Source organism: Komagataeibacter sp. FNDCR2, assembly GCF_021295395.1.
Lineage (GTDB): Bacteria > Pseudomonadota > Alphaproteobacteria > Acetobacterales > Acetobacteraceae > Komagataeibacter.
Window position 1 is genome coordinate 2,660,858 of the sequence record NZ_JAIWOU010000001.1, and the last position, 56,428, is coordinate 2,717,285.

Below are 56,428 nucleotides of genomic sequence, written 5' to 3' on the forward strand. Positions count from 1 at the left end.
ACGTTCCTGACCGGGGTCGAGGTGCTGGGGGTGGGCCGTGTCATGTGGGGATACGCGACGCTGAACGCGCTGTGCATGCTTATGGCGATACGGTGCGTGCCCGAAACGCGCGGCATGACGCTGGAACAGATCGAGGCGGAACTCATGCGCGGCACGCCGCTGCGCGCGCTGGGCCGGTCCATGCGGCCGGGCCGGTAGCATGGCCCGGTAGCATGGCGATGTACTGCAATGGATACAAAAAAACCCGGCGCGCGGCCGGGTTTTCCGTTCTGAATCTGGCCTGAAGGGCTGATCAGGCGGACTGGAGCTGGGCCTCGGCGAACTCGTAGTTGGCCAGCTTGTCCAGGTAGTTGACGATGTAGTCGGGGCGACGGTTGCGGAAGTCGAGGTAGTAGGAGTGTTCCCACACATCCAGGCCCAGCAGCACCTTGCCATGGCCTTCGGCCAGCGGGTTGGAGCCGTTGCCGGTCTTGGTCACCTTCAGCTTGCCGTCGGACGCCAGCACCAGCCATGCCCAGCCCGAGCCGAACTGCGATGCGGCGGCGGCCTTGAAGTCGGCCTTGAACTTGTCGATGCTGCCGAAATCCTCAACCAGCTTCTTGGACAGGGAATCCGGAATCGCCCCACCCTTGGGTGACAGGTTGTGCCAGAACAGGATGTGGTTCCAATGCTGGCCCGCGTTGTTGAACACGGGGGCGAGGTCGGGCTTGCCCTTGACCATGAGGATGATTTCCTCAAGCGACTTGCCCTGAAGTTCCGGCTTGGATTCGACAAAGCCGTTCAGTGCCGTCACATAGGCCTGATGATGCTTGTCGTGATGAAGTTCCAGCGTTTCCTGGCACATGCCACGGTTGGCAAGCGCATTATAGGCGAAGGGCAGGGACGGCAATTCGAAAGCCATGAACATTCTCCTGAAAACTGCAAGGGGCGGCGCGTGGCCGCCATATCCAAATTGCTATGGGTGCGGAGCAGGTGCGTCAAGTGACGGACAGATGAGCGCGCCCCTCCATTACCTTCCGGCCCAAACGCCATGACCGGGCATATGGATGCATCCCGATCCGGTGCGCCGGGCCTTTCCATCATGCGCGCGGCGCGCCGCGCGGACCCCGATCGCTTCTTCTGCGCGCTGTTCCTGCCGCCGCCCGCGCGTGAGGCGGCGATGGTGCTGATCGCCTTCAATCATGAATGCACGCGGGCCGTGGCGACATCGGCGTCATGGTCCGTCGCCGGTCCCATGGCGGGGCTGATCCGCCTGCAATGGTGGCGCGATGTGCTGGAAAGCGGCAACCCGCACCGCCATGACACGGCGGTGGCGTTGCTGGACCTGCTGGCGCGCGGAGTGGTCCATCACGCGGCGGTGGAGGGGATCATTACCGCACGGGAATGTGAACTGGAGGGCCTGCCCGACCAGCCCGCATGGCAGGCCGCCATGCTGGAGGGCGCGGGTGGCGTGCAGGTCGCCATGGCGGAGGCCGCGGGTGTGCGCGATACCGCGTGTCTGGCGCGTATCCGCCTTATGGGCGGTATTTACGGGGTCGGCGCGCTGGTGCGCTACCTGCCCGCCGTGCTGCGGGCGGGGCGCTGCCCCCTGCCCGAGGATGCGCTGGCCGAAGCAGGACTGACGCGCGATGGCCTGCGCACCGGGCAGGCGACGGATACCCAGATCGCCCGCCTGCGCGATGGGCTGCGCCAGCAGGCGGGCGCGTGGCTGGAGGCGGCGCGCGCCGGTGGCCGCCTGCCGCGCACGGCATTTGCCGCCGGTCTGCCCGCCGTGCTGGGGCTGCGTGACATGCGGCCCCACGTCGCGCGGGATGATGGCACGTCGCCACGCGGGCTGGGCGACCGGCTGGCCGTGATGGGCGCGTTGTTGCGCCGCCGGCTGTAGGCGGGAGTCGGGCGGTCGGTCAGGGCGTATTGGCCACCAGGCTTTCCATGACCGCGAACAGGGCGGAATAATCCTGATCGGGGTGGCGGCGGCGCGTGAGCGACAGGCCCTGTGTCGCGGCGGCCATGGCGGGAAGCGGCGCGGTCTGGCGCGCGGCGTCGGTCATGAGCAGGCGCATGTCCTTCTGCATGAGGCGTGCGGGGAACTGCGGGCTGAAATCTCCCGTTTTCGCGGCCTTGAGCTTGCGTTTGTGGTGCGGTGAGATCACGGGCACCTCATCCAGCGCGTCGAACAGCATGGTGCGGTCAAGTCCCGCCGCCAGCCCGTAGGTCACGCCTTCCGCCACCACGGCGAGCGTAGCCCCCATGATGCCGTTGATGACCAGCTTAAGCTTCGCGCCGCTGCCAATCGGGCCCGCATGGATGGTCAGGCGGCCGATGGCGTCGAATAGGGGCTGTGCATGGCTGATATCCTCCGGCGAGCCCCCGGCCAGGACGATCAGGTTGCCCGATTCCGCCTCCGGCGTGCTGCCTGCGACCGGCGCGTCGATCAGGGTGATGCCGCGCGCCTTGCATTGCGTGGCCAGCGCCTCGGTCGTTTCGGGGGCGACGGTGCTGGTATTGATCAGCATGCTGCCCGCTTTCAGCCCCGCAAGCGCGCCCTGCGCCCCGTGCAGGGACGCGCCCAGCGCTTCGTCATCAGGCACGCAGGCGATGAGGATATCGACTTCCTGCGCCAGTGCGTGGGGCGAGGCGACGAACCGCGTGCTGCCATCCCCGCCCTTGCCCGATGGCGTATAGGCGGCGATCCGGTAGCCTGCCTTGACCAGATTGGCGCCCATGCGCGAGGCCATGGCGCCGAATCCGACAAAACCGATCAGGGGCAGGGGAGTGGTGGACATGCATATTCTCCTTGGCATGTGGCGCGCGGGCCGTCCGGCCCGCGCCAGGGGCGGCGGCCAGCATGCATGAGGTCACGCCCGGACACCACGCGGGGGCCGCCCCTCGCATAAAGATGATGGCGGGAAGGGGCATGGTCCTGTGGCATCAGGGGCTGACGGCCTGTTCGTAACGGGAAAAAAGATAAAGACATGATGCGGTCCCTGCGTTTTTTCGACGATCTTGCAAAAACCCTTGCCCGCCAGCCCCCCATGGCGCTGGGGGTAGTCTATCCATGCAGCGTACCCGCCCTTCAGGCCGCGGCCCGGATTGCCGCGCAGGGCATGGCCGTGCCCACGCTGATCGGCCCGGCGGCCCATATGCGCCCTATGGCCGCGACAGCCGGAATCGACCTTTCGGGGTGCCTTTTCGCCGATGTGCCCACGGCGGAGGACGCGGCCCGCCAGGGCGTGCGGATGGCCCATGACGGAAAGGTGGCGGCGTTGATGAAAGGCTCGCTCCATTCCCGCATCTTCCTGCATGAACTCGGCCACCATGAAGGCGGGCTGCGCACCACCCGCCGCATGAGCCATGTTTACGTGATCGACGCGCCGCAGGCCCCGCGCGTGCTGCTGGTTACCGATGGCGCGGTGAACATCGCCCCGGAAATCGAGGCCCGGCGCGATATCGTCCAGAACAGCATCGACCTCGGGCACATGCTTGGCCTGCCCCAGCCACGGGTCGCGCTGCTCTCGGCCGTGGAAATGGTCAATCCGGCGCTCCCGTCCACGCTGGACGCGGCGGTTCTGTGCAAGATGGCCGAACGCGGGCAGATCACCGGCGGTGTCGTGGATGGTCCGCTGGCGTTCGACAACGCCATCAGCCCCGAGGCCGCGCGCTGCAAGGGCGTGGTTTCCCCCGTGGCGGGGCTGGCGGATATTCTGGTCGCGCCCGACCTGGAGGCAGGCAACATCCTGGCCAAGCAGATGACCTTCATCGGGCAGGCGCAGGCGGCCGGCATTGTCATGGGCATGCGCGTGCCCGTCATCCTGACCAGCCGGGCCGACCCGGTGCCGGTGCGGGTGCTGTCCTGCCTGGTCGCGGCGGTGATGATCCGCCAGGGCTACGGGGCGAACCCGGCGGCGCGCATGGACCAATGTGGATGATGCATATGTATAATGCATGAAACAGATAACGATCCGCGCGTCCCATGGTCTCGCCCGCCCGGTCAGGGTATTTCCGGGCGGCGGCAGGCTGGTGCGCATGCCGTGTGCGGTGGCGCGGCGCGGGCGGGTTCGTGTTCCTCGCGCAGAGATGATGCCCCGCCTTAGCGCACATGATGGCAAGGAAGGGCTGATAGCGAAGTGAGTCCGGTCGTCCGGGCGCGGGTCCGCCCCGGGCCGGCGCCGGATGCCGCAGGCGCCAGATATGCCGGCGCCAGATATGAACGTGCAATCAGGCCGGGCCTTCCCGTGCCGCCGGGTGGGCTGCCCGGTCCAGTCGATGAACAGTCACGCAGCGGGTTTCCAATGCCGAGCCGGAGAATGTCATGACCTCGAATCCCTCATCCGCCGTTTCCACCTACGATGTTGTCCTGATTGGCGGCGGCGTTATGAGCGCCACGCTGGGCGTGCTGCTGCGCCAGCTTGAGCCCAACCTGTCCATCGCCCTGTTCGGGCGGCTGGATGACGTGGCCCTGGAAAGTTCCAATGGCTGGAACAACGCGGGCACCGGCCATTCCGCCCTGTGTGAACTGAACTACACGCCGCTGCGCCCGGACGGGAACGTGGACATTTCCAAGGCCGTGAACGTGAACGAGGCCTTTCAGGTTTCGCGCCAGTTCTGGTCCTATCTGGTGGAATCGGGGCAGATCACCTCGCCACGGGATTTTCTCAACCCCATCCCGCACATGAGCTTCGTGTGGGGGGCGGAGAACACGGATTTCCTGCGCAGGCGCCACACCGCGCTGCAGGAACATCCCCTGTTCTCGGGCATGTCGTTCTCGACCGATGAAGGGCAGTTGCGCCAGTGGATGCCGCTGGTCATGCACGACCGCAAGCCGGGCGAGCCGCTTGCCGCCACGTGGCACCCGGCGGGCACGGATGTGAATTTCGGCGCGCTGACGCGCCGCCTCATCGGCATCCTGAAAAGCAGGCCGGGCTTTGAACTCCATCTCGGCCATGAGGTGGAAGACCTCAAGCCCGCCGGAAGCAACGAATGGGACGTGTCGGTGCGCGCCATGCATGGCGGGGCCGAGCGCAAGGTGCGCGCGAAATTCGTGTTTATCGGCGCGGGCGGCGGCGCGCTGCCGCTGCTGCAGAAAAGCGGCATCCCCGAAGCGCGCGGCATTGGCGGCTTTCCCGTCAGCGGGCAGTTCCTGCGCTGCACCAACCCCGATATCGTGGCGCGCCACCATGCCAAGGTGTACGGCAAGGCCTCGGTCGGTGCGCCGCCGATGTCGGTGCCGCACCTGGATACGCGCGTGATCGACGGGCAGCGTGGCCTGCTGTTCGGGCCATATGCCGGGTTCTCCACCAAGTTCCTCAAGCAGGGATCATGGCTGGACCTGCCGCGTTCGATTCGCATGGATAATATCGGGGCGATGCTGGCGGTGGCGCGCGACAACTGGCCGCTGACCCGCTACCTGATCCAGCAGGTGCTCCAGTCCGCCGATGACCGGATCAAGGCGTTGCAGGATTTCGTTCCCTCCGCGCGCAAGGAGGACTGGGAACTCATTACCGCGGGCCAGCGCGTGCAGGTGATCAAGAAAGACCCGACCCGGGGTGGGGTGCTCCAGTTCGGCACGGAGGTCGTGACCGGGGCGGGCGGGTCTATCGCGGCCCTGCTGGGCGCATCGCCTGGCGCCTCCACCGCCGCCCCCATCATGCTGACGGTGCTGCAGCGCTGCTTTGGCGGTCGCCTGCCGCAATGGGCGGGACGCCTGCGCGAGATCGTGCCGTCCTATGGCGTCAAGCTGGCGCAGGATCCCGAACTGTGCGCGCAGGTGCGTGAGCGCACCCGCACGATCCTGCAACTGGAAGGCTGAGGGAACGGCCCCGCCCGGCCTTGCGGGGCCGGGCGGGTACGCTCCATTCGTCAGTCCTCGTCGTGCTCGCTCATCTGGTCGGCCGGGTGGCGGACAGGCGGGGCGGTCGTGCGGGGCGGGCGGTTCTCGATCTGGCGGCGCATGAAATGCGTTGCGATGTCGGCCAGTTCAATGAACTGGTCGGCCTGTCGGCGCAGTTCATCGCCAATGAGCGGGGGCGAGGTCTTGATGGACCCGACCACCGTGGTGCGCACGCCCTGGCGCTGCACGGATTCCAGCAGGCGGCGGAAATCCGAATCCCCGCTGAACAGCACGGCGTGGTCGATATGGGAGGCCATTTCCATCATGTCCACCGCCAGTTCCACATCCATGTTGCCCCGCACGCGGCGGCGGCCATTGTTGTCGATGAACTCGCGCGCGCTCTTGGTCACAAGCGTGTAGCCGTTATAGACAAGCCAGTCCGTTAGCGGTTTGAGGGGGGAATACTCCTCGGTATCCAGCACGGCGGAATAGTAATAGGCCCGCAATACGTTTGATTTCGAACGGAAGAACTGCAGCAGTTTGCGATAATCGACCTCAAATCCAAGATTGCGGGAAGCGGAATACAGGCTTGTGCCATCTATAAAAAGGCAGAGCCGCTCCTGAGGTTGAAAAAACATTTATGATCTGTCCCTGAAACAAGAAAGTGGATACGCCACGGTCGCGTTAAATTCTGTCTGGTATGTATTTTGCATTGAAGTGAAAGTTGTCGGGTAACGCTGTTTCATGATGTATGAAGCCGGTATCCTACCAGAAGTTTCCTAACCAGTGGATTACTACCCGACCATAACCGTCCGGAATACAGATTTCATATGACAATGCTGCAATCCGCTTCTTCGCGCGCTGATATCCTGATTGCGGTCGGAGCCAATCTGCCACGCGAAAGTGGTGAAACTGCGGCCGAGACGTGCCTGTGGGCCGTGGACCAGCTCGCGCGGATCGATAGCCTGTCCATTATAGCAGTATCCGACTGGTATGAAAGCGCGCCGGTGCCCCCATCGGGCCAGCCGCCCTATGTCAACGGGGTGGTGCGGCTGTCCGGGCGGGTGGATCCGGCATGGCTGCTGGCGCGACTGCACCGGATCGAGGCCGCGGCCGGGCGCAGGCGCACGGTGGCCAACGCCGCCCGCCCGCTCGACCTGGACATCATCGCCATGGGGGATCTGGTCCGCGCCAGCCCCGATCCCGTCGTGCCGCATCCGCGCGCGACGCAGCGGGCCTTCGTGCTGCTGCCGCTGCGCGATGTCATGCCCGACTGGCGCGACCCCGTAACCGGGCGCCCGCTCGACGCCCTGCTGCCGGGGGTGGCGGGGCAGGAGATCACCCGCAGGCGGGCCGAGGATACGGACTGAAGCCTTGCATCGGGACGGGCGTGGGGGTATTAAGGTAAATTCTGATCTACATAACCAATTACTAACCGGAGTTCAGGCCTGATGGCACGCGTCACTGTCGAGGACTGCGTTGAGCGGGTTCCCAATCGTTTTGAACTGGTGCTGCTGGCGGCCCAGCGCGCACGCGCCCTGTCGCGTGGCGAGGAAATGACGATTGACCGCGACAACGACAAGAACCCCGTTGTCGCCCTGCGCGAGATCGCCGACCAGACCGTGGGTCTGGACCAGATCCGCAGCGACCTCGTCCGCTCGCTGGCCCGCGCGCCCGAGCCCGAGCCCGCCGATGAGGAAGTGGTCGACCTGATCCCGACCGAGCAGAACATCTTTGGCCTGCAGGATGTCTCGGCGGAAGAAGAGGCCCGCAATTCCGGCGGCATGTCCGCCGAGGAACTCGAAGCCTCGGTCGAGGCGGCCCTGAGCGGACGCGGCCGGTAACATCTGACGAAAGGGTGGAAGGTGACTGACCCGGTCGGATCGGAAACGACATCTTCCTCCATGCCCGCGCCCGTCGCGGGCGGAGTGGCTGAAGGGGATGGCGCGCTGGCCCTGCCCGCCCGCAGGGGGGACGGTGAGCGCACCATCACGTGCGAAGGGCTGATCCGCCGCATCCACGCGTATGATCCCGCGGCCGATGCGGATCTGATCCGCCGCGCCTTCGCCGTGGCGCAGACGGCCCATGCCGGGCAGTTGCGTGACAATGGCGACCCCTACATCATCCACCCGCTGGCCGTCGCCAACATACTGGCGGGCTTCCATCTCGATATCGCGTCCATCATCACGGCCCTGCTGCATGACACGATCGAGGATACGGGTGTAACCCAGCAGGAACTGCGCCAGCAGTTCGGGGATACGGTTGCCGACCTGGTCGATGGCGTCACCAAGCTGACGCGGCTGGAGCTCCAGTCCGACCGCACCAAGCAGGCCGAGAATTTCCGCAAGCTCGTGCTGGCCATGTCGCGCGACATCCGCGTGCTGCTGGTCAAGCTGGCGGACCGCCTGCACAACATGCGCACGCTGCATTATGTCCAGCGTCTGGACCGCAGGCAGCGCATCGCGCGCGAAACCATGGAAATCTACGCCCCCCTTGCCGGCCGTATCGGCATGGACAAGGTAAAGGGCGAACTCCAGAACCTGTCCTTCGCGGCGCTCGAGCCGGAGGCGATGGCGACCATCCGCGCCCGTCTCAACTACCTGCGCGGGCAGGGCGCGGACGTGATCGAGGAAATCCGCCGCGAGCTTCTGGCCCTGTGCGCCGAAGCCGGGCTGGAAGGCGTGGATGTGACGGGGCGCGAGAAGACGCCCTATTCCATCTGGGAAAAGATGCAGCGGCGCAACGTGGCGTTCGAGCAGCTTTCCGACATCATGGCCTTCCGCATCATCGTTCCCTCGCGGGAGGCATGTTACATCGCGCTCGGCGCGGTCCATGCCGCCTATCCGGTCATTGCCGGGCGGTTCAAGGACTATATCTCCACCCCCAAGGCCAACGGCTACCAGAGCCTGCATACCGGGGTGACGCTGCGCCACCCGCGCAACCAGAAGATCGAGGTGCAGATCCGCACGGCGGAAATGCATGACGTGGCGGAAAATGGCGTCGCCTCGCACTGGCTGTACAAGCAGTTGCCCGATGCCGCGGGCGGCGGTGAAACGAAGGGCGTCATCTCGGGCCTGCGCTGGGTGCAGGACCTGCTGGATATTCTGGAAGATTCCGCGGCCCCGGACGAGTTCCTTGAGAATACGAAGCTCGAACTCTACCAGGACCAGGTTTTCTGTTTCACGCCCAAGGGGCAGCTGATCTCCCTGCCGCGTGGCGCGACCCCGGTCGATTTCGCCTACGCCGTGCATAGCCAGGTGGGCGATACCTGCGTGGGTGCGCGCATCAATGGCCGCCTCATGCCGCTGCGCCACGAATTGCAGAATGGCGATCAGGTCGAGATCATGACCGCGCGCGGGGGCACGCCCTCGCCATCGTGGGAGCGGTTTGTCGTCACCGGCAAGGCGCGGGCGCGTATCCGCCGCCATGTCGCCCTGCAACAGCGCGAGGCCCATCTGGAAAGTGGCCGCGTGGCGCTGGCCAAGGCGTTCCGGCAGGAAGGGGTGGACGGTTCGGAAAAGGTGCTGGACAGCCTGCTCAAGGATCTGCGCCTGCAATCGGTGGCCGACCTGTACGTGGCGGTGGGAAATGGCAACCAGTCCGCGCGGGAGGTCGTGCAGCTTGCCTATCCCGAACTGCGCCGTGCGCCGCGTGCGCCGCGCATGGTGCCCGGCCTGTCCATGCGCGCGCCCATTGGCGGTGGCCCCGGCGGGGGCGCGCTGCGCCGCAGCAGGCCCGCCGCGGCGGGTATGGCGCTGGCCGGGGTGGGCGCGGGCATGGCGGTCCATTTCGCCGGGTGCTGCCACCCGCTGCCCGGCGACCGGATCGTGGGCATCGTCTCGACCGGCAAGGGGATCACGGTGCATGCGCAGGGGTGCCAGACGCTGGAAACCTTTGCCGCCACGCCCGAGCGGTTCATGGATCTCGATTGGGATTACGACCTGATCGCCCGCAATGCCACCGGCCACCATACCGGCCGGCTGAGCGTGGTCACGGCCAATGAACCGGCCATGCTGGCCACGCTGACCAATATCGCCGCCAAGCATGAAGGGGTGATGGTCAACCTGCGCATCGTCAATCGCCAGCTCGAATTCATGGAAATCCTCGCGGATATCGAGGTGCGCGACCTGCGGCACCTGACCGCCATCATGGTGGGGCTGCGCGCCGCCAAGGGCGTGGTGCAGGTCGAACGGGCAAGGGGCTAGGCCATGCTGATCGGCATGGGCTCCGACCTGTGCGATGTCAGGCGGATCGAGGCGGTGCTGCTGCGCCATGGCCCGCGCTTCGTGCGGCGCGTGTTCACCGCGCGCGAGCAGGCGGCGGCCGAGCGCAGGCAGGGCCTTGCCCGGCTTGGCACCTATGCCAAGCGCTGGGCGGCGAAGGAAGCCTGCGCCAAGGCGCTGGGCACGGGCTTTGCCCAGGGCGTGTACCACCACGACATGGGGGTTGAGAACCTGCCCGGTGGCCAGCCGGTCATGACGCTTTCGGGCGGGGCGCTGGCGCGGCTGGAAACGCTGCGGCCGGCAGGGTTTGACACGCGGATTTTCCTGACCATGACGGACGAGCACCCCTATGCCTTCGCGCAGGTCATGATCATGGCGGAAAAAGCTGGCGCGGCCTGATCGCACTGCCCCCGTGCGGGCAATGCTTGACAGGCAGGTGGCGCGTGGGCTTGATCCGCACGTTATTCGTCCGGCGGTCGCTGTCCGGTCGATACCAGATCCGGATTAAAGAACAATTATGCCCATGGACGATAACAAGACCCTTTCCTCCCCGCCGCGAACCGCCCCGTCACGCCGGGAGGGCGGGCTGGTTGAACTGCTGCGCACCATTGTCATCGCGGGCCTGCTGGCCGTGAGCGTGCGCACCGTGCTGTTCGAGCCGTTCAATATCCCGTCGGGCTCCATGATCCCGACATTACAGGTGGGGGATTACGTGTGGGTGGCCAAGTACAGCTATGGCTATTCCCGTTTCGCGCTGCCCGGCTCGCCCAACCTGTTCCAGGGGCGGATCTTCGACCATGCGCCCCACCGTGGCGACGTGGCGGTCTTCCGCTTCACCAAGGATACGTCGATCGACTATATCAAGCGCATCGTCGGCCTGCCCGGTGACCATATCCAGATGCGCGAAGGCCATCTTTACATAAACGGGCAGGAAGCGCCGCGTCAGCCGGAGGGCGAATACGTGGCGATAGACGAGCACCGCACGCATATGGAGGGGGACCGCTACCGCGAGATCCTGCCCGGCAGTGACGGGCGCGGGCCGGTCGCGCACGATATCCTCAAACTGACCGATGAGGGCGGCAAGAACGACACGCCCGAATATGTCGTGCCGCCGGGTTACTTCTTCGCCATGGGCGACAACCGTGATGACAGCGCCGACAGCCGCTTCATGGGGGATGAACCGCAGGATCTTGGCTTCGTGCCCATGGAAAACCTGGTGGGGCAGGCCAAATGGATCTTCATGTCCGTCGATGGCATGCACCCGTTCTGGCAGTTCTGGTACTGGCCGGCCGAAATCAGGTGGAACCGCCTGTTCATGGGGGTTCACTGACCATGGAGGCCGCGCGTGTTCCGGCCACCGAAATCCGGCGGCTGGAAGCCTGTCTGGACTATCACTTCGTCCAGCCCGCCCTGCTGCTGCAGGCCCTGACGCACCGCTCCGCCGCGCATGAACGCAATGGCGGGCGCCGTACGCGCCAGAGCGTGGCGAAGCGTGGCGCCGGCTCCAACGAGCGGCTGGAATTCATCGGCGACCGCGTGCTGGGCCTGCTCATGGCGGAATGGCTGCTCGAACGCTTCCCCCATGAGCAGGAGGGCGCGCTTGGCCCCCGCCACGCCCATCTCGTCTCGCGCACGGTTCTGGCCCGGATCGCGCAGGTGATGGACCTGCATGCGGCGCTCGACGTGGCCGAGCATGAGGCGCGGGCCGGGGTGCGGCAGACGGCCAACGTGCTGGCCGACGCGGTGGAGGCGATTCTGGGGGCCATCTATCTTGATGGCGGGCTGGAGCCCGCGCGCGGCTTCGTGCGCAGGATGTGGAATGACTCCATCGTGGCGCAGGCCCATCCGCCCAAGGACCCCAAGACCGCGTTGCAGGAATGGGTGCTGGCGCGGGGGCTGGCGCTGCCGCAGTACCGCGTTATCTCATCCGATGGCCCATCGCATGCGCCGCGTTTCGTCATAGCGGTGGACGTACAGGGAAAAACCGGGCAGGGCGTGGCCGGAAGCAAGCGCGCCGCTGAAAGTGACGCCGCATCCGACCTGCTGCGCCAGCTTGGCGCGGAACGGCAGGACGCCTCTACCCCCGACCGTAAAGGGCACGGACAATGACTGGTCTGGATCAGGACAGGACGACACGCTGCGGTTTCGTGGCCATCGTGGGGGCGCCCAACGCGGGCAAGTCCACGCTGCTCAACCGCATGGCGGGCACCAAGCTGTCCATCGTCAGCCCCAAGGCGCAGACCACGCGCTTCCGGGTGCTGGGCATTCTCATGCGCGGGCAGGCGCAGATGCTGCTGGTGGATACGCCGGGCATCTTCCAGCCCCGGCGCAAGCTGGACCGCGCCATGGTCGCGGCCGCGTGGACCGGGTCGGAAGATGCGGACATCACGCTGCTGATCGTGGATGCCCGCGCGGGCATGACCGAGGCGCTGCGCGCCATCGCCACGCGGCTGGCGGAGCAGAAGCGCAGGCTGTGGCTGGTGCTGAACAAGACGGATCTGGTGCGCCGCGACGCGCTGCTGCCCCTGACGGCCGAACTGTCGGCCATCCTGCCGGTCGAGCATGTGTTCATGGTCAGCGCGCGCTCGGGCGAGGGCGTGGATGACCTGCTGGACCGTCTGGCGGCGGAACTGCCGGTGGGGCCCTACCTTTATCCCGAGGATGACCTGACCGACCTGCCCGACCGCCTGCTGGCGGCCGAGCTGGTGCGTGAGCAGATATTCCTCCAGACGCATGAGGAAGTGCCCTACGCCGCGACAGCCGAGACGGAAGGCTTCGCGGAACGGCCCGATGGCTCGGTTCGCATCGATGTGACCATCTATGTGGCGCGGGCCTCGCACAAGGCTATCCTGATCGGTGAGCGCGGCAGCCGGATTCGCGCGATAGGCGAAAAGGCGCGGCGTGAACTCGGTCGCCTGCTGGGCCGGACATGCCACCTTTTCCTCAACGTCAAGGAACGCGCCGGATGGGACGAGGAGCGCGCCCGCCTGCGCGCCATCGGGCTGGACGACGCATCCTGAATCCTTAAAAGAGGGGCATCATCGGCTTGTGGGGGGGGGCATCCCTCTATATGACAGGGCATGGCCGGGTGGCCTGCCCGTTCCTAGCCCCGTTTGCCTGACCTGTTCCGAGGACCAATGACCCAGCCCGCCAAACCCCAGTCCGCTGCCTCCTACAAGCGCGTCCTCCTGAAGGTGTCGGGGGAGGCGCTGATGGGAAGCGGGTCGTACGGGGTCGATCCGGCGACGGTCGACGCCATCGCCGCCGATGTGGCGGCCGTGGCCAGCACCGGGGTCGAGGTGTGTCTGGTCATCGGTGGCGGCAACATCTTTCGCGGCATGGCGGCGGCGGCCCGTGGCATGGACCGCGCGCAGGGCGATTACGCCGGCATGCTGGCCACCGTCATCAATGCGCTGCTCATGCAGAACGCGCTGGAGCGGCATGGCGTGCCCACGCGGGTCATGACGGCCATTCACATGTCATCCATAGCCGAGCCGTATATCCGCCGCCGCGCTGTCAGGCACATGGAAAAGGGCCGGGTCGTGATCTTCGCCGCCGGCACGGGCAATCCGTTCTTCACGACCGATACGGGGGCGGCGCTGCGCGCTGCGGAAATGGAATGTGACGCCCTGTTCAAGGGCACGCAGGTCGATGGCGTCTATTCAGCCGATCCGCGCAAGGATCCCGCCGCCCTGCGTTACGATACCCTGACCTATCGCGATGTCCTGGCCAATGATCTCAACGTCATGGATGCGGCGGCCATCAGCCTGGCGCGGGAAAACCGGCTGCCCATAGTCGTATTCAATATTCATGAGCACGATGCCTTCTCGCGTGTCATGCGCGGCGAGGGTCGTTTTACCACCATCGTGGCGGCGGACTGAAGCAGGGCGGATCCCTGCGGGCGCCTGTGCCGTCATGGCGGGTGGATAGAAAATTAGGAGGAGGGCCACGGTGTCTGTCGATCAGAAGAGTTTGCTGGCGGATATGACCCGCCGTATGGATGGCGCGATTGAAAGCCTGCGCCGTGATTTTGCCGGCCTGCGTTCCGGCCGCGCCAGCCCCGCGCTGCTTGAGCCGGTGCGGGTGGAAGCCTATGGGGGCGAGGTGCCGCTGACACAGGTCGGCTCCATCGCCGTGCCCGAGGCGCGCATGCTGACCGTGCAGGTCTGGGACCGCACGCTGGTGGGTGCGGTCGAACGCGCCATCCGTGATGCGGGCCTGGGGCTCAACCCGGCGGCCGATGGCCAGACGGTGCGCGTGCCCATTCCCCAGTTGACCGAGGAGCGGCGTAACGAACTGGCGCGCGCGGCGGGGAAGTATGCCGAAAATGGCAAGATCGCCGTGCGTGGCGTGCGCCGTGATGGCATGGACCAGACCCGCAAGCTGGAAAAGAACAGCGAAATCAGCGAAGATGACGTCAAGGTCTGGTCCGATGCGATCCAGAAGCTGACGGACCAGTACGTCAAGCGCGTTGACGAACTGCTGGCTGAAAAAGAACGCGAGATCAAGCAGGTCTGATCGGTCTGTGAGCGCCGCATTCACTCCGCTTCTCCCCGTGCATGACTGAGGAGGGGGATCAGGGCTTGTCCGGGTCGGATCATCGCGTTGCGGGCGGCGTGTGCCTGCCGGAGCATGTCGCCATCATCATGGATGGCAACGGGCGCTGGGCCAACCTGCGCGGGCTGCCGCTGCTGGCGGGGCACCGCGCCGGGGGCGAGGCGGTGCAGCGCACCGTACGCGCCGCCGTGAAGCGGGGCGTGAAATGGCTCACGCTTTATGCCTTTTCATCGGAGAACTGGCGGCGCGCGCCGGGTGAGGTCGCGGACCTGACCGGCCTGCTGCGGTATTACCTGCGGCACAAGGTGGCCGAACTGTCGCGCGAAGGGGTGCGGCTGCGGGTGATTGGCGACCTGACCCGTTTTCCCGTCGATATTCAGGAAGAAGCCCGCCGCGCCGAACGCGTGACGGCGGCCAATGGCAGGCTGGTGCTGGTGCTGGCGCTGTCCTATGGCGGGCGGGCCGACATCGTGCAGGCCGCCATCCGCATGGCGCAGGCCGTGACACGGGGCGAACTTGCCGCCAGCGACATTGATGAGACGGTTTTCGCCGGCGCGTTACAGACCGCGGGCATGCCGGACCCCGACCTGATCGTGCGCACGAGCGGGGAATGCCGCCTGTCCAATTTCCTGCTGTGGCAGTCGGCCTATGCCGAGCTGGTGTTTCTGGAAACACCGTGGCCGGATTTTGACGAGACGCATTTCGATACCGTGCTGGCGATCTATTCCCGGCGTGAAAGGCGATTCGGTGCAAGGCCAGGCTGAAGGGAAGGGAACTGCCCCGTCTGGTGGCGCGCCCGTTAAATCCGGCAACTGGAAAGACCTGCGCGCCCGTGTGCTTTCGGCCGCGGTGCTGGTGCCGCTGGCCGGGCTGTGCGTATGGGCGGGCGGTCTGGTCTATGGCGGGCTGATCGTGCTGGTCATGGCCGGCATGGCCAGCGAGTGGGCACGGATGTTCGGCTTCGGGCTGGAGACGCGGCGCGGGAAGATCTGCCTGGCATGGGCGGCGTGCATGGGTATCGCGGCGGTGGCGGGGCACTGGGGTGGCGCGCTGCTGCTCATGGTGGCGGCGGGCGTGCTGGGTCCGGCGCTGTGGGCGGGTCAGGTGGCGATAGGCTGCGCCGGGCTGTCGCTACTATGGCTGCGCTACATGACCGATCCCGGCGCCGGGGTGGTCCTGTTCCTGGTCGCCTGCGTGGCGATGAGTGATACGGGGGCCTATATGGCGGGGCGTGTTTTTGGCGGCCCCAAGCTCGCGCCGCGCATTTCGCCTGCCAAGACGTGGTCCGGTTCCATGGGGGGGCTGCTGAGCGCCGTGCTGGTCGGCATGGCGATCGCCCATTTCATGCCCGGCGCCCGACCGGGGGCGTTGTGGCGGGGGGCGATGTTCGGCGGGCTTGTGGCCATCGCCGCCCAGATTGGGGATCTCGCGGAAAGCGCGCTGAAGCGTGCGCGTGGCGTGAAGGATTCGGGTGCCATCCTGCCCGGCCATGGTGGCCTGCTGGACCGTTTCGATGGCCTGCTGGTCGCGGCCCCCATGGCGGCATTGCTGTCTTTATGGGCAGTCGGCCGGGCTGCTTTCTGGTATGTGGGGCTGCACTGAAGCCATGGCCCGGCCATGAGATGTTTGGGGGAATGACGTTATAATGAAGACAGTTTCCGTTCTGGGCTGTACGGGCAGCATCGGCTGTTCCACCGTGGACCTGCTGCTGCAGGCGCCTGAGCAGTTTCGCACCGTGGCGCTGGTGGGGGGACGCAACGTGACCCGCTTGGCCGAGCAGGCGCGGGCGCTGGGCGCGCGGCGCGCGGTCATTGCCGATGAGAAGCTGCTGCCCGAACTGGAAACCCTGCTGGCGGGCAGCGGTGTGGAAACCGCCGGTGGCCGCGCGGCCGTGATCGCGGCGGCGGCGCTGCCGGTGGACTGGACCATGGCGGCCATTACCGGCGCCACCGGGCTGGAGCCGACGCTGGCGGCGGTGCGTAACGGGAAATCCGTGGCGCTGGCCAACAAGGAGGCGCTGGTCTGCGCGGGCGATGTCATGCTCAAGGCGGTGGCGGATGCGGGCGCGACACTGCTGCCTGTCGATTCCGAGCATAACGCGGTTTTCCAGTCGATGGCGGACAAGCAGGCCAGCGAGGTCGAACAGATCATCCTGACCGCGTCCGGCGGCCCGTTCCGCCGCGCCACGCTGGAAGAAATGGAAAAGGCCCCCCTGGAAGCCGCGCTCAAGCACCCCACATGGACCATGGGGGCCAAGATCACCATCGATTCCGCCACCATGTTCAACAAGGGGCTGGAACTGATCGAGGCCGCGCGCCTGTTCAACGTGACCGAGGACAAACTGGGCGTGGTCGTGCATCCGCAATCCGTGGTGCATGGCATGGTGCAGTACACCGATGGCTCCATCGTGGCCCAGCTTGGATCGGCCGATATGCGGATCCCCATCGCCCACACGCTGGCGTGGCCCGCGCGCATGCCCACCAATTCGCCGCGCCTGGATCTGGCGGCGCTGGCGCGTCTCGATTTCGAGGCGCCCGATGAGGTCCGCTTCCCCGCGCTGCGTCTTGCGCGCGAATCCCTGCGCGCGGGCGGGGCCGCGCCCGCCATCCTGTCGGGCGCCAATGAAATCGCGGTGGAGGCCTTCCTCAAGCGCGAAATCGGGTTCCTGGATATTGCGCGTATTGTCGAGGATGTGATGCAATCACTGGGCGCGCAGCGGGCCGACACGCTGGAGGAAGTGCTGCACTGGGACCATGAGGCCCGTCGTGTCGCCCGCCTTCGCACGGTTGCGCGCGCGGCCTGATATGATTCTGGATGGTCTTTCGGGCCATCGGGAGATAGCGTAGCGACCATGCATGATCTGATCCGGACTGTTCTGGCCTTTTCCCTGGTTCTGGGGGTTCTGGTTTTCATTCACGAGCTTGGTCACTACCTTGCCGCACGCTGGCGTGGGGTGCATGTCGAGGTGTTCTCGATCGGTTTCGGCCGTCCGCTCCTGCGCTGGCATGACAGCGTGGGAACGGAATGGCGCCTGTGCCCCGTACCGCTGGGCGGCTATGTCCGTCCCCACGGATTCGAAGGCCCGGACGACGCGACCGAGGAACAGAAAGCCGCCTGGCAGCCGGGGCGCACGTTCCATGACAAGCCGGTCCTCTCGCGTGCGATCGTGATCGTGGCGGGGCCGGTCTTCAACTTCCTCCTTGCCATTGTCCTGTTCACCGGGCTGTTCGCCATGGCGGGGCAGCCGCGTGTCCTCAACCAGGTGGCGCAGGTGCTGCCCGGCAGCGCCGCCGCCAGCGCGGGGGTGGAAAAGGGGGACGAGATCATCCGTGTCGGTGCGCATGTGGTGCGTGACGTGGCCGATCTCCAGTCCTTCGTCAGCGGGCAGGCGGGGGCCGAGACCACGCTTACGGTTCACCGCAATGGGGCAGACACGACGCTGCCGGTCCATATCGGCAGCGTGGCGGAAAAGGGCGCGGCCCCGCATGGGCAGATCGGCGTTTCCTTCGCCGCTGAAATGGGCAAGCCGCAGCCGCTGCCGCAGGCTTTCGTCTCGGCGGTGAAGGAGACGTGGCATGTCTCGGTCCAGACGCTGGACGGGCTGTGGCAGATGATTTCCGGCCAGCACAGCACGAAGGATCTCGGCGGTCCGCTGCGCATTGCCCAGATGTCGGGGCAGGTGGCGCAGTACGGCCTGTCCAGCCTTGTCTCGTTCATGGCCCTGCTCTCGATCAACCTTGGACTGATCAACCTGTTCCCGGTGCCGATTCTGGATGGCGGGCGGCTGGTATTTTACATATTCGAGGCCATTCTGGGGCGGCCGGTTTCGCGCCGCGTGCAGGAAGTCAGCTTCCAGGCCGGTTTCGCGCTTGTTGCCGGGCTGTTCCTGTTCTCGACATTTAACGATCTGTCACATTTCGGGCTGTTTCAGTGGCTCGCCTCGCGCGCGGGACAGGGCTAAGGTACCCCGCGTGACACAATTACTTGCACATTGCGGCGGATATCGGATAGGTCCGCCACGAAGGCTGATACATGACAGGAAGGGAGCCGGCCCTCCATCCGGTCTTAATGCATGGCTGATCCGCATGCCGAATGGTGAGGAATAGCGATTTTGTCGAGTAAACGTTCAGCGCTGCTTGCGTCTGTCTGCGTTGTGCCGCTGTTCTGGACAGCCAGTGCCTACGCACAGGATGAAGCGGCACAGAACACACCATTCAGCGGGGACATGGCGCCAGGCGATGCGGAACAGCAGGCGCCGGAGGTCGAGGCCATCAAGCCGCCGCCGCTCGAAGACCCGATCGAGGCCGTGGACATCAAGGGCAACAGCCGGATCGAGACCAGCACCATCCTGTCCTACATGGTCGTCCAGCCCGGTGACCGCTTCAATCAGGATCTGCTCGACCGTTCGCTCAAGACCCTTTACGCCACGGGCCTGTTCCATGACGTGACGCTCAAGCGCGTGGGTAACGTGCTGGAAGTGCATGTGGTTGAAAACCCCATCGTCAACCGCATCGTGTTCGAAGGGAACCATTCCGCCAAGGACGAGGACCTGACCAAGGTCATCTCGCTGCGCCCGCGCGCGGTCTATTCCCCGCAGGGCATCTCGGCCGACCGGCAGAAGATCCTGGCCGTCTATGCGGAAAAGGCGCGTTACGCCGCCACCGTCACGCCGCAGATCATCCGGCTCGCGCATAACCGCGTGGACGTGATCTTCCATATCAACGAAGCGCAGAAGACCCTGATCAAGAAAGTCACCTTCGTCGGGAACCACGCCTTCAGCAGCGCGCGGCTGTCGGGCATCGTCTCATCGAAGGAGACGGCATGGTACCGCTTCTTCGCCTCCAGCGACCAGTACAGCCCCGAGCGGATCAAATACGACGCCGAGCTGCTGCACCGTTTCTACCTGAAGAACGGGTTTGTCGATTTCCAGATCAAGAACGCCACGGGCGAACTCTCCCCCGACCGCAAGTCCTTCTACATCACCTATACGATGGAAGAGGGGCCGCGTTACCGCCTGAACAAGATGGATGTGCGTTCCTCCCTGCGCCATGTCACCGCGGAATCCATGCGCAAATACATCACCCTGTTCCACAACCAGTGGTACGATGGCAGCGCGATCGAGCATAACGCCACCAACATGCAGGAGATGCTGCAGGGCAAGGGCTATCCCTTTGCCATGGTCCACCCCGAAATCGCCCGCAACCCGGAAAAGCGCACGGTCAACCTTCTGTTCGACATAAGCGAAGGCCCGCGCATGTATGTCGAGCGCATTGACATCAACGGCAACACGATCACGCAGGACAAGGTGATCCGCCGCCAGTTGCCCATGGCCGAAGGCGACCCGTACACGCCGCTCGACCGCAAGTATTCCAAGATGATCCTGGAGGATCTGGGGTTCTTCAAGACCGTCGCGATCGACCAGACCCCCGGCTCCGCGCCGGACAAGGTCAACATCTCGGCCGACGTGGTGGAAAAGCCGACGGGCGAGTTCTCGCTGGGCGGCGGGTATTCGACCGATGCCGGCGTGCTGGGCAATCTGGGCCTCAAGCAGCATAACCTGCTGGGCACCGGCATCGACGCGGGCTTTACCGGCACCGCCGCGTATTATGAAGACCAGGCCGACATCTCGCTGACCGATCCCTACTTCCTCAACCGCAACCTTGTGGCGGGCGTGGATATTTTCGGCATCCAGAACCGTTACATGACCTACCAGAGCTATTCGGAAGGGCGGTACGGCATCACGCTGCGCATGGGGTATTCCTATAACAACCACCTGTCGCAATCGTGGAGCTATACGCTGACCGATCGTAACGTGGGTGATACATGGTCGGATTCATCCTATTACGTTCTGGATCAGGCGGGCTGGTCCCTGCTGTCGCAGCTCAGCACCACCCTCACATACGATACGCGTGACCGCCGCCAGCAGCCGCACAAGGGGTTCGTGGTGCGTGTGGGGGGTGATCTCGCCGGTATCGGGGGGAATGAGCGGTACCTGCGTGGCAAGGTGGACGCCGCCTATTACGTCCCGCTCGACAGCATCATGGGCAATCATGACTGGACGGTGGAAATGCGGGGCGGCGTGGGTGATATCATGAACTGGGGCGGTGGCCGCAGTGATATCATCGATAACTTCTACCTTGGCGGCACCACGCTGCGCGGGTTCATGGATGGTGGCGTCGGGCCGCGAAGCATGGCCATTCCCGCGCGCGACGGGAACCCCATGCACTCGCAGGAAGATTTCCTGGGTGGCCGGTTCCTCTATACCGCTTCGGCCACGGTGCATTTCCCCATCCCGTTTGCTTCCGCCATGGGGCTGAGCGGGCGTTATTTCGTGGATATGGGCGGTCTGGACGGCCTGCGCGTGCGTAACCGCTATACATCCATGAAAGACTGGCCCAAATATACTCCTGTCTATGGTGATACACTCACGCCACGCGTCTCGACCGGTGTCGGCATTGCGTGGAAAAGTCCGTTCGGGCTCGTGAATATCGATCTGGGCGTTCCGCTGGTCCGTCAGGAACATGACAGGACACAGTTGCTCCGCTTTGGCTTCGGCCAACAATTCTGAGGTGATAATGTTGCGTAAATCCGGCATCCGTCTGCTTGCCGCAACCGCTCTGCTCGGGTGGGGAACTCTGGTCGTACCGGGCGCGCGCGCCCAGGGTGCAGCGGGGGGAGGAAACGCTGGCTGGTTCGTGCCCAAGGCAACCCAGCCCCCCGCCGCGCATGCCCCCCAGGCCGCGGCCCCCGTGCCGTTGCCGGCCCCCACGGCCGACAGCGAGGAAGCGCAGTCGCAGAATCCGCCGATCCTGCCCCTGCCGCCCGTGCCCAAGACGCCGGACGTGGCCAAGAGCGCGCCGCCGCCGGCGCCCATCATCGGCGTGATCAGCGTGCCGGACGTGATGCGCCTGTCCTCCGCGGCGCAGCAGGCCGAGCGGGTACTCGGCGCCCGGCGCGACGACCTGGCGCGCGATGCGCAGAAGGAACAGGCCGGGTGGCGTGACGAGCAGCAGAAGCTGCAGGGTCAGGCGCGCACCATGTCGTCCGACCAGATCCAGGCAAGCGAGCGCAAGCTGCAGGAACGCGTGATCGCGGCGCAGAAGGATTTCCGCAACCGCAACCGCATCATTCAGGAAGCGGCGCAGGTCTCGCTGGGGCAGATCGAGCGTGAACTGGTCCAGATCATCCGGCAGGTTGCGGCCAGCCATGGCATGAACCTCGTGCTGCACCGTGAGCAGGTCGCCCTGAGCCAGGAAAGCCTCGATATCACGCAGCAGGTGGCCAGCCAGCTCAACGCGGTGCTGCCCACGGTGTTTATCCCCGCCGCAGATGTGGACCCCGAGGTCCTGGCCAAATCGGGCACCATGCCCACCACGGCCGATGCCGGCACCCCCGCCCCGGCCGCGCCCGCCAAGCATTAAGGTCTGTTTGATGACAGTGACGCCGGATAACGTACCGGGCGATTCGCGGTTTTTCGTAACGCACGGACCCTTCGGGCTGGAGGCCCTGGCGCAGTGCAGCGGGGCCGACCTGCGCGCGGCGGCGGATGGCGCGGGCGCTGACCGCAGGTTTACGGGCATCGCGCCGCTTCAGTCCGCCACGCGCGATCAGGTCAGTTTCCTTGATAACCGGCGCTACCTGCCCCTGCTTGAGGGAACGGGCGCGGGCGCGGTGATCGTCGCCCCCGCCTTTGCCGACAAGGTGCCGGGCCACGCGGCGGTTCTCGTGTCGCGCACGCCCTATCTGGCGTGGGCGCGCGTCGCCACCCTGTTCTACCCGCCGCCGCCGGTGCGGCCGGGCATCCACCCCACGGCGGTGGTGGGGGTGGAGTGCGAGATCGACCCGACCGCCGCCATCGGTCCCTTTACGGTGCTGGGTGAGCGGGTGCGTATTGGCGCGGGCGTGGATATCGGGTCGCATGTCACCATCGGCGCGGGCGTGGAAATTGGCGCGCGCTGCCGTATCGGCGCGCATGTGGCCATATCCCACGCCCTGCTGGGCGAGCGCGTGACGCTCCTGCCCGGTGCGCGGATCGGGCAGGAGGGGTTCGGCTTCGCCGTGACACCGGAAGGATTCGAGAGCGTGCCCCAGCTTGGCCGCGTCATTCTGGAAGACGGGGTCGAGATCGGGGCCAATTCCACGGTGGATCGTGGCTCGATCCGTGATACGGTGATCGGCGCTGGCTCACGCCTCGACAATCTGGTGCAGATTGGCCATAATGCGCGGCTGGGGCGCTGTTGTATCGTTGTGTCCCAGGCTGGTATTTCCGGTTCGACCGAACTGGGTGATTTCGTGACGGTCGCGGCGCAGGCCGGGCTGATCGGACATATCAGGATCGGTGCCAAGGCCCGGATCGGGGCGCAATGTGGTGTCATGTCCGATGTGGAGGCCGGGGCCGATGTGATCGGCAGTCCGGCAATGCCATTTCGGGAATTTTTCCGGAACGTGGCGTTTCTGCGTCGGATGGCCAAAAAAACGACGCAGGATGGAGGTAGCGAAAAGGCTGACAAAGCCTGATTGCCTGTCGCTATCAGATATTCAACCGGTAGGAGGTTCCTGTTCCGTCTGGTGGCAGGGTTCCCTCATGACCGAACAAGTGGTTGGACGACGTGGATAAAGAAGTAGAGGCAGTGCCCGCGGACGCAATACCCGCGACCCTGGCATCGATTGACATCATGCGGATCATGGAGGCGATTCCCCATCGCTATCCCTTCCTGCTGATTGATCGCATGGTCGATATCGTGATGGGGCAGTCGGCGGTCGGCATCAAGAATGTCACGGTGAACGAACCGCATTTCCAGGGCCACTTTCCGGCGCGCCCAGTCATGCCGGGTGTCCTGATCATCGAAGCCATGGCCCAGACGGCGGCCACCCTTGTGGTGCTGACGCTGGGGCAGGCGTTTGAAGGCAAGCTGGTCTATTTCATGACGATAGACGGCGCGAAATTCCGCCGTCCCGTCGGGCCGGGCGACCAGTTGCGCATTCATGTCGAAAAAGAACGCAGCCGGGCCAATGTCTGGAAGTTCAAGGGCGTGGCGCGGGTTGATGGCGTATCGGTCGCCGAGGCGACATTCAGCGCCATGATCATGGGGTAAGTCCGCGGGAAACGGGCCGCGACCGTCGCCTTGCCCAAAGGGGAGGGGGCGGGTTGCCGGCCCTGGGCCTGTAGCCCACGGTTACTTGCGGCGAGGGAGGCTATTCTGGCAGGAAGTTCACCTAACGGTACCCAGATGGATGAACGGCGTGGGAAGTCGCCTGAAATCCATCCGTCATCCATCGTGTCCAGTCGCGCCCGGATTGGCAGCGGGGTCCGTATCGGCCCGTGGTGCACGGTCGGGCCGGATGTCGTGATCGGGGATAATGTCGAACTGATCTCGCATGTGGTCGTCGACGGCCACACCACGCTGGGCGAGGGTGTCGTATGCTTTCCCTTCACCAGCGTGGGCATGGCGCCGCAGGATCTGAAATACAGGGGCGAGCCGACCGGCTGCACCATCGGGGCGCGCACCACCATCCGCGAACATGTGACCATCCATCGGGGCACGGCCACCGGCACGGGCATGACCCGCATCGGTAGCGATTGCCTGATCATGGCCAATTCCCACGTGGCGCATGACTGTACGCTGGGCCGGGGCGTGATCATCGTGAACAACGTGGTCATGGGGGGCCATGTGGTGATCGGCGATGACGCGCGCATCATGGGGGCCGCCGCCCTGCACCAGTTCGTGCGTATTGGCCATGCGGCGCTGGTGGGCGGCGTATGCGGGGTCGAGGCCGACGTGATTCCCTATGGCAGCGTGCTGGGCAACCGGGCGCGGCTGGTGGGGCTGCACTGGATCTGGCTGCGGCGCAACGGCGTCCAGCCTGACGAGGTGCGCCGCATGCGGCAGGCCTTCCGCGCGCTGTACCCCAAGGTGGCGCATGCCACCGGCGCGGTCTTTCAGGACCGTCTGGAACATGTGCGCCAGACCTATGCCGATGATGCCCGCGTGGTCGAGATCCTTGATTTCATTGCGGCTCCCAGCCATCGCGGCCTTGTGCGTGTCCAGAGCGGGGACATGATCGAGAGCGATGGCGCCTGAACCGGCGCGCCCGGAGCCAGCCTGTGTGGGTATCCTGGCCGGTGGCGGCCCGCTGCCCGGTCAGGTCGCCCGGGCGGTGGCGCGGGCAGGCGGGCGGGTTTTCATTGTCGGGTTCCAGGGCTTTGCCGAACCCGATGTGATCGGCCCCTGGCCGCACCGCATGATCCGGCTTGCCGCGGCAGGTGAAATCCTGTCCGCGCTGCACGCGCATGGATGCCGAGATCTTGTGCTGATCGGCCCGGTACGGCGGCCCTCACTTCTCAACCTGCGGCCCGATGCGACGGGGGCACGGATTCTGGCGCGTATCGGCAAGGCGCTGTTCGCGGGGGATGACGGGCTTCTGGGCGCGATCGTGCGGGTACTGGGGGAGGAAGGCTTCACCATCCGGGGCGCGCATGAATATCTGGCGGGTTCCGTGGCGCGTCACGGCGTGATGGGACGGGTCACGCCGGATGACGTTGCCCATGCTGACATCGCCCTTGGCCAGAAGGTCGTGCGCCAGCTTGGCGCGCTGGATATCGGTCAGGGCTGCGTGGTGCAGGGCGGGCTCGTGCTGGCGGTCGAAGCGCTTGAAGGCACCGACCGGATGCTTGAACGTGTCGCGGCCCTGCGGCAACCTGACCGTCCCGGTGGTGTTCTGGTCAAGATGGCCAAGCCGGATCAGGAGCGACGCGCCGACCTGCCCACCATCGGGCCACGCACCGTTGCCGGCGCGATGGCGGCGGGGCTGCGTGGCATCGCCCTTGAGGCCGGGGCGACGCTCATGACCGATCCCGACGCCTGCATCGCCATGGCGGATGAGGCGGGACTGTTCCTGATGGGCGTGGGCGGCGGGAGTGAAAAAATAACCTGAAGGGAGAACGTAAGAAATGGGAACCTACCTGCATACGATGGTGCGCGTGCGCGACCTTGATGCAAGCCTTGCCTTTTACCGCCTGCTGGGCATGCACGAACTGCGCCGCAAGGACGTGCCGGAAGGGAAGTACACCCTCGTCTTCATCGGTTATGGCGATAACGCGGCCGGTCAGGCCGAAATCGAACTGACCTATAACTGGGGCCAGGATGACGGCTATGACGTCGGCACCGGATTCGGTCATTTCGCGGTGGGGGTGCCCGATGTCGCGGCCCTGGTGGAAAAGGTGCGCGCGGGTGGCGGCAAGGTCACGCGTGAGGCGGGGCCGGTCAAGTTCGGTACCACCGTCATCGCCTTTGTGGAAGATCCGGACGGCTACAAGATCGAACTGATCGAAAAACGCTGAAGCCCGCGGGATCAGTCAACAGGGTCAGCCCGTCAGGGCTGGCCCGTGCCCAGCAGGCGGCGCATGGCGGCCAGTTCGCGCGTGGCGGCGTCCAGCGCGTCAAGAATGGCCTGCGCGGCGTCGCGCGTGCGGGCATCCTTGCTGAGGGCAAGCACATCCGCCTGCAGCATGGCGGGCGAGAGGTGGCCCCGGATATCGTGGATATGCCGCCGCAGCGTTTCATCCATGGCGGGGGCAGAGTCGCGGGCGGGGCTGGTCATGAAATCCATCCGGTTGGGGCTCAAGGACGCGGCAGCATTGACGTTGCCGGAAAGCGGCAGTATAAGGCGCCGCTCAGGCCTTCCGTATTATGCGGGGCCTGTGGAATTTATTCCGTAACCTGTCTGTCATTGTCAATCTGGGAGTGCCGTTGTGAAGCGCACGTATCAACCCTCGAAGCTGGTCCGCAAGCGTCGCCACGGCTTCCGTTCGCGTATGGAAACCGTTGGTGGCCGTAAAGTTGTTGCAAACCGTCGCAGCAAGGGCCGCAAGCGTCTTTCTGCCTGAGGCAGGTGACGTCTGTACGTTCCGGGTGCCTTCGTGCCCGGAACCGTGAATGTCTCTACAAAGGGGCGGCTTAAAGTGGCCGACAAGTCCACGCGTCTTAAAAAACGTGCCGAGTTCCTGCGGGTTGCGGCAAAAGGCCGCAAGGCTCCCGTGCCGGGACTGGTGCTTCAGGCGCTTGAACGCGGTGACACGGAAGCTGCCCGGTACGGTTTTACCGTTACCAAGAAAGTGGGCAATTCCGTCGTGCGTAATCGCGCGCGGCGACGCCTGCGTGAGGTTGTAAGGCTGGTCGGCCGCGAATGGGCGCCTGCGGGTGTTGATATCGTGGTCATTGGCCGGTCCGGCACGTGCGGGCGGCGGTTCGACGCCCTTGTCGGGGATTACCGCAAGGCCCTGCGCAAGGCCGGAGTAAAGGAAGAATCGTGAGTACGTCTTCCCCAGGCCTGGCCGCCCATGTGCTGCGCGCGTTCATCCGCGCGTATCAACTGGTGATCCGCCCGTTATGGGGCGCGCATTGCCGCTTCGTTCCTTCATGCAGTCATTACGCACGCGACGCCATCGCCCGGCATGGGGCGATGCGGGGCAGTGTGCTGGCCGGGTGGCGCATCCTGCGCTGCAACCCGTGGAATGCGGGTGGTCATGACCCCGTTCCCGGCGCGGCCTGCGGGTGTGACATGCATGACTCCATAAAAAACAGTAAAAGTCTGGCGGGTCGCTGATGGATATCAAGCGTTTTATGGTGGCAACATTACTGTCTGCCGTGGTGCTGGTTGGTTTTGAGTATTTCCTGCCTCAGCAGAACCATAAGACGGTGGAACAGCAGGCCCCCGCGACCGCGCCCGCCCTGCCGCCGGCGGCAGGCACCGGCACGGCTCCGGCCGCCGTCGCGGCGGATGACGGCCAGCCCGACCCGCGCGTGGCGATCGATGCCGACCGCGTTCATGGCTCGCTCGACCTGCGTGGCGCCCGTCTCGATGACCTCGTGCTCAAGAACTATCATGAGACCGTAAAGGACGGCAGCCCGCTGGTGCGCGTGCTGGAACCGCGTGGAAAGGAGCAGCCCAACCTTGTCGAAGTCGGCTGGGCCAATGTCAGCGGCGCGCAGGTGCGCGTGCCGGATGCCGGCACCCTGTGGACCGCGGACCATGACACCCTGACACAGGCGCAGCCCGTGACCCTGAGCTGGGACAACGGACAGGGCCAGGTGTTCGAGATCACCGTTTCCATCGACCATGACTACATGTTCGCGGTGACGCAGAAGGTGATCAACCACGGTGGCGAGGCGGTCTCGCTATATCCCTTCTCCCGCGTGGAGCGTGGCTATACGCCGGTCGAGACGGGTGGCTATCTCGTGCATGAAGGGCCGATTTCGGTCATTGACCACAGGCTGGATGAAAGCTCGTACAAATCGCTGCGCAAGGCCGCCGTGCCGCCGGGCAACATCGCATGGAGCAAGTCGGGCCAGGGCGGCTGGGCCGGCATTACCGACAAGTACTGGCTGACCGCCGTGATCCCGCAGCAGGATAGCGATGTGGCGGGCAACTATGCCTACCAGTCCGCCGGTGGCGACAAGGGGAATTATGATGTCGGCTTCACCGCGCGCGCGCCGCTGGTGATCGCGGCGGGTGGCGAAGCCTCCAGCGCCAGCCATGTCTTCGCCGGTGCGAAGGAAGTGCCGCTGCTGGAAAAATATGAAGCCAGCCTGCACATCCCCGATTTCTGGAAAGCGGTGGATTTCGGCTGGTTCGCGTTCCTGACCCGCCCGATCTTTACCGTGCTGGACTGGCTGAACACCATGCTGGGCAATTTCGGCCTCGCCCTTATGGCGTTCACCCTGCTGGTCAAGGCGCTGTTCTTCCCGCTGGCGACCAAGCAGTTCCATTCCATGGGTAAGATGCGCCAGCTCCAGCCCAAGATCAAAGCCCTGCGTGAGCGCTACAAAGATGACCAGATGGCGCTCAACCAGCAGATGATCGGGCTGTACAAGCAGGAAGGCGTCAACCCCGCCAGCGGCTGCCTGCCCATGCTGTTGCAGATTCCGGTGTTCTGGTGCCTGTACAAGGATCTGTACGTCACGATCGAGATGCGGCATGCGCCCTTCTTCGGCTGGATTCATGATCTTTCGGCATTCGACCCGACAAACCTGTTCACCCTGTTCGGGCTGATCCCGTGGGATCCTTCGGTCATCTCGCCCATGCTTCAGCTTGGCCTGTGGCCCATCGCGTTCGGGCTGACCATGTTTGCCCAGCAGCGTCTCAACCCCGCACCCGCGGCGGATCCGGCGCAGCAGAAGATGTTCCAGTTCATGCCGGTCATCTTCACCTTCTTCATGGCGCGCCAGCCCTCCGGCCTGGTGATCTACTATTGCTGGAACAACCTGCTCACCATGGCGCAGCAGACGGTGATCCAGCGCCGCATGAACCGTGGCGCGGCCAGCAAGCCCAGGCTTCCGGCCGGGAAGAAATAACCAGGAACCAAGATGGTGGATTTCTCATCTCCCGCACCGACACCGGAAGAACGTGAGCGTGACCGGGAAATCGGGCGCGTGCTGTTCTCGGGTGAGTTCAATTTCGTTTTTGGTGCCCAGAAGCTGGGCCAGCTTCCCGACCCGCTCCTGCCCGAAATCGCGTTCGCGGGCCGCTCCAACGTGGGCAAGTCCAGCCTGATCAACGCGCTGACCGGGCGGCGCGCCCTGGCGCGCGCGTCCTCGCAGCCGGGACGGACCAAGCAGCTCAATTTCTTTGAACTGGCCGACCGGATGACACTGGTCGACATGCCGGGCTACGGATTCGCCAAGGCGGCGAAGGATGTGAAGGAAGACTGGCAGGGGATGATGTTCTCCTACCTGCGTGGCCGCCCCACGTTGCGCCGCGTCGTGCTGCTGCTGGACAGCCGGGTGGAGGTCAAGGCGTCGGACAGGGAAATCATGAAGCTGCTGGACCGCGCCGCCGTGACATTCCAGGTAGTGCTGACCAAATGCGATGCGCCAAAGCCCGGTGCGCTGGCGGCCAAGGAGCGCGAGGTCGGTGAAATCGTGCGCACGCATGCCGCCGCCTTTCCCGAAGTGCTGGCGACCAGCAGCGAGACCGGCATGGGGATCGAGGCGCTGCGCGCGGAACTGGCCCGGCTGGCCAATCCGGCGCGGGCGGGCATGTAGATCCGGCTACGCCTTGGCGTGGCCATCGACCATGGATACAGGAGCGAAGGGACCGTTCGGATGACAGGAACAGGACCGGGCGACCGGGAAGCACAGGCACGGGCCGAGGTTCTGGCCAGGGCGTTGCCTTATCTGCGCCGCTACGCGGGTGATACGATCGTGGTGAAATATGGCGGCAGCGCGATGGTTGACACCTCGCTCTCCACCGCGTTCGGCCATGACATCGCCCTGCTCAAGCAGGTGGGCGTCAACCCCGTCGTGGTTCATGGCGGCGGCCCGCAGATCAGCGCCATGCTCAAGCGGTTGCAGATTGAATCGACCTTTATTGACGGCCTGCGCGTGACCGACGCCGCCATGATCGACGTGATCGAGATGGTGCTGGGCGGCAAGGTGAACAAGCAGGTGGCGGGTCTCATCAACCGTGCCGGTGCGCTGGCGGTAGGCATTTCCGGCCTTGACGGGGGCCTGATTTCCGCCCGCAGGCTCCAGCGCCATGCGCGTGAATCCGGTGTCGAGACCGATCGCCTGCTGGATCTGGGCTTTGTGGGGGAGCCGACGCGCATTGACCCGCGCGTGATCTATGCGCTGTCCGGTTCCGGGCTGATCCCGGTCATCGCCCCCATCGGGGCGGGCGAGCAGGGCGAGACCTACAACATCAATGCCGACACGGCGGCGGGCGCGATCGCGGGCGCGGTCAACGCCAGCCGCCTGCTCATGCTGACGGACGTGCCCGGCGTGCTCGATGGCGATGGCCAGCTGATACCTGAGCTGACGGCAGAAGACGCGCGCCGCGGCATCGCCAGCGGCATGATTTCGGGCGGCATGATCCCGAAGGTGGAAACCTGCCTCGAGGCCGTGCGCGCGGGCGCGCGGGCCGCCGTCATCCTTGATGGTCGGGTGCGGCATTCCTGCCTGCTTGAACTGTTTACCGAAGCCGGACCGGGCACGCTGATACGCGGCGCCTGAGGCGTTTTGCACGCAGCATGGGGGATCGGGGCAATCGTTGACATTGCCCATGATCCTTCGCATGGTCCGCAGTCAAACTGATCCAGCCTCCGGCGGTTCCCGCCGTGGCGGCCAGCCCCATACAGGATTTTGCAAACATGACCGATACATCCCTCCAGAGCCAGATCGAGGCCCTGTGGGAGCGTCGCGAGACGCTGTCCACCGCTACCATCGGCGCCGACCGTGATGCCGTCGAGGCCGCGCTGGCGGCGCTGGATTCCGGCACGCTCCGTGTCGCCACGCCGGGGGCCGGGGGCTGGGTTGTCAATGAATGGCTGAAGAAGGCGGTGCTTCTGTCCTTCCGCCTCAATGATAACCGCGTGGTCGAGGGCGGTGGCGCGGGTGCGCCGAGCTATGACAAGGTGCCGCTGAAATTCGCGGGCTGGGACCAGGCGGCGTTTGGCGCGGCGGGTTTCCGCGCCGTGCCCGGTTCCATCGTGCGCCGTTCCGCCTTCATCGCGCCCGGCGTGGTGCTGATGCCGAGCTTCGTCAACGCCGGTGCGTATGTCGATAGCGGCACGATGGTCGATACCTGGGTCACGATCGGCAGTTGCGCGCAGATCGGCAAGAACTGCCACATCAGCGGTGGCGTGGGTATTGGCGGCGTGCTGGAGCCGTTGCAGGCCGCGCCCGTCATCATCGAGGATGGCTGCTTTATCGGCGCGCGTTCCGAAGTGGCGGAAGGTGTCGTGGTCGAGCGTGGCAGCGTGCTGTCCATGGGCGTGTTCCTGGGCGCGTCCACCAAGATCGTCGACCGCACGACGGGCGAGGTCTTCATGGGTCGCGTTCCGGCCTATTCCGTGGTCGTGCCCGGCACGCTGCCGCCGCGCCAGGCGACCTCGGCCGACGGGAAGCCGCTGCCGTCGCTCGACTGCGCCGTGATCGTCAAGCGCGTGGATGAGCGCACCCGTTCCAAGACGTCGATCAACGACCTGCTGCGCGGCTGAACGGCATGAGCGATGACGGAATGGCCGCCATGGAGCAGGACCCCGGTGGTGTTGTCACCCTCGCGCGGGATCTGATCCGCTGCCCTTCCGTCACGCCGGATGATGGCTGCGGCATCACCGCCCTGGCCAGGGTTCTGGAGGGGATGGGGTTCAGCGTCACCCTTCTCCCGTTTGGGGAGGGAGCGGCCCGGACTCCCAACCTGTTCGCGCGCCTGGGCACGGGCCAGCCGCATCTGTGCTTTGCCGGGCATACGGATGTGGTGCCCGTTGGGGATGCGGCGTGGAGTCATGACCCCTTTGGCGGGGAAATCCATGACGGCGTGCTGTTCGGTCGTGGCGCATGCGACATGAAGGGGGGCATCGCCGCCTTTGTCGCGGCGGTCCGGCTGTATCTGGACCGGCATCCACAGCCGCGTGGTTCGATCAGCCTGCTGATTACGGGTGATGAGGAAGGCCCGGCCACGAACGGCACCGTGCGTGTGCTGGAATGGATGGAAAAGCAGGGGCAGATACCCGATTTCTGCCTTGTGGGCGAACCGACCAATCCCGCCGGAATGGGCGAGGTGATCAAGATCGGCCGGCGCGGCAGCCTTAATGCCCATATCACCGTTCATGGCACGCAGGGCCATGTGGCCTATCCGCACCGCGCGGACAATCCCGTCCATCGCCTGCTGGCGCTGCTGGGTGAACTGACGGCGGTCCCGCTGGATGCGGGCAGCGAATGGTTCGAACCCTCAAGCCTTCAGGTCACGAGCATTGACGTGGGCAATACGGCCACCAATGTCATTCCCGCCCGTGCCGGGGCGCGGCTGAACATCCGTTTCAACGACCTGCATACCGGCGCGGATTTGACGGGCTGGATCCGCACCGTCGTCGCCCGCCATGCGCCGGGGGCCGAGATCCATATCGCGATCAGCGGGGAATCCTTCCTGACCGAGCCCCATGCGCCGGTCGAGGCGCTGCGTGCCGCCGTGCGGGCCGTGACCGGCCATGTGCCCCGGCTTGATACGGGGGGCGGCACGTCCGATGCTCGCTTTATCAGCCGCTACTGCCCCGTTGCCGAATTCGGCCTGGTGGGGATGAGCATGCACAAGGCGGACGAGCATGTCAGCCTGGCCGACCTCAGGCAATTGACGGCGATCTATGCCGGTTTTCTTGAAAAGGTAATGCGCTAATGTCTGAACGCGGCCCATCTCCCGACCCGAATGTAGCGGGGTTAGGCGGTATCCTGCGCGGAATGCTGCTGCTGGGCCGGGGCCGTGCGGAAGGCATCGCCTATTTCGGCAATACGCGCGATTCCGTGCTGTCCGCGCTGGCGCCCCGTCTGGCGCTGTGGCTGGTTGGCGGCGGGCTGACCATCGGTTACGCCCCGCAGGCCATTAGCGGGGTCAAGGTGCTGTTCGCCCTGTGCCTTATCCTGCTGCCCGCGGTGGTGACGCATGCGCTGGCGCGGCGGTGGAAGCGCGAGGGACTGTGGCTGCGCTATATCACCGCCGCATGGTGGACGGACTGGGTCACACTGCTTGTGGGGCTGGTGGTGGCGCTGCTGATGGCGTTGTCCTCCCCCCGGTTGCTTGAATCACCCATGGGGGAGCTGATCCTCAACGGCACCGAGTTCGCCTACAGCCTGTGGCTGACATGGTACGTGGCGCGCGTGGGCCTGCTGCTGCGGCGGGGGCAGGCCGTGGTCATGGTGCTGGCTATTATCGGCAGCCTTGGCCTGCTGGCTGGTGTTACGGCGCTGTTTTCACCCGATCAGCGCGCGTGGCACGAATTCCTGTATCCACTGCTCATGCAGCAGGGCAGCGGCGCCCACTGATGCCAGCCCCAAAAGAATAAAAGTTTTCGGATGCCGCCTTTTTCACGAAGGCGGCGCTTCCTGAAGCTTTTTGAAAAAAGCTTCACCAAAAACTTTCTTATGATTTGTGGAATATTCGCTGGTGGCGGGAGAGCGGAGAAGCTCTCCTAACGGGTAAAGGGATTGTCCTCGTACCCCACTTCCGTCAGGCACAGCCCGTCTGGCGGTGCGGTGGGGCCAGCGGCCCGGCGGTCACGCGCGGCGAGGGCCTGTTCGACGCGACCCGGTTCCCACCGGCCTTCCCCCACCAGTTTCAGCGTTCCCGCCATGTTGCGCACCTGATGGTGCAGGAAGGAGCGGGCTCGGGTTTCAATCACGACATATTCGCCTTCTCGCCGCACATCGAGCTGGTCGATCGTGCGCACGGGGCTCCGGGCCTGGCAGGCCGTGGCGCGGAAGGATGTGAAATCATGCCGCCCCGTCAGCGACAGGGCGGCCTGCCGCATGAGGGTCACGTCCAGCGGTGACCTGACGTGCCATACGCGCCCTTCCTCCAGCGCGGGCCGTGCCGCGCGGTTGAGGATGCGGTAGCGATAGGCGCGCGCATTGGCGGAGAAGCGGGCATTCCAGTGCGGCAGGACCGGGCGCGCCATGACGACCACCACCGGATGCGGCTTCATGTAGAAATTCAGCCCATCGCGCACCGTCGCGCTGGACAGCGTGACATCGGCGGGAAAGTCCAGATGCGCGACCTGTCCGCTGGCATGCACCCCCGCATCGGTCCGGCCGGCGGTGATGCTGGGCACGGTTCGCCCCGCTGTCAGCTTGCGCGCGGCCCCTTCCAGCAGGCCCTGTATGGATATGAGGCTGTCCACCGGCTGGCGCTGCCAGCCGATGAAGTCCCGGCCATCATATTCCATCAGCACGGCCCACCGGCAGACGGAAGGCGGCGCGGCGTCACCCGGCCGGGGGGCGGGGGTCTCAGGCATCGGGTGGCTCCATGCCAAGGCGCGTGCCGGGGGGAATGGCCTGCCCGCGCAGGAAGTCGGCGGCGTCCATCATGCCGCGCCCGGGGCGTTGCAGGCGGTTGATGCGCAGCAACGTGCCCGCGCCGCAGGCCACCAGCAGGTCGTCATCCGTAATGGTGCCCGGCGGGGCCTGCGTCGTGCCCGGCACGGGTGTGGCCGCGCCGATCTTGATGACCTGCCCCGCGAGCACGGTGAAGGTGCCGGGCCACGGGGTCAGGGCGCGGATCTGCCGGTCGATGCGGGTGGCGGGGGCAGTCCAGTCAATGCGCCCGTCCTCCCGGCTCAGCCGCTGTACGTAGGTGACGCCGGTTTCGGGCTGGGGAGTGCCGGGGGCAGGGATCTGGCGCAGGGCGTCCACGATCAGGCGGCCCCCCATGGCGGCCAGATCATCATGCAGGCTGGTCGCGGTGGTACGGTCTGTCAGCGCCACACGGCCGCGCAGCAGCATGGCGCCCGTATCCAGCCCGGCATCCATCTGCATGATGGTGACGCCACTTTCGCTGTCGCCCGCCAGAATGGCGGCCTGTATGGGGGCCGCGCCGCGCCAGCGTGGCAGCAGGCTGGCATGGATGTTCAGGCACCCGTGGGTGGGGGCGTCGAGCATCCCGACCGGCAGGATCAGTCCGTACGCGGCGACCACGGCGACATCCAGATGCAGGGCGCTGAAATAGGCCTGTTCCGCCGCATTGCGGCGCAGGCCCGGTGGCGTGCGGACGGGAATGCCCAGAGCCTCCGCCGCGCGATGTACCGGCGAGGGACTCAGTTTCTTGCCCCGCCCCGCCGGGCGGGGGGGCTGGCTATAGACGGTTACGATGTCATGCCCGGCCTCGTGCAGGGCATGCAGGGCCGGTACCGCGAAGTCGGGCGTGCCCATGAAGGCCAGTCGCATGTGGTGGGGGGTCCGTTCAGGCTGGGCCGGAACCGTCCGCTCACGTCAGGTTCCGGCAGGGTGGGCGCGGGTGGGCTCAGTGCTTCTGGCGCTGTTCCTTGGCCAGCCGGCGCATGATCATGTTGCGCTTGAGCGTGGACAGGTGATCGACGAACAGGATGCCCTCCAGATGGTCGATCTCATGTTGCAGGCAGGTGGCCAGCAGGCCATCGGCCTCCAGTTCCTGCCGCTTCCCTTCCATGTCCTGGTAGCGCACGCGCACGGCCTCGGGGCGGATGACCTCGGCATACTGGTTGGGCAGGGACAGGCAGCCTTCCTCACGCGCGGCCATGCCGTCGGTCTCGGCTATGACTTCGGGGTTGATCAGCACGATCGGGTTGCGGCCTTCATCCCTGTCTGACACGTCCACAATGGCGAAGCGCAGGCTCAGCCCCACCTGCGGGGCCGCCAGCCCGATGCCGGGGGCCTGGTACATGGCGGAGAACATGCGGGGGATGGTGGTGCGCAGCTCGCTCATGTCCTCCGGGCGGACAAGGCGGGTTTTCTGGCGCAGGACCGCCTGGGGCGCGACCAGGATCGGCATGGGGGTCGCCTGAGCGATGACATCATGATCAATCATAATTCGCCATTTAGCGTTTCCGTCCACGCGATGCCAGTGGTGATGGAACCAAAATGCCGATGGCGGTGCCGTTCGCCTTTCGTAAGGGTCCTCCCCTTGCGTATGGCTATTGTTCTCCCATATCGTGAAGGGACGGGAAGCAGATGCCGTTTCGGGTCCGTTTTTCCGTTTCTTGTCTCGCTCGAGCAGAGGAGGCCGATTTGTCGGGAAGAGTTTTCGGGTCGCCCATGTTTCTGGGGTTCGACCATCTGGAGCAGATGCTGGAACGCGCATCAAAAAATGCGTCGGACGGGTATCCGCCCTATAACATAGAGCAGGTCAGCCCAACGACGCTGCGCATCACGCTGGCCGTGGCCGGGTTCGTGATGGAAGACCTGCACATCACGCAGGAAGACAACCAGCTCGTCATTCGCGGGCGGCAGAGTGATGACGGTCAGGGCCGCATTTTCCTGCACCGTGGCATAGCGGCGCGCCAGTTCCAGAAGGCCTTTGTCCTGGCCGAGGGAATCGAGGTTGGTGGCGCGTGGCTTGACAACGGGCTGCTGCATATCGAACTCCAGCGCCCGCAGCCTGAAGTACGTGTACGCAAGATCGAGATCACCCGCCCCCCCACCGCGCCGTCGCATGAACGTGTGCCGCCGGTGGTGGATGTGCCCGCCGGGCGCAAGCAACGTGTCGTGAGGGTGATTGACGAGGAGTGACAGCCTGCGCCGTAATGTAACGACCCATGTTGCGATGCAGATGGGAAGGGTGGTTCTCCCTTCATGATGCAGGAGATGACACGATGAGAGTTACAACACAGAATGGTCGGGTACTGCTGCATAACGAACCGGAAACGCCGGTCGGCAGCCCGCATGAAATCAGCATCGGTGAACTGCGTGGCCTGGGTGTGGAATCGGTGGCCTATATCCGGGCGGTCAAGGTCGATGGTGCGAACGCATTCACCATCCACGCGGCCGATGGCACGCCCATGGCCGTAACCGACGACCGGGATGCGGCGATCAACGCCATCCTCAGCCATGAGATGATACCGGTCCCCCTCCACTGATTTTTTCATGATGCCCGATGGCATGATGGCCCTGCCCCCTTTACCGGGGCAGGGCCATTTTTCATGTGCGCGGCGCGCCGTCAGTTATGCGGTCTGGCCGTGGGATCGAGCCAGCCGATATTCCCGTCCGGCCTGCGGTAGAGGACATTGACCGTATCGGTCGTGCTGTCGCGGAAAAGCTGGATCTGACTGTCCGCCAGATCAAGGCGCATCACCGCCTCGCTCACGCTCAGCGTGGGAATTTCGGTGGGGTGTTCGGCAATGATGGTGGCGTAGGGGCCGGTTGCGGGCAGCGAGGCCTCTTCCTCCTCAAGCGGGGCTTCCCCGTCGATGGCGGCGGCGTCCATCGCGCCGTCCTGTGGCATGCCGGGGCGCAGGACATAGCCGCGACCTATTTCAGGCACCTGCTGCCGGGCCTTGAGGTGGCCATGGTTGGTGGCCTTGCGGTGGTAGCGGCGCAGGCGGCGGGCGATGTGTTCCGCCGCGTCGTCAAAGGCGGCATGGGCGTCGGCGGCCTCGCCCTCACCGCGCAGGGTCAGCCCGCGCGTGGCGTGGATATTGATGTCACAGGTAAAAAACGAACGGGCGCGGCTGAAGGTGACGCGCGCTTCCATCGCCTGCCCGAAATACTTTTCCGAAATACGGTCCAGATGGGCGCTGACCCGGTGTTTCAGGGCATCGGACAGGTCGATCTGCTTTCCGGCAACACTGATGTGCATAAGGGGCAACTCCTTACATGATCACAGCGCAGTCACGTGCGGGGAACGGAAAACCGTCACTCAGCTATTGCTATGGATAAAGGGGGACGTTCCTGCTCCCGTACGGCCTGCATGATAGTGGCTGTTGCGTTGTACCTGTCGGGCACACGGTCCCGAACGGGTACATTTGGGCATGGTTGCACCGTGGCTGTCCATGCCTTCCTTGCATAAAAGGGCGCAGGTTTTTATTGGGGCGGGGGGCTTGCATACGGGCCTGCCGCCACAGGTCACGGGTTGTAACGCTAAAGGGTAAATTTTTCGCCAAGATAGACGCGGCGGACATCCTCGTTCGCCACGATTTCCTCGGGCCGTCCCTCCGTCAGCACCTGCCCGCTATGCATGATGTAGGCCCGGTCGATCACTTCCAGCGTCTCGCGCACGTTATGGTCGGTAATCAGCACGCCGATGCCCCGGTCCTTCAGGTGGGCGACGAGATCACGGATTTCCCCCACCGCGATGGGGTCGATACCGGCCAGCGGTTCATCAAGCAGCACATAATGCGGCTGGCTGGCCAGCGCGCGGGCGATTTCCAGCCGCCTGCGCTCACCACCCGACAGCGCGAGCGAGGGCGAATGGCGCAGCCGGGTAATGCCGAACTCCCCCAGCAGGCCATCGAGCATGGTCTGCCGCCGGTCGGGGTCGGATTCGACGATCTCAAGGGCGGCCATGATGTTCTGCTCGACATTCAGACCACGGAAAATACTCGATTCCTGCGGCAGGTAGCCAATGCCCATGCGTGCGCGGCGGTACATGGGCAACTGGGTGATGTCCGCGCCATCAAGGGTGATGGTGCCCATGTCGGGCCGTACCAGCCCCACGATCATGTAGAAGCTGGTCGTCTTGCCCGCGCCGTTCGGGCCGAGCAGGGCCACGGCCTCGCCACGCTGCACCTGCAGCGAGACATCGCGCACGACCTGCCGTTTCTTGTAGCTCTTGCCGATACCGCTTGCGATCAGTCCGGTGGAGGGGGGAACGACCTGCTGGTCGGTGGCTTCGGGGTCGCCTGCGGGGGCTGTGATGTTCATTTTGCTGATCCCTTGTCACCTTTGCTGGCCTGGTTCGGTATGACCAGACCACTGACCCGTGAGCCGGGGCTATCCGTCAATGTGGCGATATCGGTGTGCATGTTCACAATGGCCGCCGCGCCACTGACCTGATTTTCCCCACGCGTGATATGCACGTTGCCCACCAGCCGGGCAATGCCCGTGTCCGGCACATAGACACCCCGGTCGCCCGTCACGGTTTCGGTGCGGGTGCGGATCACGATATGGCCGAACGCATTTACATGGTCCATCGTGCCCGCGCCGGGGGCGGGCCTGTCATTTGCCGCGGGGGAAGCGGCGACGGCCCCGGCAGGGTGGGCCGGTGCCGTATCGGGCACGGAGGCGTCGGGCACCGTGCCGGGGGCGGTGGTGGCGGCGGCGCGGGTTTCGTGGGGGTGGTCGCGCTGGGCCTTGGGCTTGTCGTAGCCGACAAGAACATCGGCACGGATCTGCCGCCCGTCATTGGTGGTCAGGGTCGCATCGCCACGGGCGACGGACATGTGTTCGTGCGAATGGTATTCCAGCACGTCGCGCGCGGTCAGGATATCCTGTGGCGCGGTCATTTTCAGGTGCTGGCCGGTCATGACCAGAATGGCCTGGTCCATATCGTACACCGCATGGTCGCCCCATGCCTGGTCGTTGGTGTTGAAGGCATGGACATGGCCCGTGGCTTCAAGGCGATAGACCTCGCTCGCCCCGCCCGAGCCGCCGGAACCCGGCGCGCCGCCATTATTCGCATCCGCGCCCGCCGCTGCGTCACCGCCGGGCGCGCCCCTGGGGGCGGCGGTGTCGGGTATGGGCAGATCCTGCGGCAGCACGTCCGATGACGTGGCGAGGCTGGTATCCACATCCGGGTCGGTGGGCGACGCGGCCGCGCCGGCGGCGGGCGGCCCGTTGGGCTGGGGGGGCGTGGGCGTGCCCGCGGGCTGCGCCGTGTCCTCCACGATATGGGGGCGGCGGGTTTCGATCGGCGGGGCGATGCCCAGATGGGCGGAAAGCGGGGCGTCGGAACCTGGTGGCTGCGCCGCGGGCGTCGTGGACTGCGCCGAAGCCGTTGGGGCCGCCGCTTCCTTTTTACGGTAATAGGCGACCAGACGGTCCGCGCGTACGGTCAGATCGCCGCGCGTGGCCTGCGCCTGGTCGTAGGCGGTGACGGTCTGCGCGTTCTGGTCCCAGTTGAAGCCACCGGCGGCGGTGACGTTGATCTGCTGCCCCTGGGACATGTCCAGCCCCTGCGCCATGGCCGGTCCCGCCGCGACCAGTCCGAGCACGATGCCGCCCAATGGCAGGTGAAGGGTTACGCGCGCCATCTAGTTCGCTCTTTCCGCTGCGTTGAGGACCATGCGGCCGGGGCCGCGAAACATCATGATTCCGGCGCGCGTGTCCAGCATGCAGCCCGCCGCGTCCAGCACGCCCACCGGCCCTTCGGCATGTATCCAGCTATCGGACACGATGATGTTGTGGCGCATGTCGATATCCGCGCTGGGGCTGAGCAGGATGGTCCCATCGGTGCGATAGAGTGTCACATCATGCGTCACGTCCAGCATCTGGCTGTGCTGGATATACACGCCATCGCGTGCCGTGACATACATCCAGTTCCGGTTGTCGAGCAATATGTCCGCCGCCGCGTTGGTCAGGTCGATCCGTTCGGGGGGGACCTGGCGCGCCTCATCGGCCGTGATCATGTAGGGATGGCCGTGGTCGTCCAGCCCGCGATAGGTGGGGTTGAGCATGCTGCCGCTTTTCACGCGCACATGGCTCATCTGCGCCATGGTGCCGGTATGCATGATCACCGCGCGCTCGACAGCGGGCCAGGCGGCGATGGAGCCAAGCAGGACAAGCGCCAGAAGCGGCAGCATCCATTTGGCCGAACGCAGGATCGTCTGCCGCCGCGCGAGGGATTCGGCATCGGGCAGCAGGCGCGCGCGGTCGGACAGGTTGAATATGCTGCGCTGGCGCTCGATATCGGCGGCGCTGCGGCTGTAGTCCTCGCGCTGGATCGGGTTGGGATCGCTTTCCCTGTCTTCAGGCCGTTCGGTCATGCAACGCCGGCGCGCAGCAGGTCGTGCAGATGCACGATACCGACCGGGTGCCCTTCCTCATCCAGCGCGAAGATGCTGGAGATCGGGCGCGGTCGGTCATTCATGATGCGCAGGGCCTCGGCCGCCAGCACATCCGGCCCGATGGTCTGCGGGGCCGTGTTCATGATGTCCGCCGCACAGGTGTTTTCCAGATCCTGCTCCAGGGCGAGGCGGAGGTCACGGTCCGTGATCAGGCCGATCAGCCGGTTGCTTTCATCCACCACGCCCATGCAGCCAAAGGTCTTGCGCGTCATTTCCATGATGACCTGCCGCAGCGGCATGGCGGGGTGGCCCAGCGGCATGCGCTTGCCGTGATGCATGAGTTCATGCACGCGCCGCAACTGCGTGCCCAGCCGGCCACCGGGATGGAACACGCCAAAATCATTGGCGTTGAACCCCCGGCGCTGCAACAGCACGATGGCCAGCGCATCCCCCAGCGCAAGCTGCATGGTGGAACTTGTGGTGGGGGCAAGGCCGATGGGGCAGGCTTCGGGCGCGCGGGGCAGGGGCAGCACGATATCCGCCGTGCGGGCCAGCGTGGATTCCATGCGCGAGGTCATGGCGATGAGCAGCAGCCCGAAGCGGCGCGCGTGGGAGATGATGTCGGCCAGTTCCGCCGTCTCCCCGGAATTGGAAATGGCGAGTACGGCGTCGCCTTTTTGCAGCATGCCCAGATCCCCGTGCGAGGCTTCGGCCGGATGCACGAAAATGGACGGCGTGCCGGTGGAGGCCAGCGTCGCCTGGATCTTGCGCCCGATATGGCCGGACTTGCCAATCCCCGTCACCACCACCCGCATGTGGCCCGACAGGATGCGCTCCACCGCCATGACAAAGGCAGGCCCCAGCCCGTCGGCCGCATCCGGCCCGGCGCTTTCCAGCGCCGTGATCATGGCCTGAAGCCCCGCGGATTCGGTGCGCAGCACGTTGCATGCCTGTTGCAGCATGTGGGCGCGCGACTGGGCTTCGCTTGCGCCGTTCATGGCCGTGAAGGAGGGTGAGAGGCTGCTGTTCATGCCCGACCTTATCGTCGTGAATATCCCGCCTTGACCGGGCGCGCGCTCAGGCGGCCCGGTGCGCGAAGATATCGGGTTCCCCGTATCCAAGGATATCAAGGCGCGCGCGGGCGGGCATGAAATCGTAACAGGCCTGGGCCAGTTCGCGCCGTCCCTCGCGGTGCAGGAGTGCCTCCAGCTTTTCCCACAGGGCGTGCAGATACAGCACGTCGGATGCGGCATAGGCCAGTTGTTCGGGTGTCAGGTCCGGCGCGCCCCAGTCGGAACATTGCTGCTGCTTGCTCAGTTCCACCCCGACCAGTTCCCGGCACAGATGGGCCAGCCCGTGGCGGTCGGTATAGGTGCGTACCAGCTTGGAGGCGATCTTGGTGCAGATGACCGGGGCCACGGTAATATCCAGCGTGTATTGCAGGATCGCCACGTCGAAGCGGGCGAAATGCATGAGCTTGGTCAGGTCGGGACGGGTCAGCACGTGTACCAGATGGGGGCAGTCCCCCGCCGTGACGCCAGCGGGCATCTGGACCACATGGGCATGGCCGTCCCCGCCGGAAAGCTGGACCAGGCACAGCCGGTCGCGATGCGGGTTCAGGCCCATCGTTTCCGTATCAACAGCGACCGCACCGGAAAAGGTCACATCGGCGGGCAGATCGCCGCGATGGAAATGGATGCGGTCGGATGTCGGGCTTGCAGCCATCTGGAAAATGCTCCGTCACGATATTCGGTTCACGGTGGCAGGTCTGGAACGCAACCGCAAGCAAGGCAAGCCGTTGCCGTTATCGCCCCACCGGATGCCGCCGGGGTGGGCCTGTACGTAATCTGTGTATTCGTGGGCGGTTTACACCAATTTGAACCGGCGAACAGGCAAAAAAGATAACGGGACAGTCCCCGAGGGGCTGTCCTGACCGGCCCCCGGAGGGGTGTGGTATCCAGTAATGTAAAGAGATGGTGCCCAGAAGAAGACTCGAACTTCCACGACCTTGCGGCCACAGGTACCTGAAACCTGCGCGTCTACCAATTCCGCCATCTGGGCTCAGAGGCTCCCCGGCAGTGCGCCGGGGTGGTGTGAGGCGGTGTTTAGTCCGGCTGGCGGGGGCGGTCAACAGGCTAAATGCATTTTTTTGAAATCAGGCGCGTTTTTTCCGTATCGCCCATCCGCCGCGGCGGGAAGTCTGGGAAAATTGACTGTCTCCCCCCGCCGGGAAATGCGAAAAACGTGCAACGGACAATCACGGCCCCAATTCAGGAGCAGGCTATGACGCGCAGGGTGGCGACGGTTTTTGGCGGGAGCGGGTTTGTGGGGCAGCCCGTGGTCGGGCGGCTGGCGCGCGCGGGCTACGTGGTGCGCGTGGCGGGGCGCAGGGCCACCATGGCGGCGCAACTGCGCATGCTGGGCGATGTGGGGCAGGTGGTGCCGGTGGTGGCGTCCGTGACGGATGAGGCGGCCTGCGTCGCCGCGATCGAGGGGAGCCACCTTGTCATCAACCTCGTGGGCATCCTCTCGCCCCGTGGCGCGGCCACGTTCGAAGCGATCCACGTGCAGGGGGCCGGGCGGATCGCGCGGCTGTGCGCGGCGTCGGGGGTGGAGCGGCTCATCCATGTCTCCGCGCTGGGCGCGCAGCCGGACAGCCCTTCGGCCTATGCCCGCAGCAAGGCGGCGGGCGAGGCCATTGTCAGCCAGTACATGCCCGAGGCGGTGATCGTGCGGCCGTCGCTCATATTCGGTCAGGGCGGTTCCTTTCCCAACATGTTCGCGCGCATGGCCCGGCTGCTGCCGGTCATGCCGGTCTTCGCCCCCGCTACCCGCTTCCAGCCGGTATGGGTGGGGGATGTGGCGGAGGGGATTTTCCGTCTCGCCGGGCATGACGACGTGGCGGGCGCCATTTTTGAATTCGGTGGTCCGCAGGTACTGACCATGCGCGAGATCGTGGCGTGGGCCATGCGGTGGGGCGGGCATCTGCGGCCACTTTTCGCGGTGCCGCGCTGGCTGGCCAACCTTCAGGCCGGGGTGCTGGAGCACCTGCCCGGCAGGATGCTGACCCGCGACCAGGTGCGCCTGCTCTATGTCGATAATGTCGTAGCCCCCGGCGCGCGCACGATCGAGATGCTGGGGATCACGCCCGCCCCCCTGGATCTGATCCTGACGGACGCGCCCTAGGGCCGGAATTCTGGTATTTTCCGGCTAATTTTTCAGTAAGGTCAGTACTGCTGCCTTTTATTGGGCTGAGGTGTTGCGTAGACCTGTGCCCGTCGCGGGGCGCGTGCTGCGTCCGTCGCGTCCTTCACCTTCAAGCAGACCGGGGGCAGACCGATGGCCGAGCGCATGCTGAAATTCGTCTCTGTGGCGCAGGAGCAGCCGGACAAACGGCCTGCCGAGGCGCGCCGCAGGGACTTTAACGAGATTTACGCGCCCTTCGCCACGGAAATGGCGGAAAAGCAGTCCTCGCGCTGTTCGCAGTGCGGCGTGCCGTTCTGTTCGGTGCACTGCCCGCTGGGCAACAACATCCCCGACTGGCTGATGATGACGGCGGCGGGCCGGCTGGAGGAAGCCTATGAGATTTCCTCCGCCACCAACACTTTCCCCGAGATTTGTGGCCGCATCTGCCCGCAGGACCGCCTGTGCGAAGGCAACTGCGTGATCGAGGAGGGATTCGAGAGCGTGACCATCGGCGCGGTGGAACGCTACATCACCGACAACGCGTTCGATAACGGCTGGGTCAAGCCGGTCGTGCCCGTAAGCGAACGCACGCAGAGCGTCGGCATTATCGGCGCCGGCCCCGGCGGGCTCGCGGCGGCGGTGCAACTGCGCGAGATGGGCTACCAGGTCCATGTCTATGACCGCTACGACCGCATCGGCGGCCTGCTCATGTACGGCATTCCCGGCTTCAAGCTGGAAAAGGACATCGTGCTGCGGCGGCACAGGCTGCTGCTGGACTCGGGCGTCACCTTCCACCTGGGCAAGGATGTGGGCGATACGGACGGGGCGGACACCATCGCGTTCTCCACCCTGCGCGCGCGCCATGACGGCGTGCTGGTCGCGACGGGCGTGTACAAATCGCGCGACATTGGCGGCCCGGGCGCGGGGCAGGGCGGGATCGTGCGCGCGCTGGATTACCTGACCGCCTCCAACCGCGTCTCGCTGGGTGACAGCGTGGCCGAATATGACAGCGGTGAACTGAACGCCACGGGCAAGTCGGTCGTGGTGATCGGGGGCGGCGATACGGCCATGGACTGCGTGCGCACCGCCATCCGGCAGGGCGCCAAGTCGGTCAAATGCCTGTACCGCCGTGACCGCGCCAACATGCCCGGTTCCGTGCGTGAGGTGAAGAACGCCGAGGAGGAAGGGGTCGAGTTCGTGTGGCTCGCCGCCCCCCTGGCGTTCGAGGGCGACGGCACGGTAACCGGCGTGCGCGCCAGCCGCATGAAGCTGGGCCTGCCCGACGCCAGCGGCCGCCAGTCGGTCGAGCCGGTAGAGAACAGCACCTTCACGCTGGAGGCCGACCTGGTGGTCAAGGCGCTGGGCTTCGACCCCGAACCACTGGCCACGCTGTGGGGGCAGCCGGAGCTGGAGGTCTCGCGCTGGGGCACGCTCATGGTTGACCGCAGGACATTCATGACCAGCCTGCCGGGCGTGTTCGCGGCGGGCGATATCGTGCGCGGGGCCAGCCTTGTGGTGTGGGCGATCCGTGACGGACGGGATGCGGCGGCGCAGATGCACCGCTGGCTTGAGGAAATGATGGCGGCGCAGGCCGAGGTGGCGGAGTAAGCATGATGGACCAGATCGAACGGCAGCCCACCGGCTTCGTGCAGGAATGGGAAGACAACGCGAAGGCCATTTCCGGCCTGTACGACCCCACGCAGGAGCATGACGCCTGCGGCGTGGGCATGGTCGCCGCGCTGGATGGCAGGCCACGGCGTGACGTGGTGGAAGCCGGTATCGCGGCGCTGAAGGCCGTGTGGCACCGTGGCGCGGTCGATGCCGATGGCAAGACCGGCGATGGCGCGGGCATCCATGTCGAGATCCCGCAGGACTTCTTTGCCGACGCCATCCACGCGGGCGGCGCCGAAGGCGGCGTGGACAGCCAGATCGCCGTGGGCATGATCTTCCTGCCCAAGACGGACATCGCGGCGCAGGAACGCTGCCGCCAGATCATCGAAAGCGAGATCCTCGCCTTCGGCTACAGCATCTATGGCTGGCGTCAGGTGCCGATCAACACCGACTGCATCGGTGAGAAAGCGAACGCCACCCGCCCCGAAATCGAGCAGATCCTGATCCGCAACCTGCCCGGCAGCGCGGAAGAGGAATTCGAGCGCGACCTGTACGTCATCCGCCGCCGGATCGAGAAAAGCGCGATCGCCAACCAGGTGGATCTGTATGTCTGCTCGCTGTCGTGCCGTTCGCTGATCTACAAGGGCATGTTCCTGGCCGAACACCTGACCGTGTTCTATCCCGACCTGCTGGACCCGCGTTTCGTCAGCCGCTTCGCGATCTATCACCAGCGGTACTCGACCAACACCTTCCCCACATGGAAGCTGGCCCAGCCGTTCCGCCGCCTTGCCCATAATGGTGAGATCAACACCATCTCGGGCAACGTCAACTGGATGAAAAGCCACGAGACGCGGCTGGCCGATCCGGTGCTGGATCCGTTCATGGAGGATCTCAAGCCCGTCGTGCAGGCGCAGGGCTCGGATACGGCGTGCTTCGACAACGTGTTCGAACTGCTGACCTTCGCCGGGCGTGATGCGCCCATGGCGCGCTGCCTCATGATCCCGGCCAGCATCGGCGGCAATTCCGCCATGAAGCAGCGCCACAAGGACATGTATTCCTACTGCAACGCCGTGATGGAGCCGTGGGACGGTCCCGCCGCGCTGTGCGCGACCGACGGGCGGTGGATGGTGGCGGGCCTTGACCGCAGCGGCCTGCGCCCCCTGCGCTACACCATTACCGGCAGTGGCCTGCTGATCGTCGGATCCGAGACCGGCATGGTCAAGGTGCCCGAAGCCGACATCGTCAGCCGCGGGCGGCTGGGGCCGGGGCAGTCGCTGGCGCTCGACCTGAAAACGGCGAAGCTGTACAGCAACGACGAACTGCTCGACACGCTTTCGGGCCGGCAGGATTTTTCAAGCTGGGTGAAGCGCACGCAGGAAATCTCCAGCATCGTGCGCCCCGATGGCAGCGAGCCGGTGCTGTATGATGCCGAGACCCTGCGCCGCCGCCAGCTTGCCGTGGGCCTGACGCTGGAAGATCTCGAGACGATCCTCCAGCCCATGGTGGAGAACGCGGCCGAGGCCATCGGCTCGATGGGGGACGATACACCGCTTGCGGTGCTGTCCACCCGTTACCGTGGCCTTGCGCATTACTTCCGCCAGGCGTTCAGCCAGGTCACCAACCCGCCCATCGACAGCCTGCGTGAAACGCGGGTCATGAGCCTGGTGACGCGGCTGGGCAACCTGGGCAACATCCTGGAGGAAAGCGAGACGCAGTGCGACCTGCTCCAGCTTCCCTCCCCGGTGCTGACGACGGGCGAGTTCCAGGCGCTGGTCGAGTTCTGCGGCAAGGATAGCTGCATCATCGACTGCACCTTCCCCGCCGCCGAGGGCGAGGCCGGGCTGCGCGCGGCCATCGCCCGCATCCGCGCCGAGGCCGAGGACCGCGTGCGTCAGGGCTGCACCCATGTTTTCCTGACCGATGAGCACCAGTCGGGCGAGCGCGCCTATATCCCGATGATCCTGGCCACGGCGGCGGTGCATACCCATCTGGTGCGCCAGTCGCTGCGTACGTTCACCTCGCTCAATGTCCGCTCGGCCGGGGCGCTGGACGTGCATGCCATCGCGGTCACGATCGGGGTGGGGGCCACCACGGTCAATCCGTACCTGGCGCAGGAAAGCATTGCCGACCGGCACCGCCGGGGGCTGTTCGGCAACCTGTCGCTGTCCGATTCGGTGGAGCGGTACCGCAAGGCGGTCAACAAGGGCCTGCTCAAGATCATGTCCAAGATGGGCATTTCCATCGTGGCGTCCTATCGCGGTGGATACAATTTCGAGGCGGTGGGCCTGTCGCGCGCCCTGACGGCGGAATTCTTCCCCGGCATGCCCTCGCGCATTTCCGGCATCGGGCTGACCGGCATCGCGCGCAACGTGCTGAGCTTCCACCACAAGGCCTGGAACCGGCAGGTGGAATCCCTGTCGGTCGGCGGGCGCTACAAGCTGCGTCGCAGCGGGGAAACCCATGCGTTCGACGGCAACATGATCCACATCCTCCAGACGGCGGTGGCGACGGGCAGCTTCTCCACCTACCAGCGTTACGCGGATGCGGTGCGCCGCCAGCCGCCGGTGGCGCTGCGCGACCTGCTGGACTTCCGGGGCGGGCGCACGGCCATTCCCGTGGAATCGGTCGAAAGCATCACCGAACTGCGCAAGCGCCTGATCGCGCCGGGCATCTCGCTTGGCGCGCTCAGCCCCGAAGCGCACGAGACCCTGTCCATCGCCATGAACCGCATCGGCGCCAAGTCCGATTCGGGCGAGGGGGGAGAAGACCCGGCGCGTGCGAAGCCGCGCGCCAATGGCGATAACGCGTCTTCCGCCATCAAGCAGATCGCGTCGGGCCGTTTTGGCGTGACCGCGCAGTACCTCAATGACTGCCGCGAAATCGAGATCAAGATGGCGCAGGGCGCGAAACCGGGCGAGGGCGGGCAGCTTCCCGGCTTCAAGGTCACGGGCCTGATCGCAAAGCTGCGCCATGCGACCGAAGGCGTGACCCTGATCTCGCCGCCGCCGCATCACGACATCTACTCGATCGAGGATCTGGCCCAGCTCATCTACGACCTCAAGCAGATCAACCCCGAAGCCACGGTGACCGTAAAGCTGGTCGCGCGTTCGGGCATCGGCACGATCGCCGCGGGTGTTGCCAAGGCCAAGGCGGATGCGATCCTGATCTCGGGCCATTCCGGCGGCACCGGGGCCAGCCCGCAATCCTCGGTCAAGTACGCGGGCATGCCGTGGGAGCTGGGGCTGGCGGAGGCGCATCAGGTGCTGATGCTCAACCGCCTGCGCCACCGCGTGAAGCTGCGCACCGATGGCGGGCTGAAAACCGGGCGTGACGTGGTGATCGCCGCCATGCTGGGCGCGGAGGAATTCGGCATCGGCACGGCCAGCCTCGTGGCCATGGGCTGCATCATGGTGCGGCAGTGCCACTCCAACACCTGCCCGGTGGGTGTGTGCGTGCAGGATGAGGAACTGCGCCGCAAGTTCGAGGGCACGCCGGAGAAGGTGATCAACCTGTTCTCCTTCATCGCGGAGGACGTGCGCAACATCCTCGCCTCGCTTGGTTTCTCCACGCTCAATGAGATCATCGGCCGGACCGACCTGCTGCACCAGGTGCTGCGTGGGGCGGATTATCTGGATGACCTCGACCTCAACTCGCTGCTCGCGCAGGCGGATCCCGGCCCCTATGGCCGCTTCTGCACGCGTGAAGGCCGTAACGAGGTGCCCGAGACGCTGGATGCGCAGATGATCGCCGATGCGCGGCCGCTGTTCGACCATGGCGAGAAGATGCAGCTTCAGTACAACGTGCAGAACACGCATCGCGCCATCGGCACGCGCATTTCCTCGCTTATCGTGCGGCAGTTCGGCATGGCCACGCTGGCGCCGGGGCACCTGACCGTGCGGCTGCGTGGCTCGGCCGGGCAGTCGCTGGGCGCGTTCGCGGTGCAGGGCCTGAAGCTTGAAGTGCTGGGGGATGCGAACGATTACGTGGGCAAGGGGCTTTCGGGGGCGACCATCGTGGTGCGGTCCTCGCCTTCCTCCAGCCTCGTATCGAACGAGAACGCGATCATCGGCAACACGGTGCTGTATGGCGCGACCGCTGGCGCGCTGTACGCGGCGGGGCAGGCGGGTGAACGCTTCGCGGTGCGCAACTCCGGGGCGACCGCCGTGGTCGAGGGCTGTGGCTCGAACGGGTGTGAATACATGACCGGCGGCCTGGTGGTGATCCTGGGCGAGATTGGCGACAATTTCGGCGCGGGCTTCACCGGCGGCATGGCGTTCGTCTATGACGCCAGCGGCACGTTTGCCGAGCGCGTGAACCCCGATACGGTCATGTGGTGCCGCGTGCAGGATCCGAAATGGGAAGCGGTGCTGCGTGAGCAGGTCGAGACCCATGCCCGCGAAACCGGCAGCCGTTACGCCGAACTGCTGCTGCATAACTGGGACCGGACCCTGCCGCGCTTCTGGCAGGTGGTGCCGACGGAATATGCGCGTGTCATTGGCTTCGAAGCCCCGGCCCTGGCGCGGGGCGCATGATACGGGCGTGAGTTCCCGCCCCGATAAATGATGGCGGAGCCGGGCAGCAATGTCCGGCTCCGTCTGTTTTTAGGGCTGAATCTGGTCCCGTGGGGTCGCACGCCGCGCCGTGACGCACTAGATTTGTGGCAATGAGAATCGCGGGGCCGGTGTGGATGCGCAGGTTCCGCCCGATCTGATGGGTGGTGCTCGATCAATGTCCAAAGCGAATTTTTCGGCCTCCGTGGCGGGTGCCGCCACTGTCTCCACCGTGCGGGAGGAAGCGGGTCAGACCTCGGGCGGGCCCGGCCTTGCGGGACTGCCGCGCTGGGATCTGTCGGATCTGTATGACAGCCCGGACTCCACCGTGCTCGCCACCGACCTCGATCAGGCGGATGAGGACGCGCAGGCGTTCTCGCGCGCATGGCAGGGGCGTCTGGCCAGCCTGAAGGGCGGCGAACTGGCGCAGGCCATCGCGGAATACCAGCGCATTGACGAAGTGCTGGGCCGGGCCGGATCCTATGCCCAGCTCCTGTTCGCGGCCAATACATCGGATTCGGGCGTGGGGCGTTTCGCGCAGTCGATCAATGAACGGCTGACGGCCATTTCCACCCACCTGCTGTTCTTCACGCTCGAAATCAACCGTATCCCCGATGATGTGCTGGCCACCCAGATGCAGGACACGGCGCTGGCGCATTGGGGGCCGTTCCTGCGCGACCTGCGGGTTTTCCGCCCCTATCAGCTCTCCGATGAGGTCGAGGCCGTCCTGCACGAGAAATCGGTCACGGGGGCGGCGGCATGGAACCGCCTGTTTGACGAGACGATGGCGGACATGCGGGTGCGGCTGGGGGGCGAGGAGGTCACGCTGGGCAGCGCGCTCGATGTCATGTCCAGCCCCGACCGCACCCGGCGCGCGGCCGCCGCCCAGGCGATTGGCGATGTGCTGGGGCGCAATGTGAAGCTGTTTTCGCTGGTTACGAACACGCTGGCGAAGGACAAGGCCATCGTGGACGGGCTGCGCCACTACCCACGCCCGACTTCGGCGCGCAACTGCGCCAACATGGTCGAGGACGAAGTGGTCGATGCGCTGGTGCAGGCCGTGACCGAGGCCTATCCCCGCCTGTCCCACCGCTATTACGCGCTCAAGGCGAAGTGGCTCGGTCTGGAAAAGCTGGAATACTGGGACCGTAACGCCCCGCTGACCACGCAGGATGAGCCGCTGATTTCGTGGCGGCAGGCGACCGAGCAGGTCATGACGGCGTATGAGGGGTTTGATCCGCGCATGGGGCAGGTGGCCCGGCAGTTTTTCGACCATGCCTGGATCGACGCCCCACCCGTGCCCGGCAAGGCGTCGGGCGCGTTCGCGCACCCGACCGTGCCGTCCGCGCATCCATATCTCCTGCTCAATTACCGTGGCCGCACGCGCGATGTCATGACGCTGGCGCATGAACTGGGCCATGGCGTGCATCAGGTCCTGGCGGGCGGGCAGGGCTATCTCATGTCCAACACGCCGCTGACGCTGGCCGAGACCGCCAGCGTGTTTGGCGAGATGCTGACCTTCCGCGCCATGCTGGATGCGCAGGCCGATCCCGCGCGCCGCAGGCTCATGCTCGCGGCCAAGGTGGAGGACATGCTCAATACCGTGGTGCGCCAGATCGCCTTCTACCGTTTCGAGACACTGGTGCATGACGAACGCCGCAAGGGGGAGCTGCTGCCCGCGCGCATTGGCGAAATCTGGCGGCAGACACAGGTGGAAAGCCTTGGCCCGGCCTTCAACTTCACGCCGGATTACGATGCTTACTGGACCTATATCCCGCATTTCATCCATTCGCCCTTCTATGTCTATGCCTACGCTTTTGGCGATTGTCTGGTAAACGCGCTATACGGGGTGTTCCGGTCCGGGCATCCCGGTTTTCAGGACAAGTACCTGGACATGCTCAGGGCTGGCGGGACCATGCGGCACCGTGAACTGCTCGCCCCCTTCGGGCTGGATGCGGCGGACCCGGGCTTCTGGCAGAAGGGGCTGGACGTGATCGCCGGATTTATTGATGAGCTGGAGCGTGTCTGACGTGGCGGATGAACGGAATCTCGACAATACCGGCCTGTTTGGCGAATTCCGCCGCATGGTGCGTACGTCGGGCACGGTTGGCGGCATCGCCGCGCGTATCGCGGGCCACAAGATGGGCTTCAGGTCCAACCCGCATGTCCATGCCGAAGACCTGAAAAGCGTGCTGGGCGGCCTCAAGGGGCCGCTCATGAAGGGCGCGCAGCTTCTCTCCACCATTCCCGGCGCGCTGCCTGAGGAATACGCCAAGGAACTGGCCCAGCTCCAGGCTAACGCGCCCGCCATGGGCTGGAACTTCGTGCGCCGCCGCATGTCCGCCGAGCTGGGGCCGAACTGGGAGCGCAACTTCCGCGCCTTCAGCCGCGAGGCCTCGGCCGCCGCGAGCCTGGGTCAGGTACACCGCGCCATCCTGCCCGACGGGCGGGAGGTGGCGTGCAAGCTGCAATATCCCGATATGCGCTCGACCGTGGAATCCGATCTCAAGCAGTTCCGCATGGCGGTCGGGCTGTTCTACCGGCTGGACAACACCATCCGTCAGGATGACGTTCTCGATGAGTTGCAGGACCGGCTGTACGAGGAACTCGACTACCAGCGCGAAGCCGCGAACATGCGGCTCTATCGCCTCATGCTGGCGGGGGAGTCCGATGTCACCGTGCCCGCCCCCATCGATTCGCTGTGCACCCAGCGCCTGCTCACCATGGAATGGGTGAATGGCCGGGGGATCCAGAAGGTGCTGGACACCAATCCCTCGCAGGAGGCGCGCAACCGCATGGCCTGCGCGCTGTTCCGGGCATGGTATGTGCCGCTGTACCGTTACGGCGTCATCCATGGCGACCCGCACATGGGCAACTTCACCGTGCGCGACGATTACGGCATCAACCTGCTGGATTTCGGCGCCATCCGCATTTTCCCCTCCCGTTTCGTGCAGGGGATCATCGACCTGCATAAGGCCATCGAGACGGATGACGAGGATCTGGCCTATCAGGCGTATCAGGCATGGGGCTTTACCAACATGTCGCGCGATACGATGCGCGTGCTCAATGAATGGGCGCGGTTCATCTATGGCCCGCTGCTCGATGACCGCGAACGCTTCATTCAGGAAGATAACGACCCGCAATATGGCCGCGCCGTGGCCGAGCGTGTCTATGCCGGGCTCAAGCGCACGGGGGGCGTGCAGCCGCCGCGCGAATTCGTGCTGGTCGACCGTTCGGCCGTGGGGCTGGGCAGCGTGTTCCTGCGGTTGGGGGCCAAGGTCAACTGGCACCGGCTGTTTCAGGAAATGGCGGCCGATTTTGATGAGGCGGGCCTTGCGCAACGTCAGGCCGCCGCCCTGCGCGCCGCCCGCGTTCCCCCGCCGCTAGGCATGACGCCATGATGGGGGCGGGGACGGCCCACCCGAACGCGGCCCTTGCGCTGGGGCGGGTTTGTCCCCATTTTCCCTAGTCATGGCGACAGTATCCCGCAGGAAGAAAAAGACCACCGACATCGACCCGGCGGACAGGCCCGTCCTGTTCCAGCCGGAACGTCAGGCCGCAAAGCCCAAGACAAACACATTCCGCGTCACCTCACCCTACGCGCCCGCGGGCGACCAGCCCACGGCCATTGCCGAACTGGTCCGGGGCGTGGGGGAAGGCGAGCGCGACCAGGTCCTGCTTGGTGTTACCGGGTCGGGCAAGACCTTCACCATGGCCAAGATCATCGAGGCCACGCAGAAGCCCACCCTCATCCTCGCGCCCAACAAGACGCTGGCCGCCCAGCTTTACGCGGAAATGAAGCAGTTCTTTCCCGATAACGCGGTCGAGTATTTTGTCAGCTATTACGATTACTACCAGCCGGAGGCCTACGTGCCCCGGTCGGATACGTATATCGAAAAAGACAGCCAGATAAACGAGCAGATCGACCGCATGCGCCATGCCGCCACCCAGGCGCTGCTGGAGCGTAACGATGTCATCATCGTGGCCTCGGTTTCGTGCATTTACGGTATCGGTTCGGTCGAGACCTATTCGCGCATGGTGGTCAAGCTCGAAAGCGGTGGCGAGATCGACCGCGACCGGCTGATAAAGGGACTGGTCGAACTGCAGTACCGCCGCAATGACGCGGCGTTCCAGCGCGGCACCTTCCGCGTGCGGGGCGAGACGATAGACGTCTTCCCCGTCCAGAACGAGGACCGGGCATGGCGTATCAGCCTGTTCGGTGACGAGATTGACGAAATCACCGAATTCGATCCGCTGACCGGGGAGAAGACGGGCGATCTGGAATCCATCAGCATTTACGCCAACAGCCATTATGTCACCCCGCGCCCCACGCTGACACAGGCGATGGGCGGCATAAAGCAGGAACTGCGCGACACGCTGGCCACCTTCACGGCCGATGGCAAGCTGCTGGAGGCCGAGCGCCTGCAGCAGCGCACCACGTTCGACCTGGAAATGATCGAGACCACCGGCGTGTGTAAGGGGATCGAGAACTATTCACGCTACCTGTCCGGCCGCGCGCCGGGCGAGCCGCCGCCCACCCTGTTTGAATACCTGCCCGAGGATGCGCTGCTGATCGTGGATGAAAGCCATGTGACCGTGCCGCAGATCGGCGGGATGGAACGCGGGGACCATGCGCGCAAATCGGTGCTGGCGGAATTCGGATTCCGCCTGCCGTCTTGCCTCGATAACCGGCCGCTCACCTTCGCCGAATGGGATTCCTACCGTCCGCAGACCATATTCGTCAGCGCCACCCCCGGCCCGTGGGAAATGCGGCGCACGGATGGCGTGTTTGCCGAGCAGGTCATCCGCCCCACCGGGCTGATCGATCCCGTCACCATCGTCCGCCCCGTGGAGCATCAGGTCGATGACCTGCTGGCCGAGTGCCGCCAGACCATTGCCGATGGCGGGCGCGTGCTGGTCACCACCCTGACCAAGCGCATGGCCGAGGACCTGACCGAATACATGAACGAGGCGGGGATTCGCGTGCGCTACCTGCATTCGGACGTGGATACGCTGGAGCGCATCGAGATCATCCGCGACCTGCGTCTGGGCGCGTTCGATGTGCTGATCGGCATCAACCTGCTGCGTGAGGGGCTGGATATTCCCGAATGCTCCCTCGTCGCCATTCTCGATGCGGACAAGGAAGGTTTCCTGCGTTCGCGCACCTCGCTCATCCAGACCATCGGGCGCGCGGCGCGTAACGTGGATGGCCGCGTGCTGCTCTATGCCGACAAGATGACCGACAGCCTGCGCTACGCCATCGAGGAAACGGCCCGCAGGCGCGAAAAGCAGAGCCTGTGGAACACCGAGCACGGCATTACCCCGCAATCGGTGCGCAAGCAGATCGGGGATGTGATTTCCTCGGTGTTCGAGCAGGATTATGTCACCGTGGCCCCCACGGCGGATGGCAGCGTGCACGAAATGGTCGGCAAGGATTACAAGGCCGCCATCGCGGATCTGGAAAAGAAGATGCGCGAGGCCTCGGCCGAACTGGAATTCGAAACCGCCGCCCGCCTGCGCGACGAGATCCGCAGGCTCGAGGCCCTGGAACTGGGCATGGTCCCGCCCCCGCTGCCGCAGTCCAGCGCGGGCAGGCCCGGCACCAGCCCCAAGGCCATCGCGCGCCGCAACCGTGGCGGCCCGGTGCCGCTGGGGCCGGGCGGGGGCGGTTATGACCCACAACAGGCAAAGGGCAGGGGCAGACGGCGTGGACGATAGGACCCAATCCTTCCAGCTTCCCTGTACCGGCCAGCGGGAGCGTGAAATCTCGACCACGCTGGAGCTTAACGCGGGCGGGGCGACGTTGGGGCTTCTGCCCGACCTGGGCGGCAGCATCGCCTTCTGGCGCAGCGGCGGCATGGATTTCCTGCGCCCGGTCATCGACCCGCATCTGGTCGCGCAGCATGGGCGCGCGGTGGCGGGTTATCCGCTGGTGCCCTTTTCCAACCGCGTCGCGGGCGACCAGTTCCGATTCGAAGGTGTGGACTATCATCTCACGCCCAGCTTCGCGGGGGAGAACTGCGCCATCCACGGCAATGGCTGGCAGCGGCGCTGGCGGCTCGACATGCTTTCCGACAGCAGCGCGACACTCAGCCTCTACCACGCGCCCGTGCATGGACTGGCGGGCCAGTGGCCGTTCAGCTACCGCGCCCAACTGCGCTACGACCTGCGTGAAAACGGCCTGTCCATCGGCATCATGGTGGAAAACGCCGATACGCGCGACCAGCCT

The 56,428-nt window shown here is 65.4% G+C and carries 55 protein-coding genes and 1 tRNA gene (2 of these 56 cut by a window edge); 42 read left to right on the plus strand and 14 right to left on the minus strand.

The window, feature by feature from the left end:
* Window positions 1–198, plus strand: partial view of a sugar porter family MFS transporter gene (locus LDL28_RS12630; protein WP_233058861.1) — the final stretch only. The gene continues 1,242 nt to the left of window position 1, outside the view; only the last 198 of its 1,440 coding nucleotides appear in the window; its start codon lies off the left edge, out of view; the stop codon is at window positions 196–198.
* Window positions 199–292: 94 nt separating this feature from the next.
* Here the strand turns inward: LDL28_RS12630 and LDL28_RS12635 are convergent, their stop codons facing one another.
* Entirely contained in the window at window positions 293–901 is a 609-nt protein-coding gene (locus tag LDL28_RS12635) for a superoxide dismutase (protein WP_233058862.1), read from the minus strand.
* 129 nt (window positions 902–1,030) lie between these two features.
* Between LDL28_RS12635 and LDL28_RS12640 the strand changes: the two genes are divergently transcribed.
* A complete protein-coding gene (locus tag LDL28_RS12640) occupies window positions 1,031–1,885 on the plus strand; it encodes a squalene/phytoene synthase family protein (protein ID WP_233058863.1) in 855 nt (284 codons plus the stop codon).
* A 19-nt stretch (window positions 1,886–1,904) separates the two neighbouring features.
* Here the strand turns inward: LDL28_RS12640 and LDL28_RS12645 are convergent, their stop codons facing one another.
* Window positions 1,905–2,786, minus strand: coding sequence for an NAD(P)-dependent oxidoreductase (locus LDL28_RS12645; RefSeq protein WP_233058864.1), 882 nt, complete (start codon window positions 2,784–2,786; stop codon window positions 1,905–1,907).
* Window positions 2,787–2,975: 189 nt separating this feature from the next.
* Between LDL28_RS12645 and LDL28_RS12650 the strand changes: the two genes are divergently transcribed.
* Window positions 2,976–3,929: a bifunctional enoyl-CoA hydratase/phosphate acetyltransferase gene (locus tag LDL28_RS12650; RefSeq protein ID WP_233058865.1), complete on the plus strand. Its 954-nt coding sequence runs from the start codon at window positions 2,976–2,978 to the stop codon at window positions 3,927–3,929.
* Between the two features lie 383 nt (window positions 3,930–4,312).
* Window positions 4,313–5,809 (plus strand): malate:quinone oxidoreductase, encoded by a 1,497-nt coding sequence (locus LDL28_RS12655; protein ID WP_233058866.1) that lies wholly within the window; start codon window positions 4,313–4,315, stop codon window positions 5,807–5,809.
* Between the two features lie 50 nt (window positions 5,810–5,859).
* On the opposite strand, the gene LDL28_RS12660 is transcribed toward LDL28_RS12655, so the two are convergent.
* Window positions 5,860–6,468: an NYN domain-containing protein gene (locus LDL28_RS12660; protein ID WP_025814073.1), complete on the minus strand. Its 609-nt coding sequence runs from the start codon at window positions 6,466–6,468 to the stop codon at window positions 5,860–5,862.
* A 192-nt stretch (window positions 6,469–6,660) separates the two neighbouring features.
* On the opposite strand from LDL28_RS12660, the gene folK reads away from it, so the two are divergent.
* The 20 genes from folK (at window position 6,661) to gloA (ending at window position 25,951) form a co-directional block, all read left to right on the plus strand.
* Window positions 6,661–7,200 carry a 2-amino-4-hydroxy-6-hydroxymethyldihydropteridine diphosphokinase gene (gene folK, locus LDL28_RS12665; protein WP_233058867.1) on the plus strand — a complete coding sequence of 180 codons (540 nt, stop codon included), beginning with the start codon at window positions 6,661–6,663 and terminating at the stop codon, window positions 7,198–7,200.
* A gap of 81 nt (window positions 7,201–7,281) precedes the next feature.
* A complete protein-coding gene (rpoZ, locus tag LDL28_RS12670) occupies window positions 7,282–7,674 on the plus strand; it encodes a DNA-directed RNA polymerase subunit omega (protein ID WP_233058868.1) in 393 nt (130 codons plus the stop codon).
* A gap of 60 nt (window positions 7,675–7,734) precedes the next feature.
* A complete protein-coding gene (locus LDL28_RS12675) occupies window positions 7,735–10,035 on the plus strand; it encodes a bifunctional (p)ppGpp synthetase/guanosine-3',5'-bis(diphosphate) 3'-pyrophosphohydrolase (RefSeq protein WP_233059301.1) in 2,301 nt (766 codons plus the stop codon).
* Window positions 10,036–10,038: 3 nt separating this feature from the next.
* Window positions 10,039–10,452, plus strand: a complete 414-nt coding sequence (acpS, locus tag LDL28_RS12680; protein WP_233058869.1) for a holo-ACP synthase — start codon at window positions 10,039–10,041, stop codon at window positions 10,450–10,452.
* Between the two features lie 124 nt (window positions 10,453–10,576).
* A complete protein-coding gene (gene lepB, locus LDL28_RS12685) occupies window positions 10,577–11,383 on the plus strand; it encodes a signal peptidase I (protein ID WP_233058870.1) in 807 nt (268 codons plus the stop codon).
* A 2-nt stretch (window positions 11,384–11,385) separates the two neighbouring features.
* Window positions 11,386–12,162, plus strand: a complete 777-nt coding sequence (gene rnc, locus LDL28_RS12690; RefSeq protein WP_233058871.1) for a ribonuclease III — start codon at window positions 11,386–11,388, stop codon at window positions 12,160–12,162.
* Window positions 12,159–13,073: a GTPase Era gene (era, locus tag LDL28_RS12695; RefSeq protein WP_233058873.1), complete on the plus strand. Its 915-nt coding sequence runs from the start codon at window positions 12,159–12,161 to the stop codon at window positions 13,071–13,073. The genes rnc and era overlap by 4 nt, the downstream gene beginning before the upstream one ends.
* A 117-nt stretch (window positions 13,074–13,190) precedes the next feature.
* Window positions 13,191–13,934: a UMP kinase gene (gene pyrH / locus LDL28_RS12700; protein ID WP_233058874.1), complete on the plus strand. Its 744-nt coding sequence runs from the start codon at window positions 13,191–13,193 to the stop codon at window positions 13,932–13,934.
* 70 nt (window positions 13,935–14,004) lie between these two features.
* Window positions 14,005–14,571, plus strand: a complete 567-nt coding sequence (gene frr / locus LDL28_RS12705; protein ID WP_233058876.1) for a ribosome recycling factor — start codon at window positions 14,005–14,007, stop codon at window positions 14,569–14,571.
* A gap of 41 nt (window positions 14,572–14,612) precedes the next feature.
* Window positions 14,613–15,374: a polyprenyl diphosphate synthase gene (gene uppS, locus LDL28_RS12710; RefSeq protein ID WP_370636340.1), complete on the plus strand. Its 762-nt coding sequence runs from the start codon at window positions 14,613–14,615 to the stop codon at window positions 15,372–15,374.
* A complete protein-coding gene (locus LDL28_RS12715) occupies window positions 15,358–16,212 on the plus strand; it encodes a phosphatidate cytidylyltransferase (protein WP_233058877.1) in 855 nt (284 codons plus the stop codon). The genes uppS and LDL28_RS12715 overlap by 17 nt, the downstream gene beginning before the upstream one ends.
* A 43-nt stretch (window positions 16,213–16,255) precedes the next feature.
* Window positions 16,256–17,413 carry a 1-deoxy-D-xylulose-5-phosphate reductoisomerase gene (gene dxr / locus LDL28_RS12720; protein WP_183479696.1) on the plus strand — a complete coding sequence of 386 codons (1,158 nt, stop codon included), beginning with the start codon at window positions 16,256–16,258 and terminating at the stop codon, window positions 17,411–17,413.
* A 48-nt stretch (window positions 17,414–17,461) separates the two neighbouring features.
* The gene (gene rseP / locus LDL28_RS12725) at window positions 17,462–18,571 is read left to right on the plus strand and encodes an RIP metalloprotease RseP (protein ID WP_233058879.1); all 1,110 of its coding nucleotides are present in this window, start codon (window positions 17,462–17,464) and stop codon (window positions 18,569–18,571) included.
* 192 nt (window positions 18,572–18,763) lie between these two features.
* Window positions 18,764–21,178, plus strand: coding sequence for an outer membrane protein assembly factor BamA (bamA, locus tag LDL28_RS12730; RefSeq protein WP_233059303.1), 2,415 nt, complete (start codon window positions 18,764–18,766; stop codon window positions 21,176–21,178).
* A gap of 7 nt (window positions 21,179–21,185) precedes the next feature.
* Window positions 21,186–22,031: an OmpH family outer membrane protein gene (locus LDL28_RS12735; RefSeq protein WP_233058880.1), complete on the plus strand. Its 846-nt coding sequence runs from the start codon at window positions 21,186–21,188 to the stop codon at window positions 22,029–22,031.
* A 10-nt stretch (window positions 22,032–22,041) separates the two neighbouring features.
* Complete coding sequence (gene lpxD / locus LDL28_RS12740; protein ID WP_233058882.1) at window positions 22,042–23,127, plus strand: UDP-3-O-(3-hydroxymyristoyl)glucosamine N-acyltransferase; 1,086 nt, start codon at window positions 22,042–22,044, stop codon at window positions 23,125–23,127.
* A 92-nt stretch (window positions 23,128–23,219) separates the two neighbouring features.
* Window positions 23,220–23,705 carry a 3-hydroxyacyl-ACP dehydratase FabZ gene (fabZ, locus tag LDL28_RS12745; protein WP_025813369.1) on the plus strand — a complete coding sequence of 162 codons (486 nt, stop codon included), beginning with the start codon at window positions 23,220–23,222 and terminating at the stop codon, window positions 23,703–23,705.
* A gap of 135 nt (window positions 23,706–23,840) precedes the next feature.
* Entirely contained in the window at window positions 23,841–24,692 is an 852-nt protein-coding gene (gene lpxA, locus LDL28_RS12750; protein ID WP_233058883.1) for an acyl-ACP--UDP-N-acetylglucosamine O-acyltransferase, read from the plus strand.
* Window positions 24,682–25,545 carry an LpxI family protein gene (locus LDL28_RS12755; RefSeq protein ID WP_233058885.1) on the plus strand — a complete coding sequence of 288 codons (864 nt, stop codon included), beginning with the start codon at window positions 24,682–24,684 and terminating at the stop codon, window positions 25,543–25,545. Before lpxA ends, LDL28_RS12755 begins: the two co-directional genes overlap by 11 nt.
* A 16-nt stretch (window positions 25,546–25,561) precedes the next feature.
* Window positions 25,562–25,951: a lactoylglutathione lyase gene (gene gloA, locus LDL28_RS12760; RefSeq protein ID WP_233058886.1), complete on the plus strand. Its 390-nt coding sequence runs from the start codon at window positions 25,562–25,564 to the stop codon at window positions 25,949–25,951.
* 32 nt (window positions 25,952–25,983) lie between these two features.
* On the opposite strand, the gene LDL28_RS12765 is transcribed toward gloA, so the two are convergent.
* Window positions 25,984–26,211, minus strand: coding sequence for a hypothetical protein (locus LDL28_RS12765; RefSeq protein ID WP_233058889.1), 228 nt, complete (start codon window positions 26,209–26,211; stop codon window positions 25,984–25,986).
* A 151-nt stretch (window positions 26,212–26,362) separates the two neighbouring features.
* Between LDL28_RS12765 and rpmH the strand changes: the two genes are divergently transcribed.
* From rpmH to LDL28_RS12810, 9 genes are all read left to right on the plus strand, one after another.
* A complete protein-coding gene (rpmH, locus tag LDL28_RS12770) occupies window positions 26,363–26,497 on the plus strand; it encodes a 50S ribosomal protein L34 (RefSeq protein ID WP_007399178.1) in 135 nt (44 codons plus the stop codon).
* A 75-nt stretch (window positions 26,498–26,572) separates the two neighbouring features.
* Complete coding sequence (gene rnpA, locus LDL28_RS12775; RefSeq protein ID WP_233058890.1) at window positions 26,573–26,923, plus strand: ribonuclease P protein component; 351 nt, start codon at window positions 26,573–26,575, stop codon at window positions 26,921–26,923.
* Complete coding sequence (yidD, locus tag LDL28_RS12780; protein WP_233058892.1) at window positions 26,920–27,216, plus strand: membrane protein insertion efficiency factor YidD; 297 nt, start codon at window positions 26,920–26,922, stop codon at window positions 27,214–27,216. Before rnpA ends, yidD begins: the two co-directional genes overlap by 4 nt.
* Window positions 27,216–28,964, plus strand: coding sequence for a membrane protein insertase YidC (gene yidC, locus LDL28_RS12785; protein ID WP_233058893.1), 1,749 nt, complete (start codon window positions 27,216–27,218; stop codon window positions 28,962–28,964). Before yidD ends, yidC begins: the two co-directional genes overlap by 1 nt.
* Before the next feature lie 12 nt (window positions 28,965–28,976).
* Complete coding sequence (gene yihA, locus LDL28_RS12790; RefSeq protein ID WP_233058895.1) at window positions 28,977–29,654, plus strand: ribosome biogenesis GTP-binding protein YihA/YsxC; 678 nt, start codon at window positions 28,977–28,979, stop codon at window positions 29,652–29,654.
* 60 nt (window positions 29,655–29,714) lie between these two features.
* A complete protein-coding gene (gene argB / locus LDL28_RS12795; RefSeq protein WP_233058896.1) occupies window positions 29,715–30,620 on the plus strand; it encodes an acetylglutamate kinase in 906 nt (301 codons plus the stop codon).
* A gap of 137 nt (window positions 30,621–30,757) precedes the next feature.
* Complete coding sequence (gene dapD / locus LDL28_RS12800) at window positions 30,758–31,606, plus strand: 2,3,4,5-tetrahydropyridine-2,6-dicarboxylate N-succinyltransferase (RefSeq protein ID WP_233058898.1); 849 nt, start codon at window positions 30,758–30,760, stop codon at window positions 31,604–31,606.
* Window positions 31,607–31,626: 20 nt separating this feature from the next.
* Complete coding sequence (gene dapE, locus LDL28_RS12805) at window positions 31,627–32,781, plus strand: succinyl-diaminopimelate desuccinylase (protein WP_233059304.1); 1,155 nt, start codon at window positions 31,627–31,629, stop codon at window positions 32,779–32,781.
* Window positions 32,781–33,425: a hypothetical protein gene (locus LDL28_RS12810; protein ID WP_233058899.1), complete on the plus strand. Its 645-nt coding sequence runs from the start codon at window positions 32,781–32,783 to the stop codon at window positions 33,423–33,425. The genes dapE and LDL28_RS12810 overlap by 1 nt, the downstream gene beginning before the upstream one ends.
* A 146-nt stretch (window positions 33,426–33,571) precedes the next feature.
* Here the strand turns inward: LDL28_RS12810 and truA are convergent, their stop codons facing one another.
* The 3 genes from truA to def form a co-directional block, all read right to left on the minus strand.
* Window positions 33,572–34,393 carry a tRNA pseudouridine(38-40) synthase TruA gene (gene truA, locus LDL28_RS12815; RefSeq protein ID WP_233058900.1) on the minus strand — a complete coding sequence of 274 codons (822 nt, stop codon included), beginning with the start codon at window positions 34,391–34,393 and terminating at the stop codon, window positions 33,572–33,574.
* On the minus strand, window positions 34,386–35,321 hold the full coding sequence (fmt, locus tag LDL28_RS12820) for a methionyl-tRNA formyltransferase (RefSeq protein ID WP_233058902.1): 936 nt from the start codon (window positions 35,319–35,321) through the stop codon (window positions 34,386–34,388). The genes truA and fmt overlap by 8 nt, the downstream gene beginning before the upstream one ends.
* A gap of 76 nt (window positions 35,322–35,397) precedes the next feature.
* Window positions 35,398–35,940, minus strand: a complete 543-nt coding sequence (gene def / locus LDL28_RS12825) for a peptide deformylase (protein ID WP_233058903.1) — start codon at window positions 35,938–35,940, stop codon at window positions 35,398–35,400.
* 227 nt (window positions 35,941–36,167) lie between these two features.
* Between def and LDL28_RS12830 the strand changes: the two genes are divergently transcribed.
* A complete protein-coding gene (locus LDL28_RS12830; RefSeq protein WP_233059305.1) occupies window positions 36,168–36,641 on the plus strand; it encodes an Hsp20 family protein in 474 nt (157 codons plus the stop codon).
* Between the two features lie 83 nt (window positions 36,642–36,724).
* The gene (locus tag LDL28_RS12835) at window positions 36,725–36,988 is read left to right on the plus strand and encodes a DUF1150 family protein (RefSeq protein WP_025813436.1); all 264 of its coding nucleotides are present in this window, start codon (window positions 36,725–36,727) and stop codon (window positions 36,986–36,988) included.
* Between the two features lie 80 nt (window positions 36,989–37,068).
* Here the strand turns inward: LDL28_RS12835 and hpf are convergent, their stop codons facing one another.
* From hpf to LDL28_RS12870, 7 genes are all read right to left on the minus strand, one after another.
* Entirely contained in the window at window positions 37,069–37,707 is a 639-nt protein-coding gene (gene hpf / locus LDL28_RS12840) for a ribosome hibernation-promoting factor, HPF/YfiA family (protein WP_233058905.1), read from the minus strand.
* Window positions 37,708–37,988: 281 nt separating this feature from the next.
* Window positions 37,989–38,771, minus strand: a complete 783-nt coding sequence (lptB, locus tag LDL28_RS12845) for an LPS export ABC transporter ATP-binding protein (RefSeq protein WP_233058906.1) — start codon at window positions 38,769–38,771, stop codon at window positions 37,989–37,991.
* Window positions 38,768–40,099 (minus strand): LptA/OstA family protein, encoded by a 1,332-nt coding sequence (locus LDL28_RS12850; RefSeq protein ID WP_233058907.1) that lies wholly within the window; start codon window positions 40,097–40,099, stop codon window positions 38,768–38,770. The genes lptB and LDL28_RS12850 overlap by 4 nt, the downstream gene beginning before the upstream one ends.
* The gene (lptC, locus tag LDL28_RS12855; protein WP_233058908.1) at window positions 40,100–40,831 is read right to left on the minus strand and encodes an LPS export ABC transporter periplasmic protein LptC; all 732 of its coding nucleotides are present in this window, start codon (window positions 40,829–40,831) and stop codon (window positions 40,100–40,102) included.
* Entirely contained in the window at window positions 40,828–41,883 is a 1,056-nt protein-coding gene (locus LDL28_RS12860; protein ID WP_233058909.1) for an SIS domain-containing protein, read from the minus strand. The genes lptC and LDL28_RS12860 overlap by 4 nt, the downstream gene beginning before the upstream one ends.
* Before the next feature lie 46 nt (window positions 41,884–41,929).
* Window positions 41,930–42,577: a ribonuclease D gene (locus LDL28_RS12865; protein ID WP_233058910.1), complete on the minus strand. Its 648-nt coding sequence runs from the start codon at window positions 42,575–42,577 to the stop codon at window positions 41,930–41,932.
* 249 nt (window positions 42,578–42,826) lie between these two features.
* Window positions 42,827–42,913: transfer RNA gene (locus tag LDL28_RS12870), tRNA-Leu, on the minus strand.
* A 222-nt stretch (window positions 42,914–43,135) separates the two neighbouring features.
* Here LDL28_RS12870 and LDL28_RS12875 point away from each other — a divergent pair.
* The 7 genes from LDL28_RS12875 to LDL28_RS12905 all read left to right on the plus strand — a co-directional run.
* Window positions 43,136–44,038: a complex I NDUFA9 subunit family protein gene (locus tag LDL28_RS12875; protein WP_233058911.1), complete on the plus strand. Its 903-nt coding sequence runs from the start codon at window positions 43,136–43,138 to the stop codon at window positions 44,036–44,038.
* 153 nt (window positions 44,039–44,191) lie between these two features.
* Entirely contained in the window at window positions 44,192–45,646 is a 1,455-nt protein-coding gene (locus tag LDL28_RS12880; RefSeq protein ID WP_233058912.1) for an NAD(P)-dependent oxidoreductase, read from the plus strand.
* Between the two features lie 5 nt (window positions 45,647–45,651).
* Window positions 45,652–50,181, plus strand: a complete 4,530-nt coding sequence (gltB, locus tag LDL28_RS12885; protein WP_370636394.1) for a glutamate synthase large subunit — start codon at window positions 45,652–45,654, stop codon at window positions 50,179–50,181.
* 196 nt (window positions 50,182–50,377) lie between these two features.
* Window positions 50,378–52,228, plus strand: coding sequence for a M3 family oligoendopeptidase (locus LDL28_RS12890; protein WP_233058914.1), 1,851 nt, complete (start codon window positions 50,378–50,380; stop codon window positions 52,226–52,228).
* Window positions 52,209–53,600 (plus strand): AarF/ABC1/UbiB kinase family protein, encoded by a 1,392-nt coding sequence (locus LDL28_RS12895; protein ID WP_233058915.1) that lies wholly within the window; start codon window positions 52,209–52,211, stop codon window positions 53,598–53,600. The genes LDL28_RS12890 and LDL28_RS12895 overlap by 20 nt, the downstream gene beginning before the upstream one ends.
* Window positions 53,601–53,670: 70 nt before the next feature.
* Complete coding sequence (gene uvrB / locus LDL28_RS12900) at window positions 53,671–55,917, plus strand: excinuclease ABC subunit UvrB (protein WP_233058917.1); 2,247 nt, start codon at window positions 53,671–53,673, stop codon at window positions 55,915–55,917.
* 46 nt (window positions 55,918–55,963) lie between these two features.
* Window positions 55,964–56,428, plus strand: partial view of an aldose 1-epimerase gene (locus LDL28_RS12905; protein ID WP_233059306.1) — the 5' portion only. The gene runs 429 nt beyond the window's last position; only the first 465 of its 894 coding nucleotides appear in the window; the start codon lies at window positions 55,964–55,966; its stop codon lies off the right edge, out of view.

Excerpts from the sequence above, each read along its gene's own strand:
- gltB (WP_370636394.1), top strand. The coding sequence starts at position 45,652 with ATGGACCAGATCGAACGGCAGCCCACCGGCTTCGTGCAGGAATGGGAA.
- argB (WP_233058896.1), top strand. The coding sequence starts at position 29,715 with ATGACAGGAACAGGACCGGGCGACCGGGAAGCACAGGCACGGGCCGAG.
- LDL28_RS12835 (WP_025813436.1), top strand. The coding sequence starts at position 36,725 with ATGAGAGTTACAACACAGAATGGTCGGGTACTGCTGCATAACGAACCG.
- fmt (WP_233058902.1), bottom strand. The coding sequence starts at position 35,321 with ATGCGACTGGCCTTCATGGGCACGCCCGACTTCGCGGTACCGGCCCTG.
- hpf (WP_233058905.1), bottom strand. The coding sequence starts at position 37,707 with ATGCACATCAGTGTTGCCGGAAAGCAGATCGACCTGTCCGATGCCCTG.
- LDL28_RS12650 (WP_233058865.1), top strand. The coding sequence starts at position 2,976 with ATGATGCGGTCCCTGCGTTTTTTCGACGATCTTGCAAAAACCCTTGCC.
- LDL28_RS12810 (WP_233058899.1), top strand. The coding sequence starts at position 32,781 with ATGTCTGAACGCGGCCCATCTCCCGACCCGAATGTAGCGGGGTTAGGC.
- lptC (WP_233058908.1), bottom strand. The coding sequence starts at position 40,831 with ATGACCGAACGGCCTGAAGACAGGGAAAGCGATCCCAACCCGATCCAG.
- gloA (WP_233058886.1), top strand. The coding sequence starts at position 25,562 with ATGGGAACCTACCTGCATACGATGGTGCGCGTGCGCGACCTTGATGCA.
- dapD (WP_233058898.1), top strand. The coding sequence starts at position 30,758 with ATGACCGATACATCCCTCCAGAGCCAGATCGAGGCCCTGTGGGAGCGT.
- rpoZ (WP_233058868.1), top strand. The coding sequence starts at position 7,282 with ATGGCACGCGTCACTGTCGAGGACTGCGTTGAGCGGGTTCCCAATCGT.
- folK (WP_233058867.1), top strand. The coding sequence starts at position 6,661 with ATGACAATGCTGCAATCCGCTTCTTCGCGCGCTGATATCCTGATTGCG.
- LDL28_RS12895 (WP_233058915.1), top strand. The coding sequence starts at position 52,209 with ATGAGCTGGAGCGTGTCTGACGTGGCGGATGAACGGAATCTCGACAAT.
- LDL28_RS12640 (WP_233058863.1), top strand. The coding sequence starts at position 1,031 with ATGACCGGGCATATGGATGCATCCCGATCCGGTGCGCCGGGCCTTTCC.
- LDL28_RS12850 (WP_233058907.1), bottom strand. The coding sequence starts at position 40,099 with ATGGCGCGCGTAACCCTTCACCTGCCATTGGGCGGCATCGTGCTCGGA.
- LDL28_RS12765 (WP_233058889.1), bottom strand. The coding sequence starts at position 26,211 with ATGACCAGCCCCGCCCGCGACTCTGCCCCCGCCATGGATGAAACGCTG.
- rnc (WP_233058871.1), top strand. The coding sequence starts at position 11,386 with ATGGAGGCCGCGCGTGTTCCGGCCACCGAAATCCGGCGGCTGGAAGCC.
- LDL28_RS12890 (WP_233058914.1), top strand. The coding sequence starts at position 50,378 with ATGTCCAAAGCGAATTTTTCGGCCTCCGTGGCGGGTGCCGCCACTGTC.
- acpS (WP_233058869.1), top strand. The coding sequence starts at position 10,039 with ATGCTGATCGGCATGGGCTCCGACCTGTGCGATGTCAGGCGGATCGAG.
- rseP (WP_233058879.1), top strand. The coding sequence starts at position 17,462 with ATGCATGATCTGATCCGGACTGTTCTGGCCTTTTCCCTGGTTCTGGGG.
- LDL28_RS12735 (WP_233058880.1), top strand. The coding sequence starts at position 21,186 with ATGTTGCGTAAATCCGGCATCCGTCTGCTTGCCGCAACCGCTCTGCTC.
- LDL28_RS12865 (WP_233058910.1), bottom strand. The coding sequence starts at position 42,577 with ATGGCTGCAAGCCCGACATCCGACCGCATCCATTTCCATCGCGGCGAT.
- LDL28_RS12755 (WP_233058885.1), top strand. The coding sequence starts at position 24,682 with ATGGCGCCTGAACCGGCGCGCCCGGAGCCAGCCTGTGTGGGTATCCTG.
- LDL28_RS12875 (WP_233058911.1), top strand. The coding sequence starts at position 43,136 with ATGACGCGCAGGGTGGCGACGGTTTTTGGCGGGAGCGGGTTTGTGGGG.
- LDL28_RS12860 (WP_233058909.1), bottom strand. The coding sequence starts at position 41,883 with ATGAACAGCAGCCTCTCACCCTCCTTCACGGCCATGAACGGCGCAAGC.
- lpxA (WP_233058883.1), top strand. The coding sequence starts at position 23,841 with ATGGATGAACGGCGTGGGAAGTCGCCTGAAATCCATCCGTCATCCATC.
- yidC (WP_233058893.1), top strand. The coding sequence starts at position 27,216 with ATGGATATCAAGCGTTTTATGGTGGCAACATTACTGTCTGCCGTGGTG.
- def (WP_233058903.1), bottom strand. The coding sequence starts at position 35,940 with ATGATTGATCATGATGTCATCGCTCAGGCGACCCCCATGCCGATCCTG.
- LDL28_RS12645 (WP_233058864.1), bottom strand. The coding sequence starts at position 2,786 with ATGTCCACCACTCCCCTGCCCCTGATCGGTTTTGTCGGATTCGGCGCC.
- LDL28_RS12635 (WP_233058862.1), bottom strand. The coding sequence starts at position 901 with ATGGCTTTCGAATTGCCGTCCCTGCCCTTCGCCTATAATGCGCTTGCC.
- dxr (WP_183479696.1), top strand. The coding sequence starts at position 16,256 with ATGAAGACAGTTTCCGTTCTGGGCTGTACGGGCAGCATCGGCTGTTCC.
- lepB (WP_233058870.1), top strand. The coding sequence starts at position 10,577 with ATGGACGATAACAAGACCCTTTCCTCCCCGCCGCGAACCGCCCCGTCA.
- era (WP_233058873.1), top strand. The coding sequence starts at position 12,159 with ATGACTGGTCTGGATCAGGACAGGACGACACGCTGCGGTTTCGTGGCC.
- LDL28_RS12655 (WP_233058866.1), top strand. The coding sequence starts at position 4,313 with ATGACCTCGAATCCCTCATCCGCCGTTTCCACCTACGATGTTGTCCTG.
- lptB (WP_233058906.1), bottom strand. The coding sequence starts at position 38,771 with ATGAACATCACAGCCCCCGCAGGCGACCCCGAAGCCACCGACCAGCAG.
- yihA (WP_233058895.1), top strand. The coding sequence starts at position 28,977 with ATGGTGGATTTCTCATCTCCCGCACCGACACCGGAAGAACGTGAGCGT.
- uvrB (WP_233058917.1), top strand. The coding sequence starts at position 53,671 with ATGGCGACAGTATCCCGCAGGAAGAAAAAGACCACCGACATCGACCCG.
- truA (WP_233058900.1), bottom strand. The coding sequence starts at position 34,393 with ATGCCTGAGACCCCCGCCCCCCGGCCGGGTGACGCCGCGCCGCCTTCC.
- lpxD (WP_233058882.1), top strand. The coding sequence starts at position 22,042 with ATGACAGTGACGCCGGATAACGTACCGGGCGATTCGCGGTTTTTCGTA.
- LDL28_RS12880 (WP_233058912.1), top strand. The coding sequence starts at position 44,192 with ATGGCCGAGCGCATGCTGAAATTCGTCTCTGTGGCGCAGGAGCAGCCG.
- dapE (WP_233059304.1), top strand. The coding sequence starts at position 31,627 with ATGGCCGCCATGGAGCAGGACCCCGGTGGTGTTGTCACCCTCGCGCGG.
- LDL28_RS12830 (WP_233059305.1), top strand. The coding sequence starts at position 36,168 with ATGTTTCTGGGGTTCGACCATCTGGAGCAGATGCTGGAACGCGCATCA.
- LDL28_RS12660 (WP_025814073.1), bottom strand. The coding sequence starts at position 6,468 with ATGTTTTTTCAACCTCAGGAGCGGCTCTGCCTTTTTATAGATGGCACA.
- pyrH (WP_233058874.1), top strand. The coding sequence starts at position 13,191 with ATGACCCAGCCCGCCAAACCCCAGTCCGCTGCCTCCTACAAGCGCGTC.
- LDL28_RS12675 (WP_233059301.1), top strand. The coding sequence starts at position 7,735 with ATGCCCGCGCCCGTCGCGGGCGGAGTGGCTGAAGGGGATGGCGCGCTG.
- uppS (WP_370636340.1), top strand. The coding sequence starts at position 14,613 with ATGACTGAGGAGGGGGATCAGGGCTTGTCCGGGTCGGATCATCGCGTT.